Raw genomic sequence first — 57,671 nt, 5'->3', positions numbered from 1 at the left:
GCCGGATGAGCCGATTTCGTTTAGCTCATCATGGACGTGCATTCGTAGTGCCAGCGGCCCGACGCTCGAACCAGCCTCAGGTGAGGACGACTTTTTTAACGAAGCAGGCTTTGAGGGCCAAGGCGGTGCCGTCGATTTTGCAGTCAATCTCGTGGTCGCCGTCGACCAGGCGGATGTTTTTGGCCTTGCTGCCCTGCTTCAAAACGTGGGACGAGCTGCCCAGTTTTAAGTCCTTAATCAGCGCAACGGTGTCGCCATCGACGAGGATATTGCCGTGGGCGTCTTTGACGACACGGGCGACTTCGGGAGCGGCCTCCTTGGGCCATTCGTTGCCACAGGTGGCGCATTCCCAGTGAGCGGGATGGCTGAGTACGTCGTCGAGGGTGCAGGCAGGGCAGGCGGGATTGGACATGGTAGCGTTGGGTTTAAGCGCCGATCACGGGCGCCGCCGCCGTTGATTTCAACGCTCAAGTAGCCCCGTCGTCTTCACAGGCGTTTCAACTTGAAGCGGCCCTGCTCAGCCGATTCACGTGGCACCATCCTTCGGTAAAACTGCGGCTGCACGAGGCCCTTCCAGCGCTTTCGTGGAGCGCCGCATTATAGGCTGGGCGCGGGCCGCTCCCCATTGTATGTCTCTCGGCTTATCTATTTATGAACCGCACCGTCGTCATCGTCGGCCGACCCAATGTCGGCAAGAGCCGTCTGTTTAACCGGCTCGCGCGGAAGCGCATCTCCATCGTCCACGATCAGCCCGGCGTCACCCGTGACGTCATCTCCGCCGAAATCGAGGAAGGTGGTTTCACCCTGCTCGACACCGGCGGCCTTGGCTTCAAGGACGGCGACGTCGGCCTGGCCGCCCTCACCGCCGCCTCCGAACAGCAGGTGGGTTTCGCCATCGATACCGCCCAGTTGATCCTGTTCGTCATCGACGGTCTTGAGGGCCTGACCGCCCTCGACATCAACATCGCGCGCATGCTGCGCAAGTCCAAGAAGGACGTGGTCCTCGTGGTCAACAAAGCCGACTTCGACGACGACAAGGTTGATCTCTCCGAGGCTTACCGACTCGGCTTGGGCGAACCGTTGCGCGTATCCGCCGAACATGGACGCAACGAGAGCTACCTGCGCGAGGAAATCCTCAAGCGCATCGGCACCGTGCCCGAGGTGGTGGCCGAGCCGACCGACAAAACCGCGGCTGATCCGCTTTGCGTGTGCTTCATTGGCCGCCCCAACGTGGGGAAATCCTCGTTGAGCAACCGTCTCCTACGCAGCGACCGCTTGATCGTCAGCGACGTGCCCGGCACGACCCGCGACGCCATCTCGTTGCCCTTCGATTTCAAGGGGCGCAACGGCAAGATGTATCCCTTTAAGTTAATCGACACCGCCGGCATCAAGGCCGCCACCAAGCTGGCCTCGCCCGTGGAGTATTTCTCCCGCCTGCGTTCACTCGACGCGATCAAGGAAACCGACGTGGTGTTCCTCGTTCTCGACGCCATCGACGGCGTGACCCAGCAGGACAAGGCCATCGCCGGCGAGGCGGTCAAGGAGCGCAAGCCGATCGTCATCGTGGTGAACAAGTGGGACGTGGTCCGTCGCGCCTTCCAAAAAGGCGAAGACCCCGGTTGCGCCCCCGATGCCGCCATTCACGGTTTCGACAGCGAGCGCGATTACCGCAAAAAGTACGAGCGCGCCCTTTTTGACGGGCTGTTCTTCACCCCCGGTGCGCCGGTGGTGTTTGCCTCGGCGATGAGCGGCTATGAGATCGACCGCATGCTCAACGCGGCGGTGAAGCTCAACCGCATTTTGGATATTCGCATCCCCACCGCGAAGCTCAACAAGACGATCACCTTCCTCACTGAGCGCACGCCCCCGCCGGCGATCGGCGGCAAACGCTTCCGCGCCTACTACGCGTTGCAGACGGGCAACCGTCCGTTCCGCATTAAGATTTTCTGCAACCGCGAGGAGAAACTCACCGAGCAGTACCGTCGTTATCTCGAAGCCGGCCTGGTTGACGCCTTTGAGCTCAACGGCTGCCCGATTTACTTCGAGCTGGTGGGCAAGGAAAAACATGAGCCGGGCACCGCCTACTCCGGCAAAGCCAAACGCGCCGGTCTGATCTTCAAGGAAGAGCACCCGGAGGCGCATATTCCGAAGTGGAAAGAGGGCGAAGAAGCTGCTTTCGATGACGATGAAACCCATGAAACACTCGAAGACTGATTATCGTGGCGGCGAGGCCGTCGTTTTAACCACCAAGGCGTTTTCGCTGACGGTCACCACTGCGGTTGGTCCGCGCGTGGTGTCGCTCACGTCCACCGCCGGGTCCAAAGCGGGCAATCTGTTCCTGCAGATGCCCGACGACGAGAAGCGTTACCACGGCTATTACCTGCGTGGCGGCCACCGTCTCTGGCATTCGCCCGAGGACATCGTGCGCACCTACCAGCCCGATGACTCGCCGCTGGCGGTCAAGCCTCTCAAAAACGGCATCGCCCTGGCGCAGCCCACCGAGGACAAGACCGGTCTGCAAAAGGCCATGAAGCTCGAGGTGCTCGGCGAGCGCACGCTCAAGGTCACCCACGCCCTCACCAACCACGGCCTGTGGACGGTGGAAACGGCCGCCTGGGCGCTGACCATGCTGCGCGGCGGTGGTTATGCCACCCTCCCGCTCCTGCCCAAAGGCAACCACGCCGACGGCGACCTGCTGCCGTCGTATTCCTTCGTGCCCTGGACCTACACCGACCTGTCCCTGCCGGTGTGGGATATGCACCGCGACTTCATCGGCATCGACGTGCCGAAGGCTAAGGCCGCGCAGAAGTTCGGCATCACCAATTACCCGGGCTGGTCGGCTTACTGGGTCGAGGGCGTGACCTTCGTCAAATTCGCGCCGGTCATCAAGGGCGCCACGTATCCTGATTTTGGCTGCCCCTTCGAGGTGTTCACCAATGGCGAAATGATCGAATTGGAAACCCTCAGCCCGCTGGTCAAACTCGCCCCGGGCGAGTCGGTCACGCACGTTGAACACTGGGGCGTGTTCGACGGCCTCAAGAAACCCTCCACCGACGCCGCGTTCGCCGAACTCGCCGCCACGGTGGGCAAGTGGATCAAGACGCTGAAGTAAGTGCACCGGGCGGCCTTCACGGGCCGCCCGCTTTTTTTTAACTTATGCTAATTCGCGTTCAAGATGAGCTTAATCAATCGGGTTCCTGGGGGCGCGGATACCTTTGGCTAAACACCCTGAGCTCACGCTCAAGGCCACGAGGAAGGTGTTTGTGAAGTGTGTGGCCTTGAGCGTGAGCTCAAGGGAGGCCGTAAGCCTCAACTTGAAAGCTAATTAGAATTATGCCTGCACCGCTCAACGTTGTATTTCTTGGCTCCGACATCATCGCCTTGCCGCTGCTCGATTGGCTGGCAGGCGAGGGCAGTGCGTTCGCCCGGGTGACGGCGGTGTTTACCCAGCCGGACCGGGCCGTGGGGCGCGGCCAGAAGGTGACGCCCAACGGCATCAAAGCGTGGGCGCTTGCCCGCGGCTTACCGGTTTATCAGCCGGAAAAAATCAGCGAGGAAGTGCGGGCGCAGCTAGCTGCGTTGTCCGCCGACGTGTCGCTGGTCATGGCTTATGGGCACATCCTGAAGCAGGATTTCATCGACACTCCCCGACTCGGCACGCTGAATCTGCACGCGTCGTTGCTTCCCAAATACCGGGGCGCCTCGCCGATCCAAACGGCAATCGCCAACGGGGAGGCGAAGACCGGGGTTTCGCTCATGCGCATCGTCCGCCAGCTCGACGCCGGCCCGGTTGCCGATGTTGAGCGGGTAGGTATCGCGCCTCACGATACCGCGCTAGAGATCGAGGGGAAATTGGCCGCCGCCTGTGTTCCGCTGTTAGCGCGCACCTTGCCGAAACTGGCCGCGCAGGACTTGTTTTTTATTGAACAGGAGCATGCGGCGGCGAGTTTTTGCCGCCGGCTGGTGAAGGACGACGGCCGACTTGATTTCAATGCACCCGTTGAAGTGCTGGCCGCGCGGATCAATGGACTTTTCCCGTGGCCGGCCTGCACGGTGGAAATTGCGGGTCAGCCGGTCAAAATCGGCCTAGCCGAAGTCGTGGTGCAATCTGCGGCGAGTGATTACCGAAGCGGTGAACAACCGGCTGGCAGCATCGTGGGGGCGGATGCAGAAGGGTTGCGGATTGCGACAGGAGGAGGAGGAGAGCTGCGGTGTTTGCGCCTGCAAAAGCCGGGCGGGAGAATGTTATCTGCGGCGGAATTTATAAGGGGCTTCCCCGTAGAGCTCGGCGCCGTTTTACCCTCGGTGCCCTTGCCCGTGTTAGTCGGGCCGACGCCGTTTCCCTACAAACGAGCTGTTTAAGGCCAGACGGGGTTAAGTATAGCCTATCAATATTTACCTCAGCTTTTCCAATTCGGTCAGGTAGTTGTTCAGGGGCCCGTTGAGCCAAGCCATTATTGAGCGATGTAACGGCCTGGCACCTTTTCAGCGCTATGTATCCATGTAACGGCCCGACCCCTTGGCCCGACTGCGCCAGCGTCGTTGCTTCCCAAATACCGGGGCGCCTCGCCGATCCAAACGGCGATCGCCAACGGTGAGGCTGAGACCGGGGTTTCGCTCATGCGCATCGTCCGCCAGCTCGACGCCGGCCCGGTTGCCGATGTTGAGCGGGTAGGTATCGCGCCTCACGATACCGCGCTAGAGATCGAGGGGAAATTGGCCGCCGCCTGTGTTCCGCTGTTAGCGCGCACCTTGCCGAAACTGGCCGCGCAGGACTTGTTTTTTATTGAACAGGAGCATGCGGCGGCGAGTTTTTGCCGGCGGTTGGTGAAGGACGACGGCCGGCTTGATTTCAATGCACGCGCTGAAGTGCTGGCAGCGCGGATCAATGGACTGTTCCCGTGGCCGGCCTGCACGGTGGAAATTGCGGGTCAGCCGGTCAAAATCGGCCTAGCCGAAGTCGTGGTGCAATCTGCGGCGAGTGATTACCGAAGCGGTGAACAACCGGCTGGCAGCATCGTGGGGGCGGATGCAGAAGGGTTGCGGATTGCGACAGGAGGAGGAGGCGAGCTGCGGTGTTTGCGCCTGCAAAAGCCGGGCGGGAGAATGTTATCTGCGGCGGAATTTATAAGGGGCTTCCCCGTAGAGCTCGGCGCCGTTTTACCCTCGGTGCCCTTGCCGGTATTAGTCGGCCCGGTGCCGTTCCCGTACAAACGAGCTGTTTAAGGCCAGACGGGGTTAAGTATAGCCTATCAATATTTACCTCAGCTTTTCCAATTCGGTCAGGTAGTTGTTCAGGGGCCCGTTGAGCCAAGCCATTATTGAGCGAGCCGCCCACACCTCGCGCCAGGCACCTGATCCCTTGGTCCAACCCATAGGCGTGAGAATGGGTGGATTTTTTAGAACCGTTACAGAAGTAGGCGCGAGGCGTTTCAAATCGGATTCAATTTGTCCGCGTATCATTTCAAGGCTCCTCGCGTAGCCCGTTTGCGACAAAACTTGGATGCTTCTTTTGTATTTTGAGTATGAGTCGGTGATGATGGGGTCGGATGAATCTAGGGGGGCAATCGCGGCGAGTGTGGGAATAGCTGTCTTGAGCGTATTCAGTCGTGATAAATCAAAAGCTTTAACTTGGGTAACAGGCACCGAACTGGTTCCTAAGTAGACACGATCGGCATCGGACAAGTTTGATATAGGTAAGGTGAACTCTTTTTTGTCTGCGTTTCGTCGTAAGGTAACGGTATCAACCCTGCGTGTAATGAGTTCAGCCTCAAGTGTTCTGCCGTCAGCAGAAGTCCATACACGGCCCAGCATCGGCACTTTGACTGGTTCTTTAGGCAGTGAATCAATTACGACGGGCATGCGTTCGGCAGGCGTAGAAGCAGGAATAGTTTCTGTCTGCAGTCGTGGCTGTTCTGGGGTGTTTTGAGCCGGATCACTTTTTCCGGGCTTTGTCGGCGCCGGCGCAACACGTTCCGGCTTGGACTGATTATCAAGCTTACCGCAACCCGTAAGGGTCACTAGGCATAGTGCGATTATGTTTATTTTCTTCATGACTTAGCGCGCTTGATTTTAGCGTTTTTACCCCAGGTTCTTGTTGTAGGCGAAAGCCGATTGAGACAGTAGATTCGGTGGTTGGTTTGCGCTTTAACCCGATATACAACTAGTGGCTCTTGGCATTCGCCACCTCGATCGTATGTAATACATCGACCTTGCGCCGCCCCCACAGTTCATTGAATTGAATCTGGTCGTTTTCGATGGTTTCCAATTCATTTTGATAATGTGAAAAGAAGCTTGTTTTGGCTTTTCTTATCTCATTCAGGTAGCCTCCAGAAGACCCAACTAACGCATCGATGTTGAAGAGGACGCGCTTCACGGCCTCATCAGCACCTTGGGTTGATGGCGTCCGGGACATGTCGATTTCGTAGCGTTCGTAGGCCTTCCACAAATCAGGGGTGAGCATTACAGCTTGGCGATCAAACGAAACGCCCGAGGCGGATGCCAGTGACCTAAATGAATATAAGCGCGTCCAGAATACATCCATTTGTTTATCTTGGCGCACCCATTCGGCCCAAACTAAAGGTTCCCACTTTTTGATTGAATCAAAGCGAGTCCCGAATCGACGGGCAGTACCGGAAAGAGGCGAGTTGGGTTTGCTGATCGCGTCCTTTGAAAATATATTGTCCAGCCCCAGAATGCTGACGTAGGTATGGACGCCGATTACTTTCTGGGTCGGTATGTGAATTACCGGACTGCCACTGTTACCTGCAAATGTAGCCGCATCATATTCAATGATTTGCGGACCGAAGCCTCTAAGTGCGCCCTTGGCTTCCAGGATAGTTCCTTCCCCTAGTGGATTTCCTACGATCAAAATGCCGTCCTCCTTGGTGATACTATTTACATCATCAAGAAATTCATAGGCGTACAACGGTGTCCAAGTTTTGAAGTATTTTCTGTGCAGGGGGGCGTCACACAGCGCTCGGAAGCGCCCCTTTGGGGCCGTCGCGAACCAGCACGGACTGGGGGTCGAGCCATGCCAATTACGTGTGTTGCGGCGGGTGTTAATTGGCCTTAAAATACTTCAATATAAGGCTTTACGAGGCACATGTAAAAATTTTTTTGGGCCTCATGGCTACACTTCATCCCCTCGCTTTAAACGAAGTATTTTTCGGGCCGCTTACCGGACTCGCGTCCGCTTCTAGGTACGCGCGTCAATGCCCGGAATTGACTGACGATGCATTCCTTCGGCTTGGTATTACCAGAGCTCTATCGGATCCTCGAAGCGGTCGCGGTTTTCTTCAACAAGTCGGTTCCTTGTTCGAGTCTTGTCCCGCTACGGGGCACTTCTTTGAAGTACTGAAAAGCGAACGCAGGTTGGCTTTATTAATGGATGTTTCGGTGCAGGCCACCGCCCTGCTCGAAAACTTTACCGAACTGCCCGCTGCCGTTGATAATTATGCCCTCTATGCCGGCGACGGTCATTGGCATGGGGCGGCTTCGCACGATCAGAAAATTGATGAACGCCGTTGGCCGGTAGGACATTTATATGCCCTTAATATTCGAACTCATGCCATGCAACATCTTGCACTCACTGAGGGCAAAAAAGAACACGATATGAGCGTGATCAAGCGACTCGGCTCTAATGCTTTGCGTATGGGGGAGCCGACCGGCAAGAAAGTTCTTTGGATCTGGGATCGCGCAGGCCTTGATTTTCCTCTCTGGCATAACTGGAAGCAAACTGCCGGCGTCTATTTTCTTTCACGCACCAAAGAAAATCTCCTGTTTGAGCCCTTCGCTTCGAAGTTGTTTGATCGTGCTGATCCCATTAATCATGGCGTCATAGCGGATGAAATAGTCATCGCCGCCCATCAGGTGCGTGTGCGCTTAATACGATACCGCGATCCAGTCAGTGGTGAGGTGTATGAGTTCATCACCAGCGTTTTTGACTTACCGCCAGGGCTTCTCGCCTGGCTTTATAAAAAACGCTGGGAGATTGAAAAGGTTTTCGATCAATTTAAAAACAAGCTGGAGGAATCCAAGGCGTGGGCGTCGAGCTCAACCGCCAAGCAAATACAGGCCCATTTTCTTTGCCTAACCCATAACCTACTGGTCCTGTTTGAGCAAAAATTAGAACGAGATTATCAAATCAAAAATGAGGCGGGCCTCCGTCGGCAACAAAAACGATTAGACGACCAAATCGCGACCGCCAAAAAAAATGACCGGCTTCTTTGCTCCTTACTCACAACCGTATTGCGACCGCTTCAGCGCAGTGTGAAACTTCTCCGCTGGTTGCGCTCACATTGGTTCTCTTCTTGCCCTATTTCAGCTCTGCTGCCGCAACTTAAACTGCTCTATGCCAACCCATAGATCTAAAACTTGGACACCGTTGTAGGCGTAGGTGTCCACGCTGGAAGGAGTAACCTGCATAATTGCCAAGTCGTGTCCATAACCAGCGTATACGTTTCCAACGCTTAGCCGATCGCCACTGATATTCCTTATTTCAATCGAGTCCTGGTCCGAGCAGCCCCTGATTACGTGTAAATTGGTGACGATGAAAAACTTTCCCTTTATCTTCGCCAGAAACCCAGTTCCCACTTCGGTCTTGGTAATAGTGGATACCCGATTCTTGGTTTTGATTGTATAAATGGCGCTTTTTTGTTCCCGGCTGGCCAGCTCAACTCCATTCGCCCAATTCCGTCCGACTGTCCGGACTTTTTTCTGAATTACCACGCATTTGCTGTCTACAACGTACTCTAGTCCTGAACCTTTAAGTGCTAAATCAAGTGCTGCCTTATAGGACAGATGTTGAATCGAGGTGGTTACTCGATAGTCAATGTTCTCGGAATCAAGGAGTACTAATTTAACCCCTTCTTTTTCCGGGTCGATTTCCGCTGAAACAACGTTTAGGGTTTCGACGAATTTCTGGATCGGTGTTCCCGAAAAATTAAGTAACGGGAGTCGTAGATTATTTATCGCATCACCGGTTTTCGATTTTGCCACTCGAAGCTCCTTGAGTTGCTTCTCAAGCGTATCTACACGGTCCTGATTGTACTTGTATCCCACGAGTAGGGTTATGCTCAGTATGAGCGCGAAGAGGTAGCCGTTTTTCATGTTGGTTATTTAGATGTTAAGAGAGTGGGGGGCGCGTTAGAACAGGGACTAGATGGGTGCGTGAAATGCCTGCTGAAATTTTACCGAGTGCATGTATTCACTTTGCAGGGTTTTGTTGCGGCATAGCGTCCGTCATTTTTGGTTTATAGGGCGACGCATGGATCCAGTTTGTGAATCTTACGTAAAAACACAGAAAGACGCTTTCGTGAATCTTTTTCTTTGGCCATATTTAGTGGCCCATAAGATTCTGCTATGAAGCAGATTACTGGATTTTTAACATCCTTTTATCGGGCCTCACCCCCTTTTAATTTTTCAGGGAGTTCCTCCAACGGAAATTTAAAACCATAAAAATTTTTGGCTGAACTTCTACCGCTTTGGGCGTTTTTTTTCGTGATTTTAGGTCTTACGCGGTTACTAAGTCGTTTGAATTCCGGACCTTCGGCTTGGTCTCGCCGGTTGACAAACGTTGAGCGTCATTGCCGTTGTTCGCCGGGGTAACTCACTCCGGCCGCGCCCGCATCACTCGCTCAGGCGCCAGTCGACCAGTTCAACCTGCAGCAGTTTACGGTCGTTAAAATGGTTCCAGGCCAACTCGACGGCGAAATCCAGCGGCACTCCGGTCGGGGGCAGGCGATTGGCCATCTTCCATGCGACTCCGAAAAGCCGCCGGCCGCGTGAATCTTCGAAACTAAAGCGGAAGTGCGATAGTTTGAAAACCTCGGGGCGTGAACGTAGCACCACCCCGCGTACGCCAAAAATAGGTTCGGGGTTTCCTTGGCCAAAGGGCTGCATGGCTTCGAGTTCGTCCATGAAGGTGTCGCGGATCTGATCGGGCGTGAGCCACGCCGAGAGGTGCAGAACGGCCTCGATCAAATCGCTGCCCGCCGCCAAGCGCACAGCATCTGCAAACCGCTTACGGAACGTTTCGAGGTGAATTTTCTTTAAGGAAACGCCCACCGCCATCGGGTGCCCGCCCCAACTGTTGAGCTCCTCGCAGCATGCGCCCAGCACTTCAACCAGGTTAACCCCGTTGACGCTCCGTCCAGAGCCTTTGGCGAACTCGCCCTCGTTGCCGAGCACCACGCACGGGCGGTTGTATTTGCGGCTGACGCGCCCCGCGACAATACCCACCACACCGGGGTGCCAGTTCTCGCCGAATAAAACGATCCCGGGCCAATCCGCGAAATCGCGTTCGATCATGCGCTCGGCCTCTTCCGTGATGTGGCGCTCAATTTCCTGGCGCTCACGGTTAAACAAATCGAGCTGCTGCGCCGTCTCGTCGCAAAACTGCTCGTCGTCACTCAGCATGAGCTCAACCGAGAGTGCCGCGTCGGCCAAACGGCCACTGGCGTTGATGCGTGGGCCGAGGCGGAAGGAAATGTCCACGGGGTTGATTCCGTGGTCGGGGCGCACACCGGCGATCTGCATGAGCGCGCGGACACCCGGGCGCTCGCAGGCCTGAAGGATGCGCAGGCCAAAGCGGGCGAGAATCCGGTTCTCGCCGGTGAGCGGAACGAGGTCGGCGACCGTGCCCATCGCGGCCAAATCGAGGTAGTCGCGCAGTTTGACCTGAAGGGCGACGGGGTGGTTTTCGGCGCGAAGCAGTTTGATCAGGCCGTGGGCCACTTTGAAGACCAGCCCCACCGTACACAAGTTGTGCCACGCCTCGTCGCCGGCGGACCCATGCACGTGGGGGTTCACCAGCAGGCCTTGATCGAGGGGTTTTTCTTTGGACCGGTGGTGGTCGATGACCATCACCTCGATGCCCTGCGAGACGAGGTAGGCGACCTCGTCATGGGAATTGGTTCCGCAATCCAGCGCGATAAACAGCTGCGGTTTGCCCTGCTCAAGCGCGCGGTCGATTGCACTGCGCGACAGCCCGTAACCATCCTCCATGCGCCGCGGCACCACGAAGCGCGGCTGCGCCCCGAAACGTCGCAGAATGCTCACCAGCAGCGTCGTGCTGCTCACGCCGTCCACGTCGTAATCGCCCAGTACGACGATGTCCTCGGCCGACTCGATCGCCTTGCGTAGACGAGCCGCCGCCAATTCTACGTTGGGTAGAAGGAAGGGGTCGTTGAGCTCGGCGAGCACCGGGCGCAAGAAACTTGCGGCGGCAACCGGGTCACTGAGGCCGTTGCGCAGCAACAGCTCGGCGATGACGGGAGTGACCCCGGTTTGCGTGCTCAATTTCCCGACCTCATCGGCCGGGAAAGGCTTATAACTCCAGCGCATCAGCGGTGCGGAAACGCAGGGTTACTGCGACGGCTTGCTGCCGGCGTCCCACTCGTAGACAGGCTTGGTGTCATGGCTCTTTTCCACGTGATGCCGGTCGCCCTTGTGCCACCAGAAGAAAATCGGGCTGGCAATGAAGAGCGAGGAGAAGGTGCCGGTGATGACACCGATGATCAACGTGATCGCGATGTCGCGCACTTCGCCGCCCGCCACCGTGGCGAGAACGATCGCCGTCATGAAGGTGGTGCCGCCCGTAATGATCGTTCGCGACAGCGTCAGGTTTAACGACCGGTTGATCACGTTGCGCAAGGTCGTGGTGGGATTCAGTAACAGCTCCTCACGAATACGATCGAAGACCACGATCGTGTCATTGATCGAGTAACCCACGATCAATAGGATGGCCGCGACCATCGAGGCGTTAAACTGACCGCCGATCATCACAAAAACGCCGATCGTGATGAGCACGTCGTGCAGCGTGGAAACGACCGCGCCGATGCCGTAGCCCACCTCGAAGCGAAATGCCACGTAAATAAGAATCAGCACCAAGGACCAGAAGATGGCCCAGGCCGCATTGGACTTAATTTCATCCCCCACCGAAGGCCCGATGCGCGCTTCGCTCACCAGCTTAAACCCAGCCGACGGGTGGGCGGTTTGGAGGGCCTTCACCACCAGCTTCGCCTGATCAAAGGGCGTGGTCAGGCGCAAGACCTCGGTCTCGCCGCCGATTTGCTTGGTGTAAGACAAGCTGATGTCGCTGATGTTTTGGCTGGCAGCCACCTTGCGGACTTCGGCCAAAGACACCGGCTTTTCGAATGACAGGGACACCTGGTCACCGCCCGAGAAATCAATGCCGTAGATGTCCTTACCTTTAACCAAAACGGTGGCGATGCCGGCGAGTACGATCAGCCAGGAGACGATGAAGGCTCCACGGGCATACTTTAAGAAATCGTAGTTGGTCGTCTGCAGGACCGAAACCATGCGCATTTTTTTGACGAACTCGCCATGGATTGCCCAATCCAGGAAAAGGCGGCTGATGACCAAGGCGGAGAACATCGTGGAAAAGATACCGATCGCCAGGGTGACGCCAAAGCCCTTCACCGGACCGGAGCCCAGAGCGATCATGATCGCAGCGGTGATGAGCGTGGTGAGATTACCATCAAGAATGGCCGAAAAGGCTTTTTCAAAACCGGCTTCGAGTGCGGACTTGAGCGATTTACCCAGTTTGAGCTCCTCGCGCATGCGCTCGAAAATCAGGATGTTGGAGTCCACCGACATGCCGATGGTCAGCACGATACCGGCGATGCCAGGCATGCTCAAGGTGGCCCCAATGCTGGCCATCACCCCGAGGATGATCACAACGTTGAGGCCCATCGCGATCACCGCCAGTAAGCCGCCCGTAGTGTAGAATAAGACGATAAACGCGGCCGTCAGCGCCGTGCCGATGATGAACGCCAATTTGCCGCTGGCGACCGAGTCGGCGGCGAGCGAGGGCCCGACCTCGTACTGCTCCTTGATCTGCAAGGGCAGGTCGAGCGGGTTGTTGAGCACATTGGAGAGTTCGAACGCCTCGCGCTGGGAAAAGTTACCGGAGATCTCGGCGGAGCCGCCGGAGATTTCCTTTTCCACGCCGGGGGCGGAATACAGTTTACCGTCCAGCACGATGGCCAGGCGGGCGCGGGCGTTGGCATTACCCGACTGCTGCTGGAGTTGCTGCGAGTACTCGGCGATCTCACGGGTCACTTCGGCAAAACGCTGCGAACCGGCTGGGTTGAAACGCAGGTTGATCTTAAAACGGCCGAACTCATCCATCACCGGATAAGCGCCCGAGACGCCGTCGCCCGTCATCGAGGGCAGGCGCTTGACGTAGAGAGTGTCGGTGACGGTTTGGCCGCGAACATCCTGTTCGAGCTCAAGCACCTCGTAGCCGGCAGGGGTCTCAGGGACGCTGGCCGGAGTGCCGAAGGGATAAACCAGGCGGAAGTCGAGGCGCGCAGGCTTTTGCACGCTGGCGACCACCTCGGGGTTGTCGTTGGTGTTGATACCGGGGAGCTGGACCTCGATGCGGTTGTTACCGACAGCACGGATCAGGGGCTCGGCAACACCGAGGCCGTTGATACGCTCACCGATGATCTCGATGGCCTTGGAGAGCTTTTGTTTGCGCTCGTCGTCACCAAGGTTGGCGGCGCCGGGGACATCGGAGGCTTCCAGGGTGAAGGCGATGCCGCCCTTGAGATCGAGGCCGAGCTGGAGCTTGCCCTTGGACTGGGCCAGCAAGTGATCGAGCAAAATGGCATTGCGCTTCTCGACGTTGCCCAAGGAGGCCTCGATCGGGAACTGCGGGAAATAGGTGGTCAGGTCGAGCTTGCGCTCCTTGGCAATGACCTTGAGCGCCACAAAGACGCTGGGGGATTGTTTGGACGCGACGCGCGCGGCGGATTCTTTAATGAGGGCCGAGAACTCGGCCGATTTGGCGCTGGCCTTTTCGGCGGCGAATTCGGCAAAGGGCCGGTCGTTGATCGGCAGGAGCGACGACAGCGCCCAGAGAACGATGGCAAAGCTGAGGGTCAGCTTCCAGAAGTTGCGTTTAAGCATGTTGAGTTTGGTTAAAATTGGGGTAATCACGCCTGCGGTTTCAAGGAGGCCCATGGCGCAAAACGGGCAAACCGCACCCAGTCTATGACTGAGCGCGGTAGGTGGCTGGGTTCGCCACTAACGGGGCGGGGGAAAGGCGTACGCTGGACCGCTTCCCACCCGCCAGTCTGAAGCAGCCCAAGGTTTTAGTCGGACTTTTTAACCAAGGCGTGGATGAATGCCTTGCCGACTTCGATCTTGGTGCCTTCGGCGATGCGGATGACGTAGCGGTCGTCCTTTTTGTTGGTGATCTCGCCGTAGATGCCGCCGGAGGTGACGACCTCGTCGCCCGTGGTGAGGGATTCAAGCATCTTGGCGTGCTCTTTCTGCTTTTTGCGCTGGGGGGCGATCATCAAAAAGTACATTGCGGCGAACATAAGTACCAAGAAGATGATCTGGCCAAAACCGCCGCCGGGGGCGGCTTGCTGGGCGAGAAAGGACGGGGCAAGAACGACGTGTGTCATGGTTGTTATTTCGAGTTGTGGTTTTTGGAAAATGAAACAGCTAGATAACCGCTTCCACCTTTCTGAACGCAAGCCATAACCCTGCTCGTACACCTTTCCCTCTTTTGAAAAGCAAATCCGCCTCCTCCTGGTCAGTCGCGCAATCCGAAGAAATCTACGGTTTCAAGCGTTGGGGCTCCGGCCACTTCGGTGCCGGTGCTGACGGTTTCGTCAATGTTCAGCCCCTCGCCGATGGCCGCGAGATTCGTATCATGGATGTGGTGGACGAGGCCGTCGGCATGGGCCTCAAGGCCCCGCTGGTCATCCGCTTTCAGGACTTGCTCCACCACCGCGTCACCCAGCTCAACGAGCTGTTCCGCAAAGCCATCAAGGAAGAAGGCTACAAGGGCGAATACCGCGGTGTGTTCCCGATCAAGGTGAACCAGCTGCGCGAGGTCGTCGACGAGATCGTCGATGCGGGCAAAAATTTCGGCTACGGACTGGAGGCCGGCTCCAAGCCCGAGCTCATGATCGCTCTGGCCATGCACGAGGGCTCCGACCGGCTGATCATTTGCAACGGTTACAAGGATCACGACTACATCCGTCTTGCACTTCTGGGCCGCAAGATCGGCAAACAAATCATCATCGTCGTCGAGCAGCTCACCGAGGTGGACGACATCATCACCATCGCCGCCGAGGTGGGGGTTAAGCCTCTGATCGGCTTCCGCGCCAAATTGCAAACGCGCGGCGAGGGCAAGTGGTCGTCGTCCACCGGCGACAACGCGAAGTTCGGCTTGAACACCGCGGAGATCCTTTTCGCCACTGAGAAGCTCAAAAAAGCCAAGCTCACCCAGTGCGTGAAGCTGGTGCACTTCCACATCGGTTCGCAGGTGCCCAACATCATCACGATCAAGAACGCCGTGATCGAGGCCACCCGGTTTTACTGCCAGCTCGTTAAAATGGGTTTCCCCATGGGCTACCTGGATTGCGGCGGCGGCCTGGGCATCGACTACGATGGCTCGCGCACCAACTTCGAGTCGTCGATGAACTACACGATGGCCGAATACGCCCGCGACGTGGTGGCCAACATCCGCGACATCTGCGTCGCCTCCAATGTCGCCGTGCCCGATATCGTCACCGAGTCGGGCCGCGCGGTGGTTGCCCCCCATTCGATGCTGGTGGTCGAGGTGTTTGAGCGCATCAACAAGCGCGAAACCCTCGGCCAGCAACACCTGCCCAAGGTCAAACACAAGGTGGTCACCGACCTGGAGTTGTTGCTCAAAAACAAGTCCAAGCTGGGCATGCTGGAGCGTTTCCACGACGCCATGCAGAAGAAGGAGGAGTCGTTTAACCTCTTTAATCTCGGCTACCTTGACCTCGAAAACCGCGCCGCCGCCGAGTCGCTTTACTGGCAGGTGTGCGAGCAAATCGCCAAGGAGACGCGCGACGTCGGCTACGTCCCCGAGGAGCTGCATGACCTCAACGCGCTGCTCGCCGACCAGTACGTGTGCAACTTTTCGGTTTTCCAGTCGTTGCTCGACCACTGGGCGCTCAAGCAGCTGTTCCCGATCACCCCGCTGCACCGCCTTGAGGAAAAGCCCTCGATCAACGCCATCCTGGTGGACATCACCTGCGACTCCGACGGCAAGATCAACACCTTCATCGACCTGCAGGACACCAAGGATCACCTTCCCCTGCACCCGCTTAACAATAAGCCCTATTACCTCGGCGTATTCCTCACCGGAGCCTACCAGGACATCATGGGCGACCTGCACAACCTCTTCGGCCGCGTCAACGAGGTGCACGTCTTTCTGGAGCCCGACGAGCCCAACGGCTACTACATCGAAGAGGCGCTGGCCGGCAGCCGCGTCTCCGACGTGATCGACGGCGTGCAGTACCAGTGGGAGGAGCTGACCCGCAAGATGAAGGCGCAGATCGACTCCGCCACCAAGAAGGACCTGGTCAAGCCGCGTGAAGGCGTGCGCCTGGTGGAATTCTACGAGGAGCAGATGCGCTCGAAGACCTACCTCAACATTGAGCGCACGCCCAAACGTAAGCCCAAGTCCGCGCCCAAAGCCAAGGCGGCCGGAGCGGCCCGCTCGGGAGCTGGGGCAAAATCCGGCGGCTCGCACGGTTCGCACTCTTGACAAGTGGCGTCCGGCCATTTTGCTTCCGCCTTTCGGCTAACGCCAGTGTAGCTCAGTGGTAGAGCAGAGGACTCATAAGCCTTTGGTCGCCGGTTCAATCCCGGCCTCTGGCACCACTTTAGCCCCAAAGACTTACAAGAGTTTTTGGGGCTTTTTTATGCCCGTTTATTTTTTGTCCAGGCCCTTTCTGGGCCCGTCTGCCTCGCCCACCGCCTCGCCCGCCGTGGACTACCGCGCCCAATCCGCGCACAGCAGCTCCGCCTGGGCCAACACCGTCTTCACAGCCTCTTCCTGCAAGTCCGGCGGATACCCATATTTGTTAAGAATCCGCTTCACGATGATCTTGATCTTCGACCGCGCGCTTTCCCGCAGCGTCCAGTCGATGGTCACGCTCTGCCGCACCTTGGAAATCAACTCCGCCGCTATCACCCGGAGCTTGTCGTCACCCATCGCCACGAAGGCGCTCTCGTTGGCGGCCAGCGCGTCGTAGAAGGCCACCTCGTCATCCGTCAGGCCGAGGTCTTCGCCGCGCTTGGTGGCGGCATCGAGGTCTTTCGCCAGTTTGATCAGCTCCTCAATCACCTGCACCGTGGAAATCGCCCGGTTGTGATAGGAGTTGAGCGTCTTCTTGAGCTTTTCCGAAAACACCTGGCTCTGCACCAGATTGCGCTTCGAGCGCACCTTGAGTTCGTCCTTGAGCAATTTCTCCAACAACTCGGCGGCGACGTTCTTGTGCTTGAGCCCGCGCACCTCGGACAGGAACTGGTCGCTCAGGATGCTGATGTCCTGCTTGGGCAGTCCCGCCGCCGAGAACACGTCGATGATCTGGCCGTCCGCCATGATCGCACCGGAGACGAGCTGCCGAATAGCGGCGTCAACCTGCTCGGGCGTCTTGCGGTGGTTGGTGGTTTGCTTGTTGAGCGCGGCCTGAATCGCCTGGAAAAACGATACGTCATCGCGGATCTCGGTCGCGTCATCGCTGGCCGCGCACAGGGCGAACGCCCGTGACAACTCCGTCACCACTTGGACGAAGCGCTTTTTGCCATCCGCCTGCTCCAGGACGTGCTCCTGGCCGGCGGGTAGAAGGGCGAGGCGTTCGGCGGGTTTGCCGCTGGTCCACTTGTCCCAGCTAAACCCGTGCATCAGGTCACAGGCGATGCCGTGTTTTTCCATCATCACCGCAATGGCCTGCTCCGGGTCGATCACCGGATCTCCTTGGCCGCCGCTCTCCGTGTAGGTGGCGAGGGCTTTTTTCAACTGGTCGGCCAGACCGAGGTAATCCACCACCAGGCCGCCCGGCTTGTCGCGGAAAACTCGATTCACCCGGGCGATGGCCTGCATGAGACCGTGCCCCTGCATCGGCTTGTCCGCATACATCGTGTGCAGGCAGGGCGCATCAAAGCCGGTCAGCCACATGTCGCGCACGATCACGATGCGGAACGGATCTTTGCTGTCCTTAAACCGGTTGGCCAACTTGCGCCGCTTCTCCTTGTTGCGGCTATGCGCCGCCCACACCGGGCCATCGTCGGCGCTGCCGGTCATGACCACCTTGACCACGCAGGCTTTGCCCTTCTCGGCTTCGGGATCGTCGTTCGGGGCGCTGGCCCAGTCGGGGCGCAGCTTGATGAGCGCCTCGTAAAAATCCACGCAGATGCGCCGGCTCATGCACACGACCATCGCCTTGCCGTTCATCGCCTCCACCCGTTTTTCGAAATGCGCCACCAGGTCGGCCGCCACCAGTGCGACGCGCGACGGGTCGCCCACCAACGCCTCCAGCGCCGCCCACTTCGTTTTGAGCTTTTCCTTCTTGGTCAGCTCCTCGCCCTCGGTGATTTCCTCGAACTCCGCATCCAGCTTGGGCAACGCCGCCGCGTTCAGGCTCAGCTTGGAAATGCGGCTCTCGTAGTAAATCGGCACCGTGGCCTTGTCGGCGACCGCCCGCTGAATGTCGTAAATGGAAATGTAGTCACCAAACACCCCGCGCGTGTTCGCGTCGGCCTTTTCAATCGGCGTGCCGGTGAAGCCGATAAACGACGCGTTGGGCAACGCATCGCGCAGGTTGCTGGCGAAGCCGTAGGACATTGCGCCGGTCTTCTCGTTCACCTTGCCGCCGAACCCGTATTGGCTGCGGTGGGCCTCGTCGGCGATCACTACAATGTTGCAGCCGGTCGGACAGGACTTCCATGCGTCCGCTCTGTGCACCATTGCCCTCACCCCCGGCCCCTCTCCCAGAGGTAGAGGGGAGATGGGAGTAAATTGATTCCAAGACGGTGTCAGTCGCATCCAACACAACGCGATTTTCAAAGCGCAGAACAGTGACCCCCAGGGACTTCAGATAAGCATCACGTTTCTTGTCGTGTGCGGCTGCCTCGGGAGTCAGGTGCACGGCGCCATCGCATTCCACGGCGAGCTTTGCATCAGCGCAGTAGAAGTCGCAGACATACGTTCCAAACTGATGCTGCCGCCTGAACTTCGCATCGTTCAATTGCCGTTTCGCAGCAACTTCCAAAGCATCTCCTCCGCCGGCGTCTGTTCGTTCCGCATCTCCCGCGCTCGTTTCTTGAGCCCTGAAAAATCAAACCCGCCGCGATAATGGCCCCCCTCGCCCCGTTGGACATGGGTCAAGCGGGTCGCTGAATCACCTACGATACCGTGGCACCCCTCTCCTCCTGGGAGAGGGGCTGGGGGTGAGGGAGTGAGCGCAGCGAACTTATGGATCGTGGTGAACACCACCCCGCCGCTCGCCCGGTTGAGTAACTCCCTCAACTCCTCGCGCCCGCCCGCCTGCACCGGCGTCTGCCCCAAGATGGCTGCGCAGCGCTGGAACTGCCCGAACAGCTGGTCGTCGAGGTCGTTGCGGTCCGTCAAGACCACCAGCGTCGGGTTCTGCATCGCCGGATGCCGCACCACCCGCGCCGCGTAAAACAGCATGGAGTAACTCTTGCCGCTGCCCTGGGTGTGCCAAACCACTCCGGCCCGCCGGTCGCCCGCCTTGCCGCCCTGCATCCGCCCGGCCCACGATTTGCCCTGACCGTCGCCGGCCTCCCACGCTCCGGTCATACCGCTGGCGCGCACGGTTTCCTCCACCGCCGCGTTGACCGCGTGGTATTGGTGGTAACCGGCGATGATTTTCTGCAACGCCCCCGAATCCGCATCTTCCTCAAAAACGATAAAATGCTGGAGCAGATCGAGGAACCGCTGCCGCTCGAACACCCCGCGCACCAACACCTCCAGCTCCAAACTCAGCTTAGGCTTCGTTCCCTCATCCCCGGCCCTTCTCCCAGCGAGAGAAGGGAGCTTACCCGTCCGGCCCCCTCTCCAATTGGGAGAGGGCTGGGGTGAGGGTGGATGCGAGCTATCAGGCTCCCTCCATACCTTGAACCACTCCTGGTTGGCCGTGACCGAACCCATCCGGGCCTGCACCCCGTCGCTGACCACCAGCGCCGCGTTGTAGTGCAGCAGCGAAGCAATCTCCGCCTTGTAGGTTTGCAGCTGGGCGTAGGCGCTCCAGATGGTCGCGTCCTCATCCACCGCGTTTTTGAGTTCGATGAGCCCCAGCGGCAGCCCGTTCACAAACACCACGATGTCGGGCCTCCGGTTGTGCTGCCCCTCGATCACCGTGAACTGATTCACCGCCAACCAGTCGTTGGCCTGGGCGTCGTCAAACTCCACCAAGCGGACGATGTCCCATCGCCGTTGACCCTCACCCTCCGCTTCGCTCCTCCCTCTCCCAGTGGGAGAGGGCTGGGGTGAGGGTTCATCCTGAATATATTCCACCTCGACCCCGTCGCGCAGCATCCGGTGAAACGCCCGGTTGGTCTGCACCAGCGAAGGAGTCCCCACCCGCAGCACTTTCCTCAACGCCTCCTCGCGCGCCTCCTCGGGGATGGACCGGTTGAGCTTGCGGATCGCCTCGCGCAACCGCTCCACCAGCACCACGTCGCCAAAGCCCGCCCGCTCCGCCGCCGGTTCGCCGGGGGCCAAGTGCGGGCCATGGCCGACCGCATAGCCCAACTCCGCGAACCAGCCCAAAGCGGCGTCTTCGACAATGGCTTCGTTGAGGCTCATACTGTCTCTCGCTTCGTTAGGTAATTTTGCCATCGGCGGCAGCTATTAAGTACTGCTTAACAACTGAACCTTCCTCTAGTTCGTTGTCGCTGAAGATGCGCTTGAGGTGCTGGTTGATGGCAGGGATGGAGACATCGTAAAGCGCGGCCATCATCTTCTGCGTGAGCCAGATGTTTTCATCCTCGTAGCGCATTTCGACGCTGGCCTCCGAGTCGCCACCGGCCGCCACAAAGCTGAGGTATTCCGCCGCCGACGAGCGCACCAAGGAGACTTCGGTTTTCTTTTTGGCGCCACCGCCGGGTGTTGGCTTCTTTTTGCTCATAGGTTCATCCGCCTCTCAATTTGAACTCTTCGGCAGGGTTGGGAGGCTCATTCGACGGCCCGGTAAGCTTGTTTGGCGTGGGTCGGCACCGTGGGAAAAGCGAGCCGGAGTTTACCCTCTTTAATCAATGGCTTGAGGTGCTGCTGGCGCAGCGCGTCGGTGTCCCGATTCACCAGCTCGGCCAAACTGCTCAGCGCGACATAGTGGCCTGTGCACAACGCCAGAATCGTCTTCCGCATCAGGTCGGCGGAGAGTTTTGCTTTGGCTCGCGGCTCGGTCGAGAGGCTATCCAGCCGTGACCTGAACTCGGGCGTAAGCCGGGCGAGTGCATCAATCACCGGGGCATCCAGTTGCTCGCTCAGCAGGCAGCCGTCCGCATCCCGCTGCTCGGCAACGGGCACCACCGGTGCCGCCAAATGTGCGGAGCTGGCCGTCAAATATGCGGAGCTCGCCACCGATTGTGCGGAGCTCCCTCCGAACACTTCTTCCGGTTTGGGCAAAGACGCCCCCGGCAGACAATAAACCGCCCCGCGTCCCGGATTGTGCGGTTCCAGAAACCCGTCCCGCACCAAGTTTTGCAGCAGCCGGGTCGCATCAAAAGGATGCAGTCCGGTCATCTCGCGGATACGGGCGTGGGTGATGACTTTTTCGGATGCAGCCGGCACGGCGGGGGCCAGGTGCGGGCCATACCCGACCGCATTGCCCAACCCCACAAACCAGCCGCGGGCGGCGTCTTGGACAATGGATGCGTTGAGGATCATGTTGGTGAAAACGAAACACTTTACTTTTAACAAAGGTGCGTCGATAGGTATGCGCATTCCTCCACCTTGGGTGCGAGGAATTGGGCTCCCGTTTTGCGGAAGCTTAAAAAACTTAAAGGTTCCACCCCGGTAACAAGAACCCAATGGGTTCTCTCGCAAGAGTAGCCGGGGTGGTCGCTTTTTAGGCCGGCACTCATCAGTAATAAATCGTTGTGCCGGTGCGGAACAGGTCGAACTCCGACCTCACCGCCGGTTGGATGTGCTGGTACGAACGCAGGTCTTTGGTGTTCCACTTCCGGTAAATGGCCCACGTGCAGTAATCGGCGACCTGGAGATCCAGATTGGACCGGGATTCATGATGCAAAACCCGATACCGCGCCGTGGCCGGCAGTAGCTTGGCGAGTGTGACCTTGATCGCTTTTTCGATGGCCTCGCGCTTTTTATGGATGGGGATGCGGTCGGTGAACACGATCACCTCTTTGAAAACTCCCAAGTCGTGCTGTTCGAGAATGTATTTAAGCAAGTAGCCCAGCATCCGGGGATAAAACGCCTCCTCGGACTGCAAGGCGGGGCCGGTTTTTTGTTTTTCCACCACCAACGCATCTATCCGCACGCCGTCCAGATTGCGCCGAATGACGTCAAACACACGACTGCGCACCGGCTGGGCGTTTTCCGAGGCGTGAAAATACTCCAGCTCCGTGCCCCGTTCGGTCAGATCGTATTTCAACTCCGTCAGTTCCTTGTAGGCATGGAACGGCCGCTCCTTGGTGACCGCGCCCAACAGAAAATAGGGCGTGCCGGTTTTTGAGAAATCCAAGTTCCCCGCTTCGTCGAGGAAGATGTAGAGGAAGCGGTCAGCGGGAGCACTCATCGGTTAGCCTCCTGCGAGGTTTTGGCTTCCGGCCTGTTCCGCCACCGTGGCGGATACGCCCGCCACGCTCAACTCCCCGCTCAGCAGCTTCGGCAGCAGCGTGTCGCGCAGGGTGGCCAGGGTGCGGGATTGGTGATGATTCTGTTGGATGCGTTGAATGAGCGACGTAGTCGTCCGCTCATATGCTTCTAAGATGCCCTTGCTCGGTTTGAGCACGGAGAAGCCTTTGATGTCTGGCGCGCTAAGGCTGGGGAAAACCGACCCCGTGGTCTTTTCGAGCAGGCGATCGAGGCCGACGTTGATAGTCTGGTAGAGGAAGCTGTGATAACCGCCATTGGCTCGAATAGCGCAGACGCCGCGTCCGATGCCGTATTCCCCATCGGAAACGATTCGCTTGCCCGTCGTTGAGCCCCGCACGCAGAAGATTAAATCTCCCGCAGCAGCAAACCGCGTTGAATCTTCGGTCCACTTTGTTTTCACCGGAAAGTAGTCACCGAACTCCACTGGGCCGTTGATTAACGGAATCCCGACGCCGTCTGCGTTATAGCTCTCTCCATCGGGAGAAAGCCCCATCATGACTGATGCGATTTCATCGAGTCGTGCCACCCCCCATCCGTTCGGGATATGCCCGAGCGGTGAGTCCTCCAAGTGCGAGGGGAAGAGGGCGGCGGTGGCGGAGTCCATGCCGGCGGGGGGCCGGCCGTCGAGTTTAGCGCGGACGGGGTCGAAATCCACGAACCAGCTCTGGAACAGCGCCCGCGCCATCGCCTCCAGCGTCGCGTTCATCCGCCGGTTCAACTCGATCTTGTCGTCCAGCGCCCCCAGCACCGACGCGATGGCTTCGCGCGTGTCCCTCGGGGGGAATGGGAATTGGCAGCTTCGCCAGGTCTCGGAGGTTGAAGGTTGCTTGAACTGTCGTCGTTGCCCAAGTGCGAATGCAGTGCTGGATGAAGGCGGAACGAAGGCAGATGGAGACCCAAAGGCTGCCGGGGTCTTTGCGAACGGGAATCACGCCGACTGCGCGGGCTACATTCCAACCGCGAAGATTATCGCGGACGATGGCCACCTCGCCGAGAGTTCCGACGAGCGTTAAAAGGACTTCTCCACCACGCAGCCGAGAACGCAGGAACTTGGCCTCAATGTCGGCGCCGACTTTGAGCATGTCCGTCGTGTCGATACGTCCATTACGGATGTTGTTTACGCGCACGATAGGCACGCCGTCGGTGGTTTCGCTTCCGGGTTGGACGATGCCGTATGAAACGCCGCGTTCTTCAACAAGGTCGCCAAGCGATTCGTAACGCCAGCCGTCAGGGATGACTGGCAACTCGTCGGGCAGTGGCAGATCTTCGAGATTAACCGCCATGGCCGCCCCCTTTCCCGGACTCGGCGTTCACGGGCGTTTGCAGCACCTCAAAGCCTGCGGCGATGATCTGCCGGAAACTCTCCGGAATCGCGTGCCAGTCGAGCACGTCCACCCGGATGGGCAGCTCGGAGTCTTGCAGGGCTTCGCGCACGGCGGCCAGTCGGCCGAGGGGCAGGCGGGCGGGGCCGATCAGGACGAGATCCAGGTCGGAGTAGGGCTTGGGCTTGCCCGTCACCCGCGAACCGAAGGCGCGCACTTCGCACTCCGGCACGTGGGCGGCCAGCAGGCGGCGCACGGTGGCCAACGGTTGCGGGGCGAGGTCAATCATTGCGACCGGCGATGGTTTTAAGGAAGCACTCGGCCTCAGGCACAAAGGAGGCGGCGATGGCATAAACCTCCTCGGCGGTGTCGGCATCGTAGGTGTGGGAGGTCTCGTTGCGCCCCCGATGGAAAATCATCCACGCGTCCACGTCGCTGATCAACCGGCTCTCGGCCGCCAGCCGGAACAGCTCGCGGCGGGTCACTCCGTCCACGCTCTCGGAGTTCACGTTGGTTTCCAGCCAGCGCTTCATGGCTTTCCAGCACTGTTCGTAGGCCACCTCGAAATGCTGGATGATGCCGGATTTGACGGTGTCTTGCATGACGGGACTGAACGAGGCGAGCAGCGGGGTGGCTTCGTCGAGGGAGCGGCGCAGGGCCTGGATCGATTGCTCCAGCGAGGTGAAATCAAGCTTCATGATTGGTAAAAGAAGGGGTTAAGCCACCCGGTGCGAGCCTAGGGTAAAAACGCGGGCTTGCGCCGAGAACACCCGGTTGCCTGATTGCCGATGTACACCTCGGAATCCCTTCCTTAGCCGCTTGCGGTTAATAGGCGCCGGGGTTTCTCCGTTTTTGGATGCCGCGTGGTCAGCCTGCATAGCCGAGTCCTTTCATATTGGCGCGGATTTGCGTCTCCAGTTTGGCGGACTCGGCGAATTGGGCCGCCAGCTCGGCGACCAGGCGCGGCATTTTTTCCTCAAACGGGTCGCCGTCGTCCTCGACTTCCTCGGCCCCGACGTAGCGGCCGGGGGTGAGCACGTGGCCGTGGGCGGCGATTTCGGCGGTGGTGGCGGATTTACAAAATCCGGCGATGTCGGCGTAGCTCGAAGCTGGGAGCTCAGAGCTAGGAGCTAAGAGCTCAGAGCTAGGAGCTTTGCCACCTCGCCAGAGGTGGTAGGTGGAGGTGATTTTCGCCAAATCGGCGTCGGTCAGCTCGCGGTGGACCCGGTCGATCAGGGTGCCGAGTTTGCGGGCGTCGATAAACAGGGTCTGCTTGCGGCGGTCGCGGAAACCGCGTTTGGCGTCGGCGGCTTTGTTTTTGGCCAAGAACCAGAGGCAGACCGGAATCTGAGTGCTGTAGAAGAGCTGGCCGGGGAGCGCCACCATGCAGTCCACCAGATCGGCGTCGATCAGGGCTTTGCGGATGTCGCCTTCACCGGACTGGTTGGACGACATGCTGCCGTTGGCCAGAACGAAGCCGGCCATGCCCTGGGGCGCGAGGTGGTGGATGAAGTGCTGGACCCAGGCGAAGTTGGCGTTGCCCTTGGGCGGCACGCCGAACTGCCAGCGCACGTCGTCGTCCTTGCGGAACCAGTCGGAGTCGTTGAAGGGCGGATTGGCGATGACGTAGTCGGCGCGGAGGTCGGGGTGGAGATCGCGGCGGAAGGTGTCGGCGTGTTCCTCGCCAAAGTCGGCCTCGATGCCGCGCAGGGCCAGGTTCATGACCGCGAGGCGGCGGGTGGTGGCGTTGCTCTCCTGGCCGTAGATGGAGATGTCGCCGAGCTTGCCGCCGTGGGCCTCGACGAACTTTTCCGACTGCACGAACATACCGCCGGAGCCGCAGGCCGGGTCGTAGATGCGGCCCTTGTAGGGGGCGAGCATTTCGACCAGGCAGCGCACGACGCAGGACGGGGTGTAGAATTGGCCGCCATTCTTGCCCTCGGCGCTGGCAAAGCGGGTGAGGAAGTATTCGTACACGCGCCCGAGCAAATCGACGGAGCGATGAGTATGCTTCGCACCCTCACCCCCGGCCCCTCTCCCAGTGGGAGAGGGCTGGGGTGAGGGTTGATTTGATGCGATGAGTTCAATCGTCGCTATCAAATCAACTAGTTCACCGAGGCGCTGTTTATCGAGGCCGGGGCGGGCGTAGTCTTTGGGGAGAACGCCCTTGAGACGGGGGTTGTCGCGCTCGATGGCGACCATGGCATCGTCCACGAGTTTGCCGATGGACGGCTGTTTGGCGTTGGCCTGGAGGTGGGACCAGCGGCCCTCGGCGGGCACCCAGAACACGTTCTCGGCCTTGTATTCGTCGGGGTCCTCGGCGTTGGCGCCGGCGTAGTCTCCGCTTTTTGCCGTCGAACCGGCGAGGAGCTTGGCGCGGTGTTCCTCGAAGGTATCGGAGATGTATTTGAGGAAGATGAGACCGAGGACGACGTGCTTATATTCGGCCGCGTCCATGTTGTTGCGCAGCTTATCGGCGGTGAGCCAGAGCTTGGCCTCGAAGCCGATGGTGGCGGTGGACGTGGAGGAGGAAGACTTAGCGCGCGCCATGAGTTGCGGAGGTTTGTGGGGACGGGAAATGAGTTGGGCAACGCTCGGTTGGGGAAAGGCGGAAGATTTGCAGGAACAAGTCGGTTGAGGCGGAAACCCGACGGGACCGGCCAGGAGCAAGCGGAGGTTATTGCACCGGGGGTTGGACAACGGTGGGGCGTGGTCGAGGGGATTGTAGTGGAGTGGGCACAAAAAAGCCGGCGTCACTCAATTAGGAGACCGCCGGCGTTAGTAGGGGAACAAATCAGGCAGCAATAGGCTGCTGCATTTCGAGAGCGAGGGCAGCCAGCCCTTTGGGGGTCACAAGCACTTGGAAAAAGATACGCTCTCTACCTTCTTCGGTTTTAATGGCCGTTACCTTACACTCCAGTACGCCTTGTTGAATGCGCTGCTGGTAGCGGGGTGTTTTTTACCTGGGGATCCACGCCCGAGGCTAGGGGGCAATCCAGCTCCATGGATCCGTTTTTGGGCATAAAGTAGGTCACCACCTTATTAGTAACGCACACCGATTGGGCGTAGGTTGGAGGCTTGTCAAATTCACCGTCTTTTACCCGCAACCAAACCTAGCCCCATGAAAGACCACCCCGAACTCCACCGAATCCAGCCTCTCCCCACTGCTCTGAATGTGGAGCTGAATCGACCAGCGCCCGCGTTCGATTTCATGCCCCTGGTCGGCGCCGTTTTTCTTCGCTGGCGCCAGTTGCTGATGATCGCGCTGTTGTGCGGGCTAACCAGTTTACTCGCCGGATTGGCGTTCTTTCGCCCTAGTTACTCGACCTCGGTGCAGTTGAGTCGTTACGACTCACCCATCGCCTCGGAGGACTACCGCCCGCAGTCTTATGATACGGGGCTGCTCTTCGGCTTAATCGCATCCCCGGATACGCTTCAAAAATCGAGGGCCAAGCCGTCCTCGTCCGCTCCAGTCAGCCAGCTGCCCGGCAGCCTGGCGCTCACCATGGATCGCAACAGTACGATCATCACCATAAAGGCGACGAGCACGAGCGCGGCTGAGGCGGTAGCCCTGGCTAATCACATCGGCGCGGAATCAGTTCAATTCACCCGCAACCTTCAGCAGCAGGAGGCGCAGGAGGCAGCTCTCCAACACGAGCGGCAACTCGCCGATAACGATGCCGACCGGATCAAGGTCCGCCAGCAACTGTCCGAGATCGAGGCGCAGCGCAGCCAGGCCCAGTTGATCCAGATGCTGCCCAACCCGAATCCAAGCAAACCGGCGATTGCGCAAACCACCCCGCCACGGGGCGCCCACCTTTATGAACGAGTGCAGGCCGCCCGCGAGCAACTCGATGAGCTGCAAACGCGCTTTACCGACGCGCATCCGTTGGTTCGCGAGCAAAAGGCGCGCCTCGCCACACTGACCTCGCAGTTACCCACCGTCCCGAGCCCGGGGGGCGCGGTCACCTCAGCCGACACCGCGGCTCTGCCCGGTGCGTACCCGCCCGCCCCCAACGTGGCGAACCAGAGCTCGGGCTACGATGCACTGGCCATGAAGCTGAGTCACCTCGAGAACCGTCACACCACGCTCATCACCCGGCAACGTGCCCTGCAACCCTTCCTGCAAAACCCGCCAGGCTATCTGCGGCAGTTGGAGCCCGCCACGTTGAGTAGCGTAACCAAAAAACAATCGGCCCCTTGGGTTGTGGCTCTCACCCTGGTGGGCGGCCTCGTTGGCATCGCTGCTCTAGTCGGGGTCATTGTCCTGCGTGAACTGCTCGACGACCGCGTGAAAACCGGGGCAGACCTGGAGCGTATCAGCGGTCTTCCCCTGCTCGGTACACTTGGGGATCTCGAGGGTATGAAGTCGGAGGATAAAGCGCATTGGGCATTGCGCAGTTGGACTACCCTGCGCGGCCGCCTGAGCGCCGCACCGGGGCAAGGACTTGTATGCGGCTTCACCTCAGCCAATGGAGGCGAAGGCCGGTCCACTTGGATCGAGCTTCTGGCCGGAGCCGCCCGCCAATGCGGATTCAGCGTCCTCGTGGTTTCGGCCGACAATTCTACGGGGCCGACCACTGATTTGAGTACAACATCCCGATCGTCGGGCACGCTCTCGGCCCCTACGTGGGGCACCCCTGAGTTCACGGCGATGCTGGTGGCCAATCCGATCCGCTTGGCGGAAAAATATGCCCAACCCCAGCTGTTGCCCTCCGACAGCCTTCCGTTGCCCAGTGACTGGATATGGGATCTCGAGCGGCGCAACCAATGGCAACGGGCGATGAGCACGTGGCGGACTATCGATAACCTCGTGATCCTCGTCGATCTCCCGCCGATGGCATCCCCTGAGAGCATGCTCCTGGTCGAAAACATGACCAATCTGGTCTGGCTGACCGAAAGTCATCGAGCAGAGGCGGGGGAGACGATCGAGCACCTTGAAACCCTTCGCCATGCCCGTAGCCACCTGATCGGCGCAGTCCTCAACCGCGCGCCCGATGCAGCCGCCAAACCGCGCTTTGCCCGGTGGTTTGGCCGCCGCTCATTGCTGCTGGCAACGGCCTTCGGCTTGGCCGGAGCGCCAGCCGCCGCACAAACGACCACAACGGGGCCGGCTACTGGGTTCCCCCCAGCATCATCGACAGCCTCCTTCGCTATACTCGATACGCCCCAACGGGCGCCCTGGCAGCAGCGTTTTACCCTAGGGCCTGGAGACCAACTCCAGCTCAATGTCTACGGCCAAGCCGATTCCACCTCGTCGACCATTCTCATCGGCCCCGATGGTCGTATCAGCTACCTGGAAGCACAGAACCTCATGGCCGCCGGTCTCACGGTGGATGAGTTCCGCGCCGAACTGAACCGTGCGCTCGGCAAATTCCGCAACAGCCCCGAGATCATCGTCCGGCCCGCATCCTACCACAGCAAACGCTACTACGTGCTCGGCGCGGTGGTGAAAAAAGGGGCATTCCCCCTGAGCCGCCCGCTCACGATCATCGAGGCCGTGTCGCAAGCCCAAGGATTGGAAACGCGTGTCATTGACCGCAGCCTCGTCATGCAAGCCGACCTACCGAATAGCTTTATTTCCCGCCAAGGACGTCGGCTGCCGGTGGATTTTCAGAAGCTATTCGCCGAAGGAGATCTGGCCCAAAACATCTCACTGGAACCGGACGACTACCTCTATTTTCCTCCCACCGAGCGACTGCAGATCTATGTGCTTGGCGAAGTCCGATACCCGGGCGGGCTGATCACTTCCGGTCGAACGGGAACTCTGGAGGCGATTGCTATCAGGGGCGGTTTTTCTGAACGAGCCTGGCCCAAGCGGCTACTTGTCATCCGTGGTTCGCTCAAAAAGCCCCAAACTTTTATCGTCAACGCAAACGACATTCTGGCCGCAAAATCACCCGACTTTCAGTTGCAGCCCAAGGATATCGTTTATGTCGGCAATCGACCTTGGTATAAAGCCGAGGAGCTACTCGACCTCGCGGCCTCCGCGTTTATCCAATCTGCCGTGGTCACCAAAACGGGCCTAAGCGTCACCCCGATTGGAACCCGTTAATCATCCGCCCTAATCGGTGTTGCCGGTTATTGTTTGGGGCGGAATACCCGCCCCAGTCCGAAACCTTACGTGGCTGGTCCGCCCTGCTTGGCCCTTCAGCCAGGAAATGGATCCAGCCAATATTTCCGAAAAGTAGCGCAGACTTCCAGTCTGCTCCGACTGGGAGTGCAGACTGGACGTCTGCGCTACTTCAAGCGGCTGCAGATGAACTTAAACCGCTCGAGTGCGGTCCCCATCCATTTCCTCGTCGGCCAACGCCCGCCGCCCCCATCGCAAACACCCGAAGTCCTCTGATTACCATGAAACCGTTATTTCTCGTCGGGTTGCCGACCCAAAATCCGCTCCATTGCTGTCCATCCACTTCCCCCCTGGCGGTAGGTCCAGCTTTGTGCTGCTTCCCTGGCCCGAGCAGGCCCGCCCCAACCCCGTTGCCGTGGTGGGTGCATACGCTGCGCGGGGTTGGATCGGGCAGTTGCACAGTCGGCTTGCTACTCGCGTTGAGCCTGAGCGGATGCAGCACGCCTCGGCGCCCTCCAGCAACGCCGGTTGCCGCGAGCTTGGTTGCTGCTCCCGAGCCCCCACCACTCGACCCCAAACTCCTGCTGCTTCCACCGGATGAGTTCACGCTGGGGCCAGGCGACAGGCTAGCGATCGAGTTCATTGGGGACACAGCGACGCGGAGCACCGCCGAGGTCGGACCGGACGGGAAAATTTATTTCAACTTGTTGCCGGGGATCGACGTGTGGGGAATGACCCTTTCCCAGGCGAGGAGCATGATTTCGGCCCGCTCCGCGCAATTCATGCGGGAAACCCCCAACGTCGCGGTTACCTTGCAAGCGGTGGCCAGCAAACGCGTCTGGGTCCTTGGTAGTGTTAACCAACCAGGCATTTACCCGATGTCGGGCCCGATGACCTTGCTGGCCGGTCTGGCCGAAGCGGGAGGCCCGACTGCAGCTGAAGAAGGAAGTACGCCGCTAGCCTCACGCAGCGTGTCGGCCGATTTACGCCGCAGTTTCGTGCTGCGGCGCGGCCAAATCCTGCCGGTGGACTTCGAACGGCTGGTCCGCCAAGGGGATTTCTCGCAGAATATTTACCTGCTGCCGGGCGACTTCGTTTACATGCCAGCCGCCACAGCTCAAACGGTTCATGTACTCGGCGCGGTCAGCGTTCCGGGCGCCGTCTATTCGGGTGACGGCATCACGCTGATCCAAACGATAGCCAGTGCCGGTGGAACCATCAAAGACGCCTATGTGACCCATGTCGCCATCGTCCGCGGTTCGCTCACGCAGCCAACGATCTCGATTGTGGACTATAAAGCCATGCTCAAGGGCACCGCGCCGGACGTGGTGCTGGAGCCGCACGACATCGTTTACATTCCCTACACCCCGTACCGAACGCTCGGTCGCTACGTGGATCTGATTCTGCGAACATTTGTGCAAACGGTGGGCGTCAACGAAGGTGCCCATGCGGTCGATTCCAACTCGGGTTCGGTGGGCGTCAACGTACAGGTCAACCCCCGCTAACAGGCCGTAACATAAAACGTGTCGGGGCTGAAGTAGTGCGGTGCTTCAGCCCGCATCAGCGATCGTGTGAGAAACCCCAGCACACCTGCGGGCTAAAGCACCGCACTACCTCAGAGCTCAATTCGGCAAAATCAGTGTTACTGCCCGCTAGGACACCTTCGCATTCAACATAAGCCCTCCGGTATCAATAAGCCGCGGCGCTTGGACCCATGCCCCGTGGTTTTGCGCTTAGGCGCAGTTTTTATGAACACCCCCCCGCTGTATCTTGAGGAAAATCAGATGACCGCACGTGCAGGTGCGGTGCCCTGTCTTGATGGGCTACGCGCGGCGAGTATCACCCTCGTTCTGCTGGCCCATTTTTTGAGCAATAAAATACCCGGCGGTCTGGGGGTATATGTTTTTTTTGTGATCAGTGGATTCCTCATCACCCGGCTCTTATTCGTTGAGCTCAACGCCACGGGACGAGTTTCCCTGCCGCTGTTTTATGCGCGCCGTATTTTGCGTCTCTACCCGGTTATCATTCTCTATGCGATTGTGGTGATCGGCCTGGCGATCGCCACAGGTCGACCCTACAACGCGATCGAACCGGCCTCGGCGCTCGGGTATTTTGCCAATTACTGGTATGCGCATCTGGATGCCCAGAAAATCGCCCCCGAATTGCCCTTCGCGATGTTCTGGTCGCTATCGATCGAAGAGCATTTCTATATTCTGTTTCCGCTAACCTTTTTGCTTTTGCGCGGGCATGCGCAGCGCCTGTTGCAGGTTCTCGGCGGTTTGGCGCTAACCTGCCTCGGGCTACGCCTTGTGGGGGCGTGGTTACACCCGGAAGCGTTGGACACCGTGCAGTTTTACGCTGAAACCCAGTATCGACTCGATTCGATCGGCTTTGGGGTGATTTTGGCGGTTTTGTGTGAAAGCGCGCAGGGGCGGCGCATCATCCAAACGGTTGCCCGGCCCGCACCGGCTGTCGCGGCCCTCGCGGTTATTTTGGGCTGCCTGCTGATTCGTGACCCGTGGTTTCGCGAAACCCTGCGTTACAGCCTGTTGGGTGTGGCGATCACCGTGGTCATCGCCGCGGTTTTGTTCGGTCGGCACTATGGGTGGATCCAACGTATACTGAATACGACTGTGCTGAGTTGGGTGGGACGCTTGAGCTATTCGCTCTACGTTTGGCACGGCGGGGTGGCGTTCTTTATGCCGCAGCAGGAGGGTGGGGGGTGGCAGCACGCCACGCTTTGCCTGAGCGTGAGTTTCCTCGTCGCCACGGCCTCCTATTATGGGTTGGAACAGCCATTTCTGACCCTGCGAAAGCACTTTCGTTCTCGACCCGCGCTCAACCCGGCTGTGGCTCTATCAGAAGGGGTGCAGTCCTGAAAGGGTAGATATGTGGCCAGTGCCGGCCAGGTCGTGCCGTTGCGGTTATCGAACCGGGACAGGGCAAACGGGGTATCGGTCATGTGGAGGTTGCCTCATCAACTGGCAACCTAACGCTGAAAACTCCTCGTTCAGAGGAGGTAAAGTGGTGCTCGGGAAGGGACTCGAACCCTTACGCCTTTCGGCACACGCCCCTCAAACGTGTGTGTCTACCAATTCCACCACCCGAGCATTTCTAACGAAGGGAAGGCGGACTAAGATAAATCTCCCGCTGCATGTAAAGCATCGAAATGCATTTTTTAGATTTAGTGAAACAGCTTGCTACTCATCTTCGTGCATGGACACTGCCGCAGCGCATCTGCGCCCTTCAAGTCCGCCTTTAGCTTAACACTTACGCAGGCAACACGCCCGCATCGAACCGCCATGTCCGAGACGCCTTCCAACGATAAACCGGCCAAAGATTTCAACAAAATCGATTTGGCTCCACTCCAAAGCTTCAGCTTCGGCACCCAGTGGGCCCAAGATAAAGCCGATACCTCCGGTCACTCCGGCGGTGGTTCACGGGAACCTCGTCGTGATGATCGCCCTCGTCGTGAGGGGCCTGGTGCAGGTCCCGGCCCATCCCGTGATCGTCGTGGCTTGCGCAAGCCCGCCGGCCCGGGCGAAGAGGGTGCAGTCGCCCCCGCCGGTGCTAACACCTCCGCCGCCGCCCCGCGCGCTCCTCGCGAGGGCTCGTTCGATTCCCGCGGCCCACGCCGTGATGGACCCGGCGGCGCTCCCGCTCGCGGCGAATTCCGCGGCGGCCCCGCCGGTCCTCGTCGTGAGGACGGTCCGCGTTTTGGCGGTCCGCGTGAGGGTGGTTTCCCCCAGCGTGATCAGGGCCCCTACATCAGTCCTCTGTTTAACGTCACCTTTTATCCAGACGACACGGGCTTCTCCGCCCTCGCCAAGGCGATCCGTTCGTCTTGCCGCACCTACGAACTTTTTGAGATCGCCCGCGTGATCATCGGTAAGAACGACCGCTTTATCGCCGTCGTTCAGCACAAGCCCGCTGAGAATGCCTCCGCCGCTAAACCGGCACCTTTTGCCATCTCCGTCCCAGACGGAGTGCCGTTCGAGAGTGAGCAGGCCGCCATCAACCACGTTTTCGAAAAGCACTTTGCGCAGTTCTTTGATACGGCCGAGGTCGAGATCGAGGCACCCAAGGGCAACTTCCAGGTCGTCAATCGCTGCTCGGTCACCGGCGAGCTGCTCGGGCCGCCCAATTACCACCGGTACAACCAGATCGTGCAGCTGCACCACGCAGCCAACATCAAGCTGCCGTTCGAGGTTTATCGCGGCAAGATCGAGTCCGTGCGCGAGCCCGAGGTCATCGCGCAGTGGCTGGAGAAGATGAAGAAGACCGTCCGCTACACCTGGAAGGTCGCCGTTGCCGCCGCCCCTGTGGCGCCGGTTGCCGTTGCGGACGCCGAGCTGGTCGAGGGTGCTGACGCGCCCGCAGCCGAGCCCGTTGTGGCCGCTGCAGTCGAGGTCGCCGCAAGCGTCTCGTTTGATTCCTTGGAGGATGCCCGCCAATACCTGCTCGCCACCGTCAAGGACAAGCTCGTGCGCACCGTCGAGTCTCTGCGCTTCTCGGGTAAAAACCTCGAAACCCTTCCCGCTGGCGAGATCCGCCGCACGTTGGAGGGCGCCCTTGAGCGTCAACGCCGATTCCCTCTCGATACCGCCAACGCGCTCCGCGGCCGCCTGCGCCGCGAGGGCTTTACCATCTTCAAGAAGGGCTCCAAGGGCGTCAGCTATGTCTGCGCCGTGAAGCGCAAGTTCCGCATCCCCAACCAGACCTTCTCCGATTCAATCGGTGCGTTGATCAACTTCCTTGAGGTTAACCCGATGATCAAGGCGAGCGATCTGGCCGATAAGTTCCTTGGCTATTCGGCCCCCGCAAAAGTGGCTGCGCCTGCCGAGGGCGAGGCCGCTGCTCCGGTGGCACCTGCGCTGACCGCCGAACAAAACGCCAAGCTCAATCGCCTCAACGGTGATCTGCGCTGGTTGGTGAGCGAGGGCTATGTGACGGAGTTCATCGATGGCCGTCTGTTTGCCCCGGCCCCGGTGGTCGAGTCGCGCAAGAAGGAGATCGAAGGCGCCGAGCATGACCCGGAAAACTTCCCTGAGGTCCCCGCCGCTGAGGCGCCCGCCTCTGACGAAGCGACAAGCTAATCGTCCGCGCTAGCAACGGCCGCCCCGCAATGGGGCGGCCTTTTTTTGTGCGACGTGTCGCGCACCGCTGAGCCAAATTTGGGTTCAGGTTGTGTCAGGAAAACTGGTTCGTGCATGAGCTGATGCCGTTTGGGGGAACCCCCTGCGCTCACGCGCAAGGCCACGAGGGAAGGTTTTTCTTCCGGTTGTGGCCCTGAGCGTGAGCGCAGGGATGCGGGTGGTGAGCGCAATACCCCCTGCGCTCACGCGCAAGGCCACGTGGGAAGGTGTTTCTTTCGGTTGTGGCCCTGAGCGTGAGCGCGGGGATGCGGGTGGTGAGCGCAATACCCCCTGCGCTCACGCGCAAGGCCACGAGGGAAGGTTTTTCTTCCGGTTGTGGCCCTGAGCGTGAGCGCACGGATGCGAGTAGTGGGCGCAATACCCCCTGCGCTCACGCGCAAGGCCACGAGGGAAGGTGTTTCTTTCGGTTGTGGCCCTGAGCGTGAGCGCAGGGATGCGGGTGGTGAGCGCAATACCCCCTGCGCTCACGCGCAAGGCCACGTGGGAAGGTGTTTCTTTCGAGGACGCGAACTCGCGAACACCACGAAATCCTTTTGCATCCCGTCGGCTTCATCCTTCATTTAACCGCTTCATGCCCGCCGCCGTTCCCACTCCCATTGATCGCCACTCCCAGCCTGACGCCGCCGGCCATTTCGGGCCGTTTGGTGGTGTTTATGTCCCCGAGACACTCATGACTGCGCTCGAGGAATTGGGGGCGGCCTACGCCGCAGCAAAGGCCGATCCAGCCTACGTCGCCGAGCTGGGCCATCACCTCAAGGAGTTTGCCGGTCGCCCCACCGAGCTGTATTTCGCCGAGCGACTCACCGCCCACTGTGGAGGCGCCAAAATCTATTTTAAACGCGAGGATCTGCTCCACACCGGCGCGCATAAGATCAACAACGCGCTCGGTCAGGTGCTTCTTGCGCTGCGTATGGGCAAGAAGCGCATCATCGCCGAGACCGGGGCCGGCCAACACGGCGTGGCCACCGCTGCCGTGTGCGCCAAGTTCGGCCTCCAATGCGTCATTTATATGGGCGCCGTGGATATGGAGCGTCAGGCGCTCAACGTCTTTCGGATGCGCTTGATGGGGGCCGAGGTGCGTGGCGTCGAGTCGGGCCAAAAGACGCTCAAGGATGCCGTCAACGAAGCCATGCGCGATTGGGTGACCAACGTGCGTGACACCCATTACATCCTCGGCTCCGCTCTCGGCGCTCACCCTTATCCGATGATGGTGCGCGATTTTCACCGTGTGATCGGCCAGGAGTCCAAGGCGCAACTGCTCGCTCGCGAGGGCCGTTTGCCCGACGAGATTATTGCCTGCGTGGGCGGTGGTTCGAATGCTATCGGCGTGTTTTTCGATTTCCTCGAAGAGCCGTCGGTTAAGCTCATCGGCGTCGAGGCCGGCGGACGCGGCATCGTGCGTGGCGAACACGCAGCCCGATTCGAGGGCGGGAAACTCGGTGTCTTGCAGGGGTCCAAGACGTATATTCTACAAAATCCGGACGGCCAGATCGAGCTGACCCACTCGGTCAGCGCAGGCCTGGATTATGCCGCGATCGGCCCGGAACATGCCTACTACCGCGACATTGGGCGCATCAATTACGCCTATGCGTGTGACGACGAAGTCATGGAGGTTTTCCAGTTGGTTTCACGACTGGAGGGAATCATACCCGCGCTTGAATCCACTCATGCGCTGGTCGAGGGCATCAAGCGCGCCAAGGTGTTGCCCAAGGATAAATTGGTCCTGATCAACTTGAGCGGCCGGGGAGACAAGGACGTCAACCAGGTCGCCAAGATGCTCGGGGTTACGCTGAAGTAACTACGCCGCAGGGCGTAAATCCCAAATCCTAAATCGGCAAATCCCAAGGGGCGCACGCGAATGAGCACGAGGGATGATCTTGAGGCGCGGACTGAGCGATTTGCTCATGACGTGCGGGTGTTTGTGCGGGGCTTGCCTCATACGATTTCGAATGTTCAGGACGTAAAGCAGTTGGTGCGCTCCTCGGGCTCGGTGGCCGCCAATCAAATCGAGGCCGATAACGCGCTCGGGGATAAGGATCGGTTGATGAAGTTCCGCATTAGCCGCAAGGAAGCCAAGGAGTCCGGCTTGTGGTTGCGCCTCCTCGACCTCGGTAGCAGTGATTCGTTAAAGAATGCCCAAGCCGTTCTTAACGACGAGGCGGGCAATTGGTCAAAATTTGCTCCACCATCATCAATCGACTCGGCGGCTGAATTTTAGGATTTAGCAGCTTAGGATTTTGGGTTTATTGGCTGCCATGAAATCCATGACCGGCTACGGCCGTGCTTCCGCCCCGCTTGGTTCCCACACGCTCACCGTTCAGATCAGCTCGGTGAATCGCAAAACCCTCGATTTGACCGTTAAACTTCCCGGTGCCTGGGAGGCGCTTGAAGCGTCCATCGGCGAGGCCGTACGCAAGCAGGCCGTGCGCGGGAAAATCCACGTCGACGTGGAGCTCACCGGAGCGCCCGGTGCCGTCGATATCGGCTGGGATGAGGCCGCCGCCGGCGCGCTGTTAAAACGCCTCGCCGTGTTCGCCTCCAGTCGCGGGGTGGTTTTTGCGCCCACTCCGGAGGTGTTGCTCGCGTTGTTGAATATGAACCGATCAGGGGCCGCGTTGCCGGCGGTGGACGCCGCCGCGCCGGTTCTGGCCAAGGTGCTCACCGAGGCCCTCCAGCATTTCGTCGGGATGCGCGCCACCGAAGGCGAGGCCCTGCGTGCGGATTTCGAGCAACGCCTCGGTACGCTCGCAACCCACGTCGCGGCGGTGGCGGCACGCGCTCCGCTGGTCACGGGCAGTTATCGCGAAGTGCTCCACAAGCGACTGCGCGAGGCCGGCCTGGAACTGGACGTGCGCGATGAGCGTGTGCTCAAGGAGATCGCCCTGTTTGCCGATCGCTGCGATATCACCGAGGAGCTTACGCGGCTAAACAGCCATTTTGACCAGTTCGCCGCTTTGCTCAAATCGGGCGGTGAGATCGGCCGGAAGGCGGAGTTTATCTTGCAGGAAATCAGCCGCGAAATTCACACCATCGGGAGCAAGGCCAACGATCTGACGATCGCGCAAAACGTGATCGAGCTGAAGAACGAGCTGGAGCGCATCCGCGAGCAAATCGCCAACGTCGAGTGAGCGCCGCGTGAGTTGTGCGTAAAACCCGGGAGCCGCTTTTGGGGCGGCGTCGGGTCACGGGGCGGGGGCGAAAAGGTCGAGCTGGTTGGGTTGCCCCAGGGCGAGCGCGTCGATGCCCCTTTGGCGGAGTGTGGCGGCGAATTCTTGCGCGAAGCCGTGCACGGTGAACACGCGCTTGGGCTGCACCCGCTCGACGAATTTGAGCAGGCTGGGGTAGTCGGCGTGGTCGGAAAGCGGGAATGCGGCAGTGCAGCGGTGGCGGTAGATGGCGCCCGGATCGAGCGCCCAGCCGGTGATGACGGCCGTGCGCACGGAGGGGATGCGGCTGAGCAGGCCGGAGGAATGCGCCGGGCAGATCACGATGTGGCCGGCGACGTCGCGCTGCTCGAATTCGCGAAACGGGGGGAATTCCACCCCGAGTTGTTGGTAAATGCGGGTGAGGCGATTGGTTTCAGAATGCAGCATCACGGGTAATTGGGCGGCGGCGAGGGCGCGCAAGACTTCCTGGCTCTTGCCCAAGCTGTAACATAGCAGCGCGGGCGTGGCCCCGTCGGCGACCGCTTGGTGGCAAAAGGCGATCAGTTGCGCGATGATTTCCGACTCCGGCGGCATGACGTAGCGTGGCAGGCCGAAGGTGGTTTCCATGATGAGCGTATCGGCGCGCGGGGTGGCGCAGGGCTCGGCGGCGAGGCCGGGGCGGAGCTTGAAGTCTCCCGTGTAAAGCAGCGAGCCGTGCTCGGCGGACTCGAGCAGGATCTGGCTTGAGCCGAGAATATGCCCGGCGGGATGGAGGGTGGCGGTCACGCCGAAGTCGAGGGGGAGGGGAGTGCCGAAAGGCAGTTCGTGAATCTGGCGCTTGCCGGGTATGCGCGCGTGCAGGAAGCGAGCGGTGGCGGGCGTGCAGAGCACCTCCGGGTGGCGGGCGACGTGGTCGGAATGCGCATGCGATATGAACGAGCGTGCGACCCGTGATTGGGCGTCGAGCGACCACCCGATTTGCGGAAGGTGGATGCCTTTGCGGAACTGAATTTCCCAAGCCATGCCTCACGCAAGGGCTGGCGCGCACTCATGGGAAGCGAAACCGCAGTGAAATTGGGTTTTGGTTGGAGAAGCGCTGGAAAATATTTTGAGGGGATGGAACTTTTGCTGCGTAATACGGCTCGTACTTCATCTCACCTATTCCAAAAAACATGAAATCCCTCCGTATCCTGGTTGCCTGTACCCTAGCTGCTTTTGCCTCCGTCGCGCTGGTTCGCGCCGATGGCCAATGCGGAAAGAAAGACCCCGCGTCCTGCGGCGGTTGCCCCGCCCAAAAGAAAGAAGAAAAGAAATGCACGAAGGATGATGGCTGCGCCAGCGGCCCGTGCGCCAAGCCCGAGAAAAAGGACGCCCCCAAGACGACCTCCTAATTCGGTCATTTATAGTCAGTCAGACGTCTGCCGACCGGCACGTAACGTGCGGTCGGCTTTTTTTGGCTCCGGTCGGAAGGTTGGGGCGGAGGGCGGGGAATCCCTCCGACCTTTAGCTCACGCTCAAGGCCACGAGGCATTGCTGACCTTAGCCTAAATCCGGCAATAGAAAGTGCGGCCGGCGGGCGTTGCCCGTCGGATAGATGAGGGTGGAGAGTGCTGCGGCAGGCTGAACGGAAGCGCGATCAGCTTGGGGCGGTGGCCAAAGGCGGTTCAGGGCCGAGTACAGGGAAGTTTTCCTGTAAAATCCTCGCTACGATTTGCCCCCAGCGCTGGGCGACACTCCATTGCTCCGCATTATGAAGGATACCATGTAACCATCTGGCCAGCTTTGTGATGAGTTCACTCAGGCGAGGTGCCTCGGCATGGCTCAAGCGCACGTCCAGGCGGCGTTGACCGGAGTGTTCGCTCTGCCGGGTCGCTCCGCAGAGCAGACGGGGACGTGTACTCACCGCCTCGTGGTGCTGACCGGGTTGAAGCAGGCGGTGATAGAGCGTCCACCAGTTGTAAACCAGTGCGGCCAAACGCGCGGCGTGCTGACAGGAGTTTAGCTCCTGGGAGGTAAACCCCGACCAGCTCCACTGGTTCTTGAGCTCGTCGAAGGGGTTTTCCGCGCCCCCACGTTCCCGATACAGGGTGGCAAGGGTAAGGATCTCGTAGGGCAGGCTCGTAACGAGGATCTGATGTTCGTAGATGATCGGCTCGCAGGCGGCCGCGTCGGGGATGTTCAGCAGCAAAGCGTGGTCGGCTTGCTCGCGCACGAGGCGGCGGCGGGCCCGGGGGTGGCGTTGGTCGTTGAGGCGACGGCGCAAGACCACCACACGTCGGGCCCGGTTCCAGCCTTGCAGGCGCAGGCAGCTTTCGCAGCCCTGCCAGCCTTGTCCGGCGTCGGTCCAAGCGGTGGTGGTGGTGCGTTCAAGCGCGGCCACCAGCTCGCGGGCCTTGGCGGTGCGGCGCAGTTTGAACAAATAGTTGAGTTTACGCGCTTCAGCTTCACTGAGCAGCGCCTCCTGGCCATAGGCGCAGTCACCGCGCAAAAGATGGGGCCGGCGCTCGGCTGGCAGTCGGTCGATGAGCGCCCACAGCCCCGCAAAACCATGTCCGGCGGCGGATTGATCGCCGGGGTGCACCTCCACGTCCAGACACAGGCGCAAGGTGGCGATCCAGTAGGTGTGGTAGGCGTGGCTGGGGCGTCCGGGCTTTTGCGGGTTATAGCCGATGCTGGCACCTTCCTGACGTCCATAGATGGGCTTGATGGTGACATCGATGTCGAGGATCCACTGGTTATCCAAAAACCCATGACAGGTTTGGTCGAGGTGACGCCGCAACCAGTCCTGCCCCTGCTCGGCACCGATGCGAGCCAGCGCCCGGCGCACACAATCCTCGCTGACAATCGACTTAAGTCCGAGCAGGCTCGGGGCAATGTCGTCGCCGCGCAGGGCCGCGAGGTGCGCGTAGCGATAGTGCCCGGAGAGCATCCCCAAAAGCAGGGTTCCAATCACGTCGCGAGGGCGGTGTGCGCGGTTGCTGCTGTAACAAAGCGGCGTGTCCGCAACCAGTGCCTCGAAGCCTCCTGTCGCACACAAGTACTGCGTGAAAAACACCAGTGCCCCCAAGGGGCTCACCGGCAACTCTGGGGCGAACTGCGCACGAAAACGTCCTCCGGGTGTATCCACAATCAACACCTCGGCGGCATCGCTTGGCGTTGCCTTGTGATCAGGGTTTTCTGACTCACCCTCGGGGTGAGCTTTTTCCGGCGGTAAAAACGGCGGCATATGACAGCCAAACAATCACCTGCGTGATTTTTGGCTAGTTTCTATTGCCGGATTTAGGCTTAGAGCTCATGCTCACGCTGGCACCACGCTGAATGCGACCTTGAGCTCACGCTCAAGGCCACGAGGAATCGCTGACCTTAGAGCTCACGCTCACGCTGGCACCACGCTGAATGCGACCTTGAGCTCACGCTCAAGGCCACGAGGAATCGCTGACCTTAGAGCTCATGCTCACGCTGGCACCACGCTGAATGCGACCTTGAGCTCACGCTCAAGGCCACGAGGAATCGCTGACCTTAGAGCTCACGTTCTCGCGCTTCCCGGCAAAGTCACGCTCCCGCCGAAGTCACGCTCCCGCCGAAGCCACGCTGAATGTGGCCTTGAGCGTGAGCTCAAGGTGCCCCTGCGCTGTCGCTGAAAACCTAGAACAATCCTTGGTTTTCTCCCTATCGTTCACTTCCGTCCCACCGGTCAGTTACTTGCTGTCTCCGGCCATCGCCATCGCCGGCACCGGTGCCGCCGTGGGAAGCGGTAGGGTGAAATAAAAACAGGCTCCCTTATCCACCTCGGCCTCGGCCCAAATGCGCCCGCCGTGGCGTTGCAGGATGCGTTGCACCAGCGCCAATCCGACTCCCGTTCCCTCAAAGTCCGGCTGGTTGTGCAGGCGTTGAAATACCCCAAAGAGCTTGTCCACATGGCGCATGTCGAAGCCCGCCCCGTTGTCTTTGACGTGATAAACCCATTCCCCGTTCGCATCCACCTGCGCCCCAATTTCGATCGTGGCGACCGGCCGTTTACGGGTGAATTTGAGCGCGTTACTGATCAGGTTGACCCACACCTGCCGGATCATCGCTGGGGTGCCCTCCGCCGCAGGCAGTTCTTGCAGGTTTACCTGCACGGTCCGGCCACTTTCTAATTTAATTAATTCGTTATAAACGTCTTGAGCCATAGCGTGCATGTCGATCGACACCGGCTCGGTTTGCTGACGGCTGATCCGAGAAAACGATAGCAGGTCGTCGATCAATCGGCTCATGCGCTGTGCCTCATCGCGAATGACGTTGAGCTGACGGCGGCCATTGGCGTCAAGCAACCCGGCGCAATCCTCGATCGCCATGCGCGCATACCCATCGATCGCCCGCAACGGTGCGCGCAGGTCGTGCGAGACCGAATAGCTGAAGGATTCCAGCTCCTTGTTGACTACCTCCAGCTTGGAGGCGCGGGCGGTGAGATCGGCGTTGAGCTGTTGGATGTTGGTGTTGGCGGCGTTGAGCTCGGCCGTGCGATCCGCGACACGCTGCTCTAGTTCTGCATTGAGCACGCGGATCTGAGCTTCAGCTTCTTTGCGCGCGGTGATGTCGATAAAACTGATTAGGATTTCCGTGATGTTTCCCTGGTCATCGCGTTCAGGGAATCCATTGACGAGTACCCAGACCGGCTTGGTTTCGCCTGGGCGGTGAATTCCGAGGATTTGGTTCTTAATCGGCTTTTTAGTGCTTAAAACCTGGTTAACAGGGTAGTGATCAAGGGTCAGTGGCGTGTTATTTTTATCGGTAAATTGCCACGCCGGATCGATTGCCCGTTTCCCGCGCAGTTGATCGTCGCTGAGGCCCAGTAGTTCAGCGGCTTTTGTGTTATTCATCACAATGGAGGTGTCCGGCGCATGGACGACGATTCCGGCCTCCAGATTAAACAGAAGGCTGCGGTACATGGCCTCGCTCTTATGCAGCGCTTCCTCGGCCTGTTTGCGCGCGGTGATGTCGAGGTGGGCGACGAGCGCCCCGCCCACTCCGCCCTGCAGTGACGTGGCGTGCAGCAGGTACCAGTAGGACTGCGTCGGGCTTGGGCAGGGGTACTCCAGTTGAAACTCAGCGCGCGTGCCATGGAGCACGTCTTGAATGCCTGTGCGTGCCTCGGCCGCGTAGGGCTCTTTGTCAGCGATCGCTTTGCTGCAGACATCAAGGTAGTTTGCGCCCACCCCAATCCTGCTTTCTGCGGGAGCGCCTCGTTCACGTGCGAAGCGCAGCCACGGCTCGTTCACCGCCACGATGACCCCGGCCGGGTTAAGCAGGGCGATTTCCGAGGGCATGGAGTTGAGGATAGAAGTCTTTAATCCTTCGCTTAGAATGAGTTGATCCACATGCCGAGCGTGCTCGGCGGCCTCGGCATTCAGCCGCAGCAGCACGGTGATCGTCAGCAGGGTCATCAGCAGTATCTCGATGGGCAGAATCGAGGACGAGCGCTCGCGCAGGAGCGCGGCGCGAGCCTGTTGGGAAGCGAGTAACCGGTCTGCATAAGCAATGACGTCTTCGAGTTGGGCGCGGATTTGCTCGCCCAGCAGGCTGGCACCCAACGTCGGATCGGGCCCGGCGGGTGCGCCGCGGGCACTCGACTGCCGCCCGGTGATGAGCCGGTTGATGAATTCGCCGCGTTCGTTGATCAGCTGTTCGGTGCGGTCGAGTCGGGTTTGCAGCTCTGCGTTGTCCGCCGCCAGGCCGCGCAGTTCTGCTAAAACGCTTCGGATGGTGCTTAACGACTGGGTGGTGCGTTGGAGCAGGGTTGCGTTGTCGGTTTGGATATAGCCTTGCAGGCTGACGGTTTTGCCCTCGATTGCGGTTTCCAGTTGGCGGATCTTGGCCTCGATTTTTAGCGTGTGCGCCACGCCTGCGGCGGCATGGGACAACTGTTCGTTGATGCTTCGAGAGTAGACTGCGGCGGCCACGATGAAGGCCAGCCCTAGGGCCATGCCGCCCAGCAGCCACCGGCCGAGCAGCCAGCGAACGCCGGTTTCCCCGAAGGTGAAGCCGATGATGGTCACGCCCTGAAGCATAAAAAGCAGGGAGGTGGGCACGGACATCGCTCTGAGTTGCCACCAACTATAGAATCCGCGGAAACCGGTCAGATAACCCAGCACCGCGGCGGTCCCCAGCATCGCTACGGAGAATCCCAGTCCGCCGAGTAGCCATGGCCTCCAGCGCTCCAGCGCGTGTGGCCGGCGCAGGAGCCAGAGCGCCGCAGCCGTGAGTATGAACCCCGCTGCCGCATTGGGGGCCATGTGTCCGGGTGCAAGCGGAGGAATGGTGTAGGGGTCGTGGAAAAGCAGTTCGTCAATGCCGAGGTTAAGGTCTGAGGCCTGTTCGCCAAGGGCGGCCAGTGCCAGCGCAACGAGTGCAAATATAATGGGTGGCGTCGCCAGGCACAGGCGTTTTCGGATCGTTTGGAATCCGAGCATCGCGGCACCGCACAGCATGAAGCCAATCGCAGTATTGGCCGTCATGGGTTTGCCCTGAAAGCCGAAGGTGATCAGGCCCTCTATGCCCGCCGCCCAACCTGCCAAAATGAGCGCTCCGACGCTCAGCGTGACGCTGCCAGCAATCTGCATGAACGAGTAACGGGCAGACGAAAGGCGCAGCAACGGGAGGGGCGGTAGGGCTGGCGGAGGCGGCGAAAGGACATTCACGGGGGGCTTCCTTGTGCGGGGGGCGTGTCGAGCTGGCACGCGGGGAACAGGGGGCGGCTGACGGGGCTTCCAAATCAATTCCAGCCGGGGGCGGGTTGCAACTGACCGACGGATAAAGTCGGTCGGTTTGGGGGATTCGGAACCAGTTGAACTACCCCTATCGATGGGTGGCGCCTGCCGAACCAGCCGCGTATCTCATGTGGGATTTTTGTTTAAGCCTAAATCCGGCAATAGAAAGTGCGGCCGGCGGGCGTTGCCCGTCGGATAGATGAGGGTGGAGAGTGCTGCGGCAGGCTGAACGGAAGCGCGATCAGCTTGGGGCGGTGGCCAAAGGCGGTTCAGGGCCGAGTACAGGGAAGTTTTCCTGTAAAATCCTCGCTACGATTTGCCCCCAGCGCTGGGCGACACTCCATTGCTCCGCATTATGAAGGATACCATGTAACCATCTGGCCAGCTTTGTGATGAGTTCACTCAGGCGAGGTGCCTCGGCATGGCTCAAGCGCACGTCCAGGCGGCGTTGACCGGAGTGTTCGCTCTGCCGGGTCGCTCCGCAGAGCAGACGGGGACGTGTACTCACCGCCTCGTGGTGCTGACCGGGTTGAAGCAGGCGGTGATAGAGCGTCCACCAGTTGTAAACCAGTGCGGCCAAACGCGCGGCGTGCTGACAGGAGTTTAGCTCCTGGGAGGTAAACCCCGACCAGCTCCACTGGTTCTTGAGCTCGTCGAAGGGGTTTTCCGCGCCCCCACGTTCCCGATACAGGGTGGCAAGGGTAAGGATCTCGTAGGGCAGGCTCGTAACGAGGATCTGATGTTCGTAGATGATCGGCTCGCAGGCGGCCGCGTCGGGGATGTTCAGCAGCAAAGCGTGGTCGGCTTGCTCGCGCACGAGGCGGCGGCGGGCCCGGGGGTGGCGTTGGTCGTTGAGGCGACGGCGCAAGACCACCACACGTCGGGCCCGGTTCCAGCCTTGCAGGCGCAGGCAGCTTTCGCAGCCCTGCCAGCCTTGTCCGGCGTCGGTCCAAGCGGTGGTGGTGGTGCGTTCAAGCGCGGCCACCAGCTCGCGGGCCTTGGCGGTGCGGCGCAGTTTGAACAAATAGTTGAGTTTACGCGCTTCAGCTTCACTGAGCAGCGCCTCCTGGCCATAGGCGCAGTCACCGCGCAAAAGATGGGGCCGGCGCTCGGCTGGCAGTCGGTCGATGAGCGCCCACAGCCCCGCAAAACCATGTCCGGCGGCGGATTGATCGCCGGGGTGCACCTCCACGTCCAGACACAGGCGCAAGGTGGCGATCCAGTAGGTGTGGTAGGCGTGGCTGGGGCGTCCGGGCTTTTGCGGGTTATAGCCGATGCTGGCACCTTCCTGACGTCCATAGATGGGCTTGATGGTGACATCGATGTCGAGGATCCACTGGTTATCCAAAAACCCATGACAGGTTTGGTCGAGGTGACGCCGCAACCAGTCCTGCCCCTGCTCGGCACCGATGCGAGCCAGCGCCCGGCGCACACAATCCTCGCTGACAATCGACTTAAGTCCGAGCAGGCTCGGGGCAATGTCGTCGCCGCGCAGGGCCGCGAGGTGCGCGTAGCGATAGTGCCCGGAGAGCATCCCCAAAAGCAGGGTTCCAATCACGTCGCGAGGGCGGTGTGCGCGGTTGCTGCTGTAACAAAGCGGCGTGTCCGCAACCAGTGCCTCGAAGCCTCCTGTCGCACACAAGTACTGCGTGAAAAACACCAGTGCCCCCAAGGGGCTCACCGGCAACTCTGGGGCGAACTGCGCACGAAAACGTCCTCCGGGTGTATCCACAATCAACACCTCGGCGGCATCGCTTGGCGTTGCCTTGTGATCAGGGTTTTCTGACTCACCCTCGGGGTGAGCTTTTTCCGGCGGTAAAAACGGCGGCATATGACAGCCAAACAATCACCTGCGTGATTTTTGGCTAGTTTCTATTGCCGGATTTAGGTTAAGATGACGTAAGGCCAAAAGCTTAAACGAACAGGACCATGTTTAACGCAACGCCTCCACGCCGCCACGAAGCGAAGTTCGCGACGTATTACCACGAAAGGGGCGCCTCACGCTTATCCGCGCCTTTGCGTTAAAGTCTCAAATCGAAACGTGGAAGGTGTTAACTGGATCGATTTTCCATGGTTGCGTGGGCAAGCAGCGCACAGGCGTCCATCCTGCTTCGACTTAATCCCGGCCCGGCGACCTCGAGCAGGCAGGGAAGTCGGCGCTACGTTTCGAACGCTTCTAATCCGCGTGTCGCCGGGCAAGCCGCGTGGCCTGAACGGCCTCAGGCGCGGCGCAGCGGGGCGACGAAGTAGCCGTCGGTGTTGTAATCCGAGGGCAACAGGGTGCGTGCGGGCGCGGCGGCGGTGAACTCGGGGTGATTGCCCAAAAACGCCGTGACGATGTCTTCGTTTTCCTCGCGGCTGAGCGAGCAGGTGGCGTAAACGAGCAGGCCGCCGGTGCGCACTCGGGCCGAGTGGCGGTCGAGTAACTCGCGTTGCAACACGGCCGCGTCCCGCAGCGTGCTCGGGGTGGTGCAATATTTGAGGTGGGGCGAGCGGCGCCAGGTGCCGGTGCCGCTGCACGGGGCGTCGACCAGCACGCCGTCGTAGCTGGCGCTGGGCGCGCCGGAGAGGATGCGGATGTTGGCCATGCGGGCGCGGGCGGCACGGGCCCCGAGTTCGTCGAGAGCCTTGGCGCGGATGTCATAGGCGTCGACCCGGCCGGTGGTGCCGATCAGGCGGGCAAGCTGCAAGGTTTTGCCGCCGGCGCCGGCGCAGGCGTCGAGCCACAGGCCGGTGGGCGCCGGGTCGAGGGTGGCGAGGAGCAGTTGCGAACCAAGGTCTTGAATCTCAATCAGGCCTTGGGCGTAGGCATCGGTGGTGGTGAGGTCGGCCTCGGTGAGCACTTCGAGCGCGGCGGGCAGGATCGGGGAGGGGCGCACGGGCCAGCCGCGGGTGGCGAATTCGGCCAGAACCGGCGCCGGGTCGTCGGTCTGCATGCGGATCCACAACGGGGCGCGGGTGTGCAGGGTGTCGAGCGTGGGTGCGATGAAGGCGGCCGGGCAATGTGCGGCGAACCATTCGGGTAACAACGCGGCGGGATCGGCTTGGAGGTGTAGGGCTTTGTCGGCGACGCTTGTTGGGGTTTCCGGCCAGCCGGCGGTCCAGTGGGCGCGGAAGGCGTGGGTGGCGGGCGTGTCGGTGGTGAGCCAGGCGGTGGCGCGGACGGCCTCGTCGGGCGAGGCGGCGAGGCGGGCGTCGATCCACGGCAGGTGGCGGAGCGCGGTGTAGAGCAATTCGCGGTAGAGGCGGCGGTCGCGGCTGCCGAAGCGTTTTTCGCGGGCGAGCAGTTGTTGCAGGCGCGAGGGCAGGTTGCGGTCGGTGGTGACGTGCGGACGAAGGGCGGCGAAGAGCGTGAGGAAAACCCTGCCTTGGCTGGCGGCGGGAGCGGCGGATGCGGGACGATCGGTCATGGATGAAGAGGCGTGTTAAGGACGGTTAAAATGAAGCAGGGGCGAGATACCCGCGGGGCGGGCGTCTCGCCCCTGAGTTGGCGGGACAAGCGTGCGAGTGGTTTTACCCGATCAGAAATTGGCCAGTTCGACGCTGACCTTGATGCTGGTGCTGCCGGCTCGCGAGTCGCCTTCGCTGAAGGCGAGTGCGTAGTTGATGAACCAGAGATTGCGGATGTTCTGGCGCAGGGTGATAGCCTTGTAGGTGAAGCGGCCGCCGAGCTCGTCGTAGCGCAGGTTCAGGATGGCCTCGTACACCTCGTTGATGAAGTAGTGCGTGTCCAAGGTGTACTCACCGATCCCGCCTTTGGTGTTGGTCAGGGTGGAGGAGTCGCGAGGGTTGGACTCCATGACGTTGGTACCCACGCGAACCGACCAGACGCCGGCGTCTTTGAAGGTCACGCCGGTGTTGATTTCCTCGATGGTGAGGTCGTCGGGCGAGACGTTGGTGTAGACATCGTAGCTGAACCACTTCGCGGGCGTGAGCGTGAGCTGGCTTTGGATGGCGGAGAGGCTGTCCTGGCCGGTGGTGCGGTCGAAGCGCCAGTCGCCGGCCACGTCGAGCTCGGCGAGGTTGCGCGAGGCGTAGTTGCGGTCGCGGGTCTGCACGGCGTTGTTCACACCGAGACGCACGGTGTTGGTCTTGCCCAAGGTGTCGATGTCGCGGCGGTCGGCCAGGCCGAGGGGTTGCAGGCCGGTGGCGAAGACGGTGCGGTCGATCGCGGGGATGGCGGTGTTGGAGCCTTGGTCGGCGTTACCGATGGCGCGGTAGGAAACGTAGGGTTTGACCACGTGGCGCAGGCCGTCGATGTCCCAGCGCTCGTTTTTGTAGTCGTAGGTGGAGCTGGCTTGCAGCTCGGCGTCGAAGCCAGCCTCGGCGAGACCGCGGGCGTAGTCGCTGCGCGGGGCCTGCGCGCGGTCGTAGTAGGTGAAACGGGTGCCGGCCACCGGTTTGATCGAGAACCACTCACTCGGGGTGAAGGGGCGGGTGAGGCCGTAGTAGGTGTCGAAGCGGTCAACCTGGTTAACCGTGTTGGTCGGGGCGGTCAGCGAGGTGTCTTCGAGTACGGCGAGGCTGGCGTTGACGCGGTGGTAGATGCCGGAGCCGGCCTCAACGGGCAGACCGTCGAAGCGGATTTCGGGCAGGCGGCGCTGCACGACGTGGTAGTCGTTGGGTTGAAAGCGGGTGAACGCCGAGATGACGTAGTTGTCGCCCGTGTAGTAGCTTTCGAGGAAGTTGTCGGGGGTCTGGGTCTTTTCGAACTCCTTGGGGCGGAAATCGCGGGTGACCTCGGAGTCGGACCAGTAGTTAACCTGGCCGAGCAGGGTGACGTTGTCGCCGACGGTCTGGTAGTGTTCCCATTCGACAAAACTGCGGTTGGCCTGGATAGGGTTGCCGAGGATGTCGTTGTCGCGTTTGCCGCTGTCGTTGATGAAACCGCTGCGCAGGGAGCCCTTCACGGTGGTGTTGGCGTTATCGAGTTCGTAGTCGGCGGCGGGGCCGAACATGACACCGCGATTGGTGTAGAAGTCGAGTTCGCCACCGAGTTTGAACATGCGGTTGACCGGCATGAGCAGGCCCAGTTCGAGTTCGCCGCCCAAGCGCGAACCGTAGCCGACGCGGGCCTTCATGTGGCTGAGCAGCGGGTCGTTGACCGACTGGGTGAACGCCGACATCGGGATGAGGGGCGTGGCGCCGATGCCCACGCGTGCGCTTTTGGCCTGGATTTGGTCGCCGGGCACGTAGGTCACCGTCGAGCCGCGCAGGGTTGGTGAGATGGAACTGGGTTCCGATAAGCTCACGACCGCGTCACGGATAACGATTTTGTCGGGGCCGCCCTGGACGCTGCTGCCGCTGATAAAAATGGGGTCCTGGCCGAGGCGGACGTTTTTCACCGTATAGGTGCGGTCGGCCAGATTGTAGGTGAGTTCGTCGGCGAGCAGGCGCTGCGGGGTGGTCTGAGCGAGCGGTTTGGCCCGGTCACGCGGGTTGGCGGCTCGGGACGGGGCGGCGGTCTGCGGCCCACGGGTGAAGGAAACGCGACCCACGGCGCGGGCGATTTGGGTCTTGGGGTCGTAGGAGATTTGATCGGCGAGCAAGATCGAGCCGTCGTAATCGAGGCGCGCGCTGCCCGTGAACACCGTGCCGGCATCGGTGATCTCGGTGCGGCTGGCAGTGATTTGCGGCAGGTTGGGGGCACCTTGCACGAGGCTGGCACTGATAAGAAGAAGGACGGGGAGGAGGCGTCTGGTCACGGTGGCACGCAAATAAGGCGGCCCCGAGGTCGCAAGCAAGCCCAGAGCCAAGGGGGCGCGATCGATCAAAACCTTGGGCCCTCGTGCAGGTTTTAACTCGTTTGGCCCACTTTTCGCTTTCAGGGCTGCTTTAACCCTCCCAACTTACCGCACCCTATCTGCTCATTTTTAACATGGCCCGCACTCCTGTTTCCCGCTCCTCGACCGCCCCCAACGAACTTGCCCAGCTCCGCACGGAGATTCGTACCTTGGGAGACGCGCTCGGCCGGGTGATCACCCAGCTGGAGGGGGCCGATACGCTGGCGACCGTTGAGCGCTTGCGCACGTTGTCCAAGTCCGCGCGCACCGGCAATGCCTCCGCCGCCCCGGCTCTCAGTGAAACCATCGCGGGCCTGTCGCCCAGCGAAGCGTTCAACCAGGCGATGGCCTTCACGCTCTACTTTGAATTGGTGAACATCGCCGAGGAAAATTTCCGCATCCTGCTGTTGCGCAGACGCCGCGCCGCCCGCCTGCGTGCCGACGCCAAGTCGCCCGATGCGCTCCCTATTCGCGAATCGATCGAGGCTGGTGTGCTCGAATTGAAAAAACGCGGCGTCGATGCCGCCGCTATGCAGAAGCTCGTTGACCAGATTTCCATCGATCTGGTTTTCACCGCGCATCCGACCGAGTCCAAGCGCCGCACGCTGTTGGCCAAACTCCAAACCCTGGCGGAAACCTTGCGCCAGCGCGCCAATCCTGAGGTCAACGGCCTCGCCTCATCCGATCCGGCCGGTCTTGAGCGCGAAATCGCCTGCCTCTGGCTGACCGATCGCAGCCGCACCGCCCGCCCCGAGGTGGCCGACGAGGCGCGCACCGGTCTCTGGTACCTCGACTCGACCCTGTATAAGACCTTGCCCCGCCTGCATGCCGACATGGAGCGTGCGCTCAAGCTGCATTATCCCAGCGTCACCCCACCGGCCCGCTGGTTAACCTTCGGCTCCTGGATCGGCGGCGACCGCGATGGCAACCCCAACGTCAATGCCCGCGTGACTGCCGACATTCTTGCGCTCCACCGGCGCATCGCGGTCAAAAAGATGCACGACTGCGTTTATAGCCTGCTGCATAACCTCACGGTTTCAGACCTCCGAGATTCCATTTCCCCGGCGGTGAGCCGGCTCATTAAAGAGAGCCGTTATCTGTCCACCTACGTGGCGCAACTCAGCAGTAGTTACCCGCATGAGCCTTACCGTCTTTTGCTGGGTGGTTTGTGTGAACGACTGAAGGTGGAGGGCGGCCAGTTCCCCAACGGGGCTTTGCTGATTCCGGAAAACGCCGACGATGAGCCCTCCTTGCCGGTTGCGGCACTCAAGGAGACACTCGATGCCATCCACAACAGCCTCAAGCACGGTCGCGGCGCACTGCTCGCTGGCGGTGAATTACAAGAATTGCGCCACCAGGTGGAAATTTTCGGCCTGCATGCCAGCCACCTCGATCTGCGCCAACACTCGAGTCATCACGAGGCTGCGGTTGCCGAGCTGCTCGACCGTGCGGATTACCCGAAACTTCCCGAGGCAACGAAACGCGAACTGCTTGCCGCCGCCATCGATAACGCGCGCCACCTCGGCGCGACCTCGCTTAGCAAGCTCTCCGCTCCCACGCGCAACGTGATCGATCCGCTTCGTGTCGCCGCTCTGGCCTCCGCCAAGTTCGGCCCGGACGCCCTCGGTATCTATATTATCAGTATGACGGACGCTGTTTCCGACATATTGGAGGTGGTTTACCTGATGAAGCTCACCAAGGCGAACCTGCCCATCGCCCCGTTGTTCGAAACCCTCGACGACCTCAATCTGGCTCCCGAGGTGCTGGGCACGTTGTTTACGCACCCCGCCTACGCGCCGGTGCTGGAGGCCGGCGGCGACCACCAGCATGTTATGCTCGGCTACTCCGACTCAAACAAGGACTGCGGCTACCTCACCGCCAATTGGGCTCTCTACAAGGCGCAGGAAACCATCACCGCAGTGTGCCGCGAGCACGCGGTGCGCGTGACCCTTTTTCACGGCCGTGGTGGCAGTATCGCCCGTGGCGGTGGCCCGGCCGCCAAGGCGATTCTCGCCCAACCCATCGGCCTGCGCGATGGCGGCATCCGTGTCACCGAACAGGGCGAGGTGCTCTCGACGCGTTACCACGATGCCGACTTGGCGCACCGCATCCTGGAGCAGATGGCCTATGGCGTTCTGCTTGGATCCCATGCCGCTCAAGCCCCCTTCGTGCCCCCGGCGGAATGGACCGACGCGATGGAAACGATGAGCGCCGCCGGCTTTGCCGCCTACGAAAAGCTCGTGCACAAAGACCCCGAGTTCCTCCTGTTCTGGAAACAGGCAACTCCGATCGACGAGATCAGCAACCTCAAGTTTGGCTCCCGCCCCACCTTCCGCCGCAACACCACCAGCGTCGACGACCTGCGCGCCATTCCCTGGGTGTTTTCGTGGATGCAGAGCCGGTTCAACTTCCCTGGCTGGTACGGCCTTGGTTCGGCCCTCGACTCCGTGCTCCAGCGCGGACCCAAGGGTAAAAAGCTGCTCCGTACCCTGCACGCCGAATGGCCGTTTTTTCAAACGCTCATCGACAACGCACAACTCACCATGCGCAAGGCCGACATGGGAATCGCCGAGCTTTACGCCGGTTTGGTCGACGATAAGTCCATCCGCGCGCGCATCTTCGGTATCCTGATGGATGAGTTTAACCGCACTGAACGCGCGATTTTGGAAATTACCGGCCAAAAGAAACTCCTCTCCAGTGAGCCGGTGCTGCTCAAGTCGGTCGAGCTGCGCAACCCGTACATCGATCCGCTCAACTATTTACAGGTCGAGATGATGCGCCGACTGCGAGGCGGTAAACTGAGTAAGGCCGAGGACGAGTCCACGCGCGCCGTCGTCGAGCTAACAATTAACGGAATTTCCGGCGGATTGAAGAACACCGGTTGATTTTATTGGTCTAAGGACCACGCAGCCCGCCTTTCGGTAGTTATAAAACGCCGCACTGGACGCGGTTGCCAGAACCAGACACACATCCACCAAACCCCTGAATCCAAAGTGATCCTAACTCCCGTCGAACTCGCCTCCTTTATCGAAGCCCGCTGCGCTTGCCCCCATGATTTCCTGGGTATGCGCCCCGCTAAAAAAGGACGCATAAGCGGGCTTTTGGTTCGCGCCTTTATTCGCGAAGCCAAGTCGTGCGAGGTCGTCGATCTGACGGACAAAAATGCGCCCGCCGTCGAGATGGAGTCGCTCGCGCAAGAGGGATTTTTTGAGGTTTTTATTCCTTCTCGTAAGGAGGTGTTCCGTTACCAGCTACGTGCGACTCAGCACTCCGGCGAGATCCGCCAATTTTTCGACCCGTATTCCTTCCTGCCCACGCTCGGCGAGCAGGACCTTTACTTGTTCAACGAGGGTAACGAGCACCGCATCTACGAAAAGCTCGGCGCGCATCTGCGCGTGATCGACGGCGTGCCCGGCGTGTCGTTCGCTGTCTGGGCACCCAGCGCGGCCCGCGTTTCCGTCGTGGGTAATTTTAACCACTGGGACGGCCGCTACCACCCGATGCGTCCGCTCGGTGCCTCCGGTGTTTGGGAGTTGTTCATTCCTGGTCTGGGCGCGGGCGAGCTCTACAAGTACGAGCTTCTCGATCAGGCGGAGCTGATTCGCATTAAAACCGATCCCTACGGCACCTACTTCGAAGCCCCTCCAGGTAACGCCTCCATCGTGTGCAATCCCCGCACGCACCACTGGGGCGACGCCGCCTGGATGCAGGCGCGCGCCGCAGATGCTAAACGCGTCGATCGCCCCGTCTCGGTTTACGAAGTCCACATGGGTTCGTGGAAGCGCAAGGTCGAGGACGGCAACCGCCCCTTCTCTTACCGTGAACTCGCCCCCATGCTTGCCGATTACGTCGTCGATATGGGCTTCACCCACATCGAGGTGATGCCGCTGGCCGAGCATCCCTTCGACGGCTCGTGGGGTTATCAAGTTACCGGTTTCTTCGCCCCCACGCACCGCTTCGGCACCCCGGACGATTTCTCGTTCTTCGTCGACCACCTGCATCAACGCGGCATCGGCGTCATCCTCGACTGGGTTCCCGCCCACTTCCCGCGCGACAGCTTTGCCCTTGCCGAGTTTGACGGCACCCACCTCTACGAGCACGCCGACCCGCGTCAGGGCGCGCACATGGACTGGGGTACCCTCATCTTTAATTTTGGGCGCAACGAGGTGCGCTGCTTCCTCATTGCCAACGCCCTCGCCTGGCTCGACCGCTACCACCTCGACGGTCTGCGCGTGGACGCGGTCGCCTCCATGCTTTACCTCGATTACTCCCGCAAGGAGGGCGAGTGGATCCCCAACCAGTACGGCGGTCGCGAAAACATTGAGGCCATTAACTTCCTCCGCCAGACCAACGAGCTGGTGCACAGTTATTATCCCGGCGTCCTTATGATCGCCGAGGAGTCGACCGCGTTCGCGGGCATCTCCAAGCCGGTCGACCAGGGCGGCATCGGCTTCGACTACAAGTGGAACATGGGCTGGATGCACGACACGCTGAAGTACTTCCAAAAGGAGCCCGTGCATCGCAAGTGGCACCACAACGATCTCACCTTCGGTGCGCTTTACCAGTATTCCGAGAACTTCATGACCGTGTTTTCACACGACGAGGTCGTGCACGGCAAAGGCTCGATGCTCGGCAAGATGGGGGCTTGGGATATTTCCGAAAAAGCCGCCACCTTGCGCGCGCTCTACGGCCACATGTGGGCTTGGCCGGGCAAGAAACTGCTCTTCATGGGCTGCGAGTTCGGCCAATCCAGCGAGTGGGCCTATGCCGGCAGCCTCGACTGGAACCTCCTCCAATACGAGGACCACGAGGGCGTGCGTTTACTCGTTCGTGATCTCAACCGCCTCTACACCAGCGAACCGGTGCTCGGTGAGCACGATCTGGATTGGCGCGGCTTCCGTTGGATCAACGCTCACGACGGCGGTGCCAGCGTGGTCACCTACCTGCGCACCGATGAAACCGAGCGCACGTTCTTCGCCGTGGTCGGGCATTTCACCCCCGTGATGCGCGCCGATTTCCGTGTTGGCGTGCCACGCAAGGGCTGGTGGAAGGAAGTCTTGAACACGAACAGCGATTACTACGGCGGCAGTGGCGTGGGCAACGAAGGCGGCCGCTTGGCCGACGACATCCCCTGCGACGGTTTCCCGCACAGCTTGCTGCTCAAGATCCCGCCTCTGAGCACGCTGATGTTCAAGTGGACCGCCGAGGGCTGAGTGGACTGCTAAGCAAGTAGCCGTTCGAAAAAGTAGCGCAGACTTCCCAGTCTGCTCCGAAGCCGAGTTGGGGTGGTTCGGATGCAGACAGGGAAGTCTGCGCTACTTTTCTTCACCGGTCGGTTTGAGCAAACTAACCGTTACAGGGCGCAGTCTGCAGCAGCTCCCGCACGCACGCTGCGAGTTGCGCGGGACTGAACGGCTTGCGGAAAAAGGCCTGCACGCCCAGTGCCCGGCCTTGCGCCTCAATGTGGGATTCGCCCGCCCCGGTCAGCAGGATGACAGGCAGGTTTTTGCTGTCGCCGCTGGTACGCAACGTCTGCAGCGCTGTGAGGCCGTCGACGTCGGGCATGTGCACGTCAAAAAGCGCCAGATCAATTGGGCGTTCTCGGATGATTTGCAGGGCTGCACGCCCACTGCTTGCGGTGAGCACCGTGGCGTTAAGCGGCCGCAGGATGAAGGCGATGAAACGCAGCATGTGTAACTCGTCGTCGACAATCAGGATCGTGGGTGGATTCATGGGCGAAGGGTTGCTACGACCAAAGTGCGGTCATCCCTGGTTACGGTTCGTTCGAGGTCGATGCCCGTGTGATCCAAAAGCGCAGTGATGAATTCGGTGGGGTTTAACTCACGGATGGACGCCGCGAAACGCAGGTAGTTTGCCGATCCCCACATCGCGCCATCCGGCCCGGCGAATTCGTAGCAGCCGTCGGTGTAGAGCAGCAGTCGGTCGCCGGCGGTAACCGCGCAGGGGTGGCGCCGATAAAGGCTCTCGGGGAAAATGCCTAAGGGGGGCGCGCTGCCGGGGGATTCGTGGATGGTGCCGTCGGCTCTGAGGACCGCGGGGGCGCAGTGGCCGGCATTGGCGAAGTGCGGCAGGTCTTTTTTGTCGGCGGGAAGGTAGACCAGCACGGCGGTGATAAACATGCCGAGCTTTTCGAGGTCGGGAAAAAGCTGGCGGTTGATGCCGGTGAGAATGCGCTCGGGGGCGGATTCAAGGTCCGCCATGGCCCGTAGCGAGCTGCGCAACATGGCCGCCAGGAGGGAAGCCGGCACGCCTTTGCCCATGACGTCGGCGATGATCAACAGCACGCCTCCATCGGGTCGGGTAACCACATCGAAATAGTCCCCGCCGACTTCACGCGCCGGCCGGCACTCCCCGTGCACCCACCAGTGGTTGTGAACGGGGAATTCTGCGGGCAGCAACGAGCGCTGGATGGCCGCGGCGACGTGGATTTCCTGTTCAAGCTGCAACCGCTGTTGGCGTTCCTGCCAGAGGTTGTCGGTGGCGCGGGCGATGCCGATGAAATCGGCCACGGCCTGCAGCAGTTCGACATCGCCACTCGAAAACGCCGGTGCCGAGGCGCTCCGGGTTGCGGTCAGGGTGCCGAGCGCTTGCCCGCCGAATTCGACCAGCAGCAGGCAAATGGGGCCGCCAGCGAGGCCGAGTTTGTCGGTTTTTCCGGCCGCCGGTTGAGCCAGGCCGACCAAGGGGCGGCGCTCCAAGATGCAGCGGCCCTCAGTCGTCGAGTGGTTGAGCGGAATACGTGCAGGCTGATT

39 protein-coding genes, 2 tRNA genes and 3 pseudogenes (1 of these 44 only partly in view) are annotated in these 57,671 nt (G+C 60.3%); 17 read left to right on the top strand and 27 right to left on the bottom strand.

Translation table 11 applies throughout. From position 1 onward, the window contains the following. Positions 1-76 precede the first annotated feature (76 nt). Entirely contained in the window at positions 77-412 is a 336-nt protein-coding gene (locus H2170_12745) for an alkylphosphonate utilization protein (protein ID MCS6300942.1), read from the bottom strand. A gap of 239 nt (positions 413-651) precedes the next feature. Between H2170_12745 and der the strand changes: the two genes are divergently transcribed. From der to H2170_12725, 4 genes and pseudogenes are all read left to right on the top strand, one after another. Then, positions 652-2,214 (top strand): ribosome biogenesis GTPase Der, encoded by a 1,563-nt coding sequence (gene der, locus H2170_12740; protein ID MCS6300941.1) that lies wholly within the window; start codon positions 652-654, stop codon positions 2,212-2,214. After that, the gene (locus H2170_12735) at positions 2,195-3,112 is read left to right on the top strand and encodes a hypothetical protein (protein MCS6300940.1); all 918 of its coding nucleotides are present in this window, start codon (positions 2,195-2,197) and stop codon (positions 3,110-3,112) included. The genes der and H2170_12735 overlap by 20 nt, the downstream gene beginning before the upstream one ends. A 221-nt stretch (positions 3,113-3,333) precedes the next feature. Continuing rightward, complete coding sequence (locus H2170_12730) at positions 3,334-4,362, top strand: methionyl-tRNA formyltransferase (protein ID MCS6300939.1); 1,029 nt, start codon at positions 3,334-3,336, stop codon at positions 4,360-4,362. 177 nt (positions 4,363-4,539) lie between these two features. After that, positions 4,540-5,226 (top strand): annotated as a pseudogene (locus H2170_12725) (methionyl-tRNA formyltransferase). Between the two features lie 33 nt (positions 5,227-5,259). On the opposite strand, the gene H2170_12720 reads toward H2170_12725, so the two are convergent. Together H2170_12720 and H2170_12715 are read right to left on the bottom strand one after the other, a co-directional pair. Further along, positions 5,260-6,054, bottom strand: coding sequence for a hypothetical protein (locus H2170_12720; protein MCS6300938.1), 795 nt, complete (start codon positions 6,052-6,054; stop codon positions 5,260-5,262). 109 nt (positions 6,055-6,163) lie between these two features. Then, positions 6,164-6,928 carry a trypsin-like peptidase domain-containing protein gene (locus H2170_12715; GenBank protein ID MCS6300937.1) on the bottom strand — a complete coding sequence of 255 codons (765 nt, stop codon included), beginning with the start codon at positions 6,926-6,928 and terminating at the stop codon, positions 6,164-6,166. A 200-nt stretch (positions 6,929-7,128) separates the two neighbouring features. On the opposite strand from H2170_12715, the gene H2170_12710 reads away from it, so the two are divergent. Continuing rightward, positions 7,129-8,367, top strand: coding sequence for a transposase (locus H2170_12710; GenBank protein ID MCS6300936.1), 1,239 nt, complete (start codon positions 7,129-7,131; stop codon positions 8,365-8,367). On the opposite strand, the gene H2170_12705 is transcribed toward H2170_12710, so the two are convergent. From H2170_12705 to yajC, 4 genes are all read right to left on the bottom strand, one after another. After that, the gene (locus H2170_12705; GenBank protein MCS6300935.1) at positions 8,323-9,111 is read right to left on the bottom strand and encodes a hypothetical protein; all 789 of its coding nucleotides are present in this window, start codon (positions 9,109-9,111) and stop codon (positions 8,323-8,325) included. The two genes, H2170_12710 and H2170_12705, sit on opposite strands and share 45 nt — an antisense overlap. Positions 9,112-9,630: 519 nt before the next feature. Then, complete coding sequence (gene recJ / locus H2170_12700; GenBank protein ID MCS6300934.1) at positions 9,631-11,346, bottom strand: single-stranded-DNA-specific exonuclease RecJ; 1,716 nt, start codon at positions 11,344-11,346, stop codon at positions 9,631-9,633. A 21-nt stretch (positions 11,347-11,367) separates the two neighbouring features. After that, positions 11,368-13,938 carry a protein translocase subunit SecD gene (gene secD, locus H2170_12695; GenBank protein ID MCS6300933.1) on the bottom strand — a complete coding sequence of 857 codons (2,571 nt, stop codon included), beginning with the start codon at positions 13,936-13,938 and terminating at the stop codon, positions 11,368-11,370. 185 nt (positions 13,939-14,123) lie between these two features. Further along, positions 14,124-14,441 (bottom strand): preprotein translocase subunit YajC, encoded by a 318-nt coding sequence (gene yajC, locus H2170_12690; protein MCS6300932.1) that lies wholly within the window; start codon positions 14,439-14,441, stop codon positions 14,124-14,126. A 104-nt stretch (positions 14,442-14,545) separates the two neighbouring features. On the opposite strand from yajC, the gene speA reads away from it, so the two are divergent. Next, entirely contained in the window at positions 14,546-16,567 is a 2,022-nt protein-coding gene (gene speA, locus H2170_12685; protein ID MCS6300931.1) for a biosynthetic arginine decarboxylase, read from the top strand. A gap of 41 nt (positions 16,568-16,608) precedes the next feature. Continuing rightward, positions 16,609-16,683 (top strand) — tRNA-Met (locus tag H2170_12680). A 112-nt stretch (positions 16,684-16,795) separates the two neighbouring features. On the opposite strand, the pseudogene H2170_12675 reads toward H2170_12680, so the two are convergent. The 11 genes and pseudogenes from H2170_12675 to H2170_12625 form a co-directional block, all read right to left on the bottom strand. Further along, a pseudogene (locus tag H2170_12675) lies at positions 16,796-18,727 on the bottom strand (HsdR family type I site-specific deoxyribonuclease). A gap of 321 nt (positions 18,728-19,048) precedes the next feature. Beyond that, complete coding sequence (locus H2170_12670) at positions 19,049-20,635, bottom strand: DEAD/DEAH box helicase family protein (protein MCS6300930.1); 1,587 nt, start codon at positions 20,633-20,635, stop codon at positions 19,049-19,051. A 25-nt stretch (positions 20,636-20,660) separates the two neighbouring features. Then, positions 20,661-20,957 (bottom strand): annotated as a pseudogene (locus tag H2170_12665) (cell filamentation protein Fic). Positions 20,958-21,004: 47 nt separating this feature from the next. Then, positions 21,005-21,718 carry a hypothetical protein gene (locus H2170_12660; GenBank protein ID MCS6300929.1) on the bottom strand — a complete coding sequence of 238 codons (714 nt, stop codon included), beginning with the start codon at positions 21,716-21,718 and terminating at the stop codon, positions 21,005-21,007. A 196-nt stretch (positions 21,719-21,914) separates the two neighbouring features. Continuing rightward, complete coding sequence (locus tag H2170_12655; GenBank protein MCS6300928.1) at positions 21,915-22,589, bottom strand: DUF3800 domain-containing protein; 675 nt, start codon at positions 22,587-22,589, stop codon at positions 21,915-21,917. A gap of 3 nt (positions 22,590-22,592) precedes the next feature. Next, on the bottom strand, positions 22,593-23,375 hold the full coding sequence (locus H2170_12650) for a hypothetical protein (protein MCS6300927.1): 783 nt from the start codon (positions 23,373-23,375) through the stop codon (positions 22,593-22,595). Then, the gene (locus H2170_12645; protein MCS6300926.1) at positions 23,299-23,952 is read right to left on the bottom strand and encodes a hypothetical protein; all 654 of its coding nucleotides are present in this window, start codon (positions 23,950-23,952) and stop codon (positions 23,299-23,301) included. The genes H2170_12650 and H2170_12645 overlap by 77 nt, the downstream gene beginning before the upstream one ends. Beyond that, complete coding sequence (locus H2170_12640) at positions 23,942-24,280, bottom strand: nucleotidyltransferase domain-containing protein (GenBank protein MCS6300925.1); 339 nt, start codon at positions 24,278-24,280, stop codon at positions 23,942-23,944. The genes H2170_12645 and H2170_12640 overlap by 11 nt, the downstream gene beginning before the upstream one ends. Next, on the bottom strand, positions 24,273-24,689 hold the full coding sequence (locus tag H2170_12635; GenBank protein ID MCS6300924.1) for a nucleotidyltransferase substrate binding protein: 417 nt from the start codon (positions 24,687-24,689) through the stop codon (positions 24,273-24,275). The genes H2170_12640 and H2170_12635 overlap by 8 nt, the downstream gene beginning before the upstream one ends. 169 nt (positions 24,690-24,858) lie before the next feature. Further along, the gene (locus H2170_12630; protein ID MCS6300923.1) at positions 24,859-26,541 is read right to left on the bottom strand and encodes an SAM-dependent DNA methyltransferase; all 1,683 of its coding nucleotides are present in this window, start codon (positions 26,539-26,541) and stop codon (positions 24,859-24,861) included. Positions 26,542-26,785: 244 nt separating this feature from the next. After that, positions 26,786-26,926: a hypothetical protein gene (locus H2170_12625; protein MCS6300922.1), complete on the bottom strand. Its 141-nt coding sequence runs from the start codon at positions 26,924-26,926 to the stop codon at positions 26,786-26,788. A gap of 186 nt (positions 26,927-27,112) precedes the next feature. Here H2170_12625 and H2170_12620 point away from each other — a divergent pair, with 186 nt between their 5' ends. The 3 genes from H2170_12620 (at position 27,113) to H2170_12610 (ending at position 32,943) form a co-directional block, all read left to right on the top strand. After that, complete coding sequence (locus H2170_12620; protein ID MCS6300921.1) at positions 27,113-30,046, top strand: polysaccharide biosynthesis/export family protein; 2,934 nt, start codon at positions 27,113-27,115, stop codon at positions 30,044-30,046. Positions 30,047-30,603: 557 nt separating this feature from the next. After that, the gene (locus tag H2170_12615) at positions 30,604-31,569 is read left to right on the top strand and encodes an SLBB domain-containing protein (protein MCS6300920.1); all 966 of its coding nucleotides are present in this window, start codon (positions 30,604-30,606) and stop codon (positions 31,567-31,569) included. A gap of 243 nt (positions 31,570-31,812) precedes the next feature. Beyond that, on the top strand, positions 31,813-32,943 hold the full coding sequence (locus H2170_12610) for an acyltransferase (GenBank protein MCS6300919.1): 1,131 nt from the start codon (positions 31,813-31,815) through the stop codon (positions 32,941-32,943). Between the two features lie 146 nt (positions 32,944-33,089). Here the strand turns inward: H2170_12610 and H2170_12605 are convergent. After that, a tRNA-Leu gene (locus H2170_12605) sits at positions 33,090-33,174 on the bottom strand. 192 nt (positions 33,175-33,366) lie between these two features. On the opposite strand from H2170_12605, the gene H2170_12600 reads away from it, so the two are divergent. The 4 genes from H2170_12600 to H2170_12585 all read left to right on the top strand — a co-directional run bounded on the left by H2170_12600 (position 33,367) and on the right by H2170_12585 (position 38,348). Beyond that, positions 33,367-35,160 carry a hypothetical protein gene (locus H2170_12600; GenBank protein ID MCS6300918.1) on the top strand — a complete coding sequence of 598 codons (1,794 nt, stop codon included), beginning with the start codon at positions 33,367-33,369 and terminating at the stop codon, positions 35,158-35,160. 631 nt (positions 35,161-35,791) lie between these two features. Then, entirely contained in the window at positions 35,792-37,018 is a 1,227-nt protein-coding gene (trpB, locus tag H2170_12595; protein ID MCS6300917.1) for a tryptophan synthase subunit beta, read from the top strand. 60 nt (positions 37,019-37,078) lie between these two features. Next, positions 37,079-37,438: a four helix bundle protein gene (locus tag H2170_12590; GenBank protein ID MCS6300916.1), complete on the top strand. Its 360-nt coding sequence runs from the start codon at positions 37,079-37,081 to the stop codon at positions 37,436-37,438. Between the two features lie 37 nt (positions 37,439-37,475). Continuing rightward, the gene (locus H2170_12585) at positions 37,476-38,348 is read left to right on the top strand and encodes a YicC family protein (protein ID MCS6300915.1); all 873 of its coding nucleotides are present in this window, start codon (positions 37,476-37,478) and stop codon (positions 38,346-38,348) included. 54 nt (positions 38,349-38,402) lie between these two features. On the opposite strand, the gene H2170_12580 is transcribed toward H2170_12585, so the two are convergent. Further along, positions 38,403-39,389, bottom strand: coding sequence for an MBL fold metallo-hydrolase (locus H2170_12580; GenBank protein MCS6300914.1), 987 nt, complete (start codon positions 39,387-39,389; stop codon positions 38,403-38,405). Between the two features lie 149 nt (positions 39,390-39,538). Here H2170_12580 and H2170_12575 point away from each other — a divergent pair, with 149 nt between their 5' ends. Beyond that, the gene (locus tag H2170_12575) at positions 39,539-39,757 is read left to right on the top strand and encodes a hypothetical protein (GenBank protein ID MCS6300913.1); all 219 of its coding nucleotides are present in this window, start codon (positions 39,539-39,541) and stop codon (positions 39,755-39,757) included. Positions 39,758-40,002: 245 nt separating this feature from the next. Here the strand turns inward: H2170_12575 and H2170_12570 are convergent, their stop codons facing one another. The 5 genes from H2170_12570 to lptD all read right to left on the bottom strand — a co-directional run bounded on the left by H2170_12570 (position 40,003) and on the right by lptD (position 50,820). Beyond that, positions 40,003-41,592, bottom strand: coding sequence for a transposase (locus H2170_12570; GenBank protein MCS6300912.1), 1,590 nt, complete (start codon positions 41,590-41,592; stop codon positions 40,003-40,005). 472 nt (positions 41,593-42,064) lie between these two features. Next, on the bottom strand, positions 42,065-45,001 hold the full coding sequence (locus H2170_12565; GenBank protein ID MCS6300911.1) for a PAS domain S-box protein: 2,937 nt from the start codon (positions 44,999-45,001) through the stop codon (positions 42,065-42,067). 355 nt (positions 45,002-45,356) lie between these two features. Continuing rightward, positions 45,357-46,946, bottom strand: coding sequence for a transposase (locus H2170_12560; GenBank protein ID MCS6300910.1), 1,590 nt, complete (start codon positions 46,944-46,946; stop codon positions 45,357-45,359). A 388-nt stretch (positions 46,947-47,334) separates the two neighbouring features. Beyond that, on the bottom strand, positions 47,335-48,525 hold the full coding sequence (locus tag H2170_12555; GenBank protein MCS6300909.1) for an RsmB/NOP family class I SAM-dependent RNA methyltransferase: 1,191 nt from the start codon (positions 48,523-48,525) through the stop codon (positions 47,335-47,337). 111 nt (positions 48,526-48,636) lie between these two features. Next, a complete protein-coding gene (gene lptD, locus H2170_12550; protein MCS6300908.1) occupies positions 48,637-50,820 on the bottom strand; it encodes an LPS assembly protein LptD in 2,184 nt (727 codons plus the stop codon). Positions 50,821-50,993: 173 nt separating this feature from the next. Between lptD and ppc the strand changes: the two genes are divergently transcribed. Next, positions 50,994-53,783, top strand: coding sequence for a phosphoenolpyruvate carboxylase (ppc, locus tag H2170_12545; GenBank protein MCS6300907.1), 2,790 nt, complete (start codon positions 50,994-50,996; stop codon positions 53,781-53,783). A 180-nt stretch (positions 53,784-53,963) separates the two neighbouring features. Beyond that, on the top strand, positions 53,964-56,111 hold the full coding sequence (gene glgB, locus H2170_12540; GenBank protein MCS6300906.1) for a 1,4-alpha-glucan branching protein GlgB: 2,148 nt from the start codon (positions 53,964-53,966) through the stop codon (positions 56,109-56,111). Between the two features lie 133 nt (positions 56,112-56,244). Here glgB and H2170_12535 read toward each other — a convergent pair whose 3' ends face one another. Together H2170_12535 and H2170_12530 are read right to left on the bottom strand one after the other, a co-directional pair. Continuing rightward, positions 56,245-56,631 carry a response regulator gene (locus H2170_12535; protein MCS6300905.1) on the bottom strand — a complete coding sequence of 129 codons (387 nt, stop codon included), beginning with the start codon at positions 56,629-56,631 and terminating at the stop codon, positions 56,245-56,247. Beyond that, positions 56,628-57,671, bottom strand: partial view of a SpoIIE family protein phosphatase gene (locus H2170_12530; GenBank protein ID MCS6300904.1) — the 3' portion only. 735 nt of this gene lie beyond the right edge of the window; 1,044 of the gene's 1,779 nt are visible here — the last part of the coding sequence; the start codon falls outside the window, past its right edge — the gene reads right to left on this strand; the stop codon is at positions 56,628-56,630. Before H2170_12530 ends, H2170_12535 begins: the two co-directional genes overlap by 4 nt.

Source organism: Opitutus sp., from assembly GCA_024998815.1.
Lineage (GTDB): Bacteria > Verrucomicrobiota > Verrucomicrobiia > Opitutales > Opitutaceae > Rariglobus.
This window is presented reverse-complemented; position numbering and strand designations above follow the sequence as displayed.

Bases quoted from the DNA above. Each gene is read 5' to 3' on its own strand.
- H2170_12720 (MCS6300938.1), bottom strand. From the start codon at position 6,054: ATGAAGAAAATAAACATAATCGCACTATGCCTAGTGACCCTTACGGGT.
- ppc (MCS6300907.1), top strand. From the start codon at position 50,994: ATGGCCCGCACTCCTGTTTCCCGCTCCTCGACCGCCCCCAACGAACTT.
- glgB (MCS6300906.1), top strand. From the start codon at position 53,964: ATGCGCCCCGCTAAAAAAGGACGCATAAGCGGGCTTTTGGTTCGCGCC.
- H2170_12635 (MCS6300924.1), bottom strand. From the start codon at position 24,689: ATGAAGCTTGATTTCACCTCGCTGGAGCAATCGATCCAGGCCCTGCGC.
- secD (MCS6300933.1), bottom strand. From the start codon at position 13,938: ATGCTTAAACGCAACTTCTGGAAGCTGACCCTCAGCTTTGCCATCGTT.
- H2170_12535 (MCS6300905.1), bottom strand. From the start codon at position 56,631: ATGAATCCACCCACGATCCTGATTGTCGACGACGAGTTACACATGCTG.
- trpB (MCS6300917.1), top strand. From the start codon at position 35,792: ATGCCCGCCGCCGTTCCCACTCCCATTGATCGCCACTCCCAGCCTGAC.
- H2170_12645 (MCS6300926.1), bottom strand. From the start codon at position 23,952: ATGGCGGTTAATCTCGAAGATCTGCCACTGCCCGACGAGTTGCCAGTC.
- H2170_12745 (MCS6300942.1), bottom strand. From the start codon at position 412: ATGTCCAATCCCGCCTGCCCTGCCTGCACCCTCGACGACGTACTCAGC.
- H2170_12600 (MCS6300918.1), top strand. From the start codon at position 33,367: ATGTCCGAGACGCCTTCCAACGATAAACCGGCCAAAGATTTCAACAAA.
- H2170_12590 (MCS6300916.1), top strand. From the start codon at position 37,079: ATGAGCACGAGGGATGATCTTGAGGCGCGGACTGAGCGATTTGCTCAT.
- H2170_12555 (MCS6300909.1), bottom strand. From the start codon at position 48,525: ATGACCGATCGTCCCGCATCCGCCGCTCCCGCCGCCAGCCAAGGCAGG.
- H2170_12570 (MCS6300912.1), bottom strand. From the start codon at position 41,592: ATGCCGCCGTTTTTACCGCCGGAAAAAGCTCACCCCGAGGGTGAGTCA.
- H2170_12560 (MCS6300910.1), bottom strand. From the start codon at position 46,946: ATGCCGCCGTTTTTACCGCCGGAAAAAGCTCACCCCGAGGGTGAGTCA.
- H2170_12610 (MCS6300919.1), top strand. From the start codon at position 31,813: ATGAACACCCCCCCGCTGTATCTTGAGGAAAATCAGATGACCGCACGT.
- H2170_12640 (MCS6300925.1), bottom strand. From the start codon at position 24,280: ATGATTGACCTCGCCCCGCAACCGTTGGCCACCGTGCGCCGCCTGCTG.
- yajC (MCS6300932.1), bottom strand. From the start codon at position 14,441: ATGACACACGTCGTTCTTGCCCCGTCCTTTCTCGCCCAGCAAGCCGCC.
- der (MCS6300941.1), top strand. From the start codon at position 652: ATGAACCGCACCGTCGTCATCGTCGGCCGACCCAATGTCGGCAAGAGC.
- H2170_12710 (MCS6300936.1), top strand. From the start codon at position 7,129: ATGGCTACACTTCATCCCCTCGCTTTAAACGAAGTATTTTTCGGGCCG.
- H2170_12670 (MCS6300930.1), bottom strand. From the start codon at position 20,635: ATGAGCCTCAACGAAGCCATTGTCGAAGACGCCGCTTTGGGCTGGTTC.
- H2170_12575 (MCS6300913.1), top strand. From the start codon at position 39,539: ATGAAATCCCTCCGTATCCTGGTTGCCTGTACCCTAGCTGCTTTTGCC.
- H2170_12620 (MCS6300921.1), top strand. From the start codon at position 27,113: ATGAAAGACCACCCCGAACTCCACCGAATCCAGCCTCTCCCCACTGCT.
- H2170_12705 (MCS6300935.1), bottom strand. From the start codon at position 9,111: ATGAAAAACGGCTACCTCTTCGCGCTCATACTGAGCATAACCCTACTC.
- H2170_12735 (MCS6300940.1), top strand. From the start codon at position 2,195: ATGAAACACTCGAAGACTGATTATCGTGGCGGCGAGGCCGTCGTTTTA.
- H2170_12585 (MCS6300915.1), top strand. From the start codon at position 37,476: ATGAAATCCATGACCGGCTACGGCCGTGCTTCCGCCCCGCTTGGTTCC.
- recJ (MCS6300934.1), bottom strand. From the start codon at position 11,346: ATGCGCTGGAGTTATAAGCCTTTCCCGGCCGATGAGGTCGGGAAATTG.
- H2170_12655 (MCS6300928.1), bottom strand. From the start codon at position 22,589: ATGAGTGCTCCCGCTGACCGCTTCCTCTACATCTTCCTCGACGAAGCG.
- H2170_12580 (MCS6300914.1), bottom strand. From the start codon at position 39,389: ATGGCTTGGGAAATTCAGTTCCGCAAAGGCATCCACCTTCCGCAAATC.
- H2170_12730 (MCS6300939.1), top strand. From the start codon at position 3,334: ATGCCTGCACCGCTCAACGTTGTATTTCTTGGCTCCGACATCATCGCC.
- H2170_12630 (MCS6300923.1), bottom strand. From the start codon at position 26,541: ATGGCGCGCGCTAAGTCTTCCTCCTCCACGTCCACCGCCACCATCGGC.
- H2170_12650 (MCS6300927.1), bottom strand. From the start codon at position 23,375: ATGAACGCGACGCTGGAGGCGATGGCGCGGGCGCTGTTCCAGAGCTGG.
- H2170_12660 (MCS6300929.1), bottom strand. From the start codon at position 21,718: ATGATCCTCAACGCATCCATTGTCCAAGACGCCGCCCGCGGCTGGTTT.